Annotated in this window: 54 protein-coding genes; 20 read left to right on the forward strand and 34 right to left on the reverse strand. The window is 73.0% G+C overall.

The window, feature by feature from the left end; genetic code table 11:
* Window positions 1–155: 155 nt before the first annotated feature.
* The 7 genes from purU to glyA are packed head-to-tail and all read right to left on the reverse strand — an operon-like array spanning window position 156 to window position 8,782.
* Window positions 156–1,007: a formyltetrahydrofolate deformylase gene (purU, locus tag QIS96_RS20230; RefSeq protein ID WP_282544068.1), complete on the reverse strand. Its 852-nt coding sequence runs from the start codon at window positions 1,005–1,007 to the stop codon at window positions 156–158.
* A gap of 22 nt (window positions 1,008–1,029) precedes the next feature.
* A complete protein-coding gene (locus QIS96_RS20235) occupies window positions 1,030–2,406 on the reverse strand; it encodes an L-serine ammonia-lyase (protein ID WP_282544069.1) in 1,377 nt (458 codons plus the stop codon).
* The gene (locus QIS96_RS20240) at window positions 2,406–3,026 is read right to left on the reverse strand and encodes a sarcosine oxidase subunit gamma (RefSeq protein WP_282544070.1); all 621 of its coding nucleotides are present in this window, start codon (window positions 3,024–3,026) and stop codon (window positions 2,406–2,408) included. The genes QIS96_RS20235 and QIS96_RS20240 overlap by 1 nt, the downstream gene beginning before the upstream one ends.
* The gene (locus QIS96_RS20245; protein WP_282544071.1) at window positions 3,019–5,907 is read right to left on the reverse strand and encodes a sarcosine oxidase subunit alpha family protein; all 2,889 of its coding nucleotides are present in this window, start codon (window positions 5,905–5,907) and stop codon (window positions 3,019–3,021) included. Before QIS96_RS20245 ends, QIS96_RS20240 begins: the two co-directional genes overlap by 8 nt.
* Window positions 5,904–6,236 (reverse strand): sarcosine oxidase subunit delta, encoded by a 333-nt coding sequence (locus QIS96_RS20250; protein ID WP_282544072.1) that lies wholly within the window; start codon window positions 6,234–6,236, stop codon window positions 5,904–5,906. The genes QIS96_RS20245 and QIS96_RS20250 overlap by 4 nt, the downstream gene beginning before the upstream one ends.
* A 12-nt stretch (window positions 6,237–6,248) precedes the next feature.
* Window positions 6,249–7,469, reverse strand: a complete 1,221-nt coding sequence (locus QIS96_RS20255; RefSeq protein WP_282544073.1) for a sarcosine oxidase subunit beta family protein — start codon at window positions 7,467–7,469, stop codon at window positions 6,249–6,251.
* On the reverse strand, window positions 7,466–8,782 hold the full coding sequence (gene glyA, locus QIS96_RS20260; RefSeq protein ID WP_282544074.1) for a serine hydroxymethyltransferase: 1,317 nt from the start codon (window positions 8,780–8,782) through the stop codon (window positions 7,466–7,468). The genes QIS96_RS20255 and glyA overlap by 4 nt, the downstream gene beginning before the upstream one ends.
* Window positions 8,783–9,195: 413 nt before the next feature.
* Between glyA and QIS96_RS20265 the strand changes: the two genes are divergently transcribed.
* The 4 genes from QIS96_RS20265 (at window position 9,196) to QIS96_RS20280 (ending at window position 13,061) form a co-directional block, all read left to right on the forward strand.
* Window positions 9,196–10,281: an S-(hydroxymethyl)mycothiol dehydrogenase gene (locus tag QIS96_RS20265; RefSeq protein WP_282544075.1), complete on the forward strand. Its 1,086-nt coding sequence runs from the start codon at window positions 9,196–9,198 to the stop codon at window positions 10,279–10,281.
* The gene (locus tag QIS96_RS20270) at window positions 10,278–10,892 is read left to right on the forward strand and encodes an MBL fold metallo-hydrolase (RefSeq protein WP_282544076.1); all 615 of its coding nucleotides are present in this window, start codon (window positions 10,278–10,280) and stop codon (window positions 10,890–10,892) included. The genes QIS96_RS20265 and QIS96_RS20270 overlap by 4 nt, the downstream gene beginning before the upstream one ends.
* A 209-nt stretch (window positions 10,893–11,101) precedes the next feature.
* Window positions 11,102–11,770, forward strand: coding sequence for a GntR family transcriptional regulator (locus tag QIS96_RS20275; RefSeq protein ID WP_282544077.1), 669 nt, complete (start codon window positions 11,102–11,104; stop codon window positions 11,768–11,770).
* Window positions 11,771–12,185: 415 nt separating this feature from the next.
* Entirely contained in the window at window positions 12,186–13,061 is an 876-nt protein-coding gene (locus tag QIS96_RS20280; protein ID WP_282544078.1) for a GNAT family N-acetyltransferase, read from the forward strand.
* A gap of 25 nt (window positions 13,062–13,086) precedes the next feature.
* Here QIS96_RS20280 and QIS96_RS20285 read toward each other — a convergent pair whose 3' ends face one another.
* Both QIS96_RS20285 and QIS96_RS20290 read right to left on the reverse strand, forming a co-directional pair.
* Window positions 13,087–13,812, reverse strand: a complete 726-nt coding sequence (locus QIS96_RS20285) for a DUF4386 domain-containing protein (protein WP_282544079.1) — start codon at window positions 13,810–13,812, stop codon at window positions 13,087–13,089.
* A 115-nt stretch (window positions 13,813–13,927) separates the two neighbouring features.
* On the reverse strand, window positions 13,928–14,926 hold the full coding sequence (locus QIS96_RS20290; protein ID WP_408907229.1) for a GNAT family N-acetyltransferase: 999 nt from the start codon (window positions 14,924–14,926) through the stop codon (window positions 13,928–13,930).
* A gap of 348 nt (window positions 14,927–15,274) precedes the next feature.
* Here QIS96_RS20290 and QIS96_RS20300 point away from each other — a divergent pair, with 348 nt between their 5' ends.
* Window positions 15,275–15,655, forward strand: coding sequence for a hypothetical protein (locus QIS96_RS20300; RefSeq protein WP_282544080.1), 381 nt, complete (start codon window positions 15,275–15,277; stop codon window positions 15,653–15,655).
* A gap of 18 nt (window positions 15,656–15,673) precedes the next feature.
* Here QIS96_RS20300 and QIS96_RS20305 read toward each other — a convergent pair whose 3' ends face one another.
* Together QIS96_RS20305 and rpmF are read right to left on the reverse strand one after the other, a co-directional pair.
* Window positions 15,674–16,891, reverse strand: a complete 1,218-nt coding sequence (locus QIS96_RS20305; RefSeq protein ID WP_282544081.1) for a GTP-binding protein — start codon at window positions 16,889–16,891, stop codon at window positions 15,674–15,676.
* Between the two features lie 6 nt (window positions 16,892–16,897).
* Window positions 16,898–17,068, reverse strand: coding sequence for a 50S ribosomal protein L32 (rpmF, locus tag QIS96_RS20310; protein ID WP_282544082.1), 171 nt, complete (start codon window positions 17,066–17,068; stop codon window positions 16,898–16,900).
* Between the two features lie 253 nt (window positions 17,069–17,321).
* Between rpmF and QIS96_RS20315 the strand changes: the two genes are divergently transcribed.
* On the forward strand, window positions 17,322–18,917 hold the full coding sequence (locus QIS96_RS20315; protein WP_282544083.1) for a long-chain-fatty-acid--CoA ligase: 1,596 nt from the start codon (window positions 17,322–17,324) through the stop codon (window positions 18,915–18,917).
* Between the two features lie 206 nt (window positions 18,918–19,123).
* On the forward strand, window positions 19,124–21,928 hold the full coding sequence (locus QIS96_RS20320; RefSeq protein ID WP_408907223.1) for a SpoIIE family protein phosphatase: 2,805 nt from the start codon (window positions 19,124–19,126) through the stop codon (window positions 21,926–21,928).
* 200 nt (window positions 21,929–22,128) lie between these two features.
* Here the strand turns inward: QIS96_RS20320 and QIS96_RS20325 are convergent, their stop codons facing one another.
* A complete protein-coding gene (locus QIS96_RS20325) occupies window positions 22,129–22,620 on the reverse strand; it encodes an SRPBCC family protein (protein ID WP_282544085.1) in 492 nt (163 codons plus the stop codon).
* Window positions 22,621–22,800: 180 nt separating this feature from the next.
* Between QIS96_RS20325 and QIS96_RS20330 the strand changes: the two genes are divergently transcribed.
* The gene (locus tag QIS96_RS20330) at window positions 22,801–23,361 is read left to right on the forward strand and encodes a hypothetical protein (RefSeq protein ID WP_282544086.1); all 561 of its coding nucleotides are present in this window, start codon (window positions 22,801–22,803) and stop codon (window positions 23,359–23,361) included.
* A 13-nt stretch (window positions 23,362–23,374) separates the two neighbouring features.
* Here the strand turns inward: QIS96_RS20330 and QIS96_RS20335 are convergent, their stop codons facing one another.
* The gene (locus tag QIS96_RS20335) at window positions 23,375–25,297 is read right to left on the reverse strand and encodes an ATP-binding cassette domain-containing protein (protein ID WP_408907224.1); all 1,923 of its coding nucleotides are present in this window, start codon (window positions 25,295–25,297) and stop codon (window positions 23,375–23,377) included.
* A gap of 278 nt (window positions 25,298–25,575) precedes the next feature.
* Here QIS96_RS20335 and QIS96_RS20340 point away from each other — a divergent pair, with 278 nt between their 5' ends.
* Complete coding sequence (locus tag QIS96_RS20340; protein ID WP_282544087.1) at window positions 25,576–26,325, forward strand: SMI1/KNR4 family protein; 750 nt, start codon at window positions 25,576–25,578, stop codon at window positions 26,323–26,325.
* A 6-nt stretch (window positions 26,326–26,331) separates the two neighbouring features.
* Here the strand turns inward: QIS96_RS20340 and QIS96_RS20345 are convergent, their stop codons facing one another.
* From QIS96_RS20345 to QIS96_RS20355, 3 genes are all read right to left on the reverse strand, one after another.
* Window positions 26,332–26,619 (reverse strand): hypothetical protein, encoded by a 288-nt coding sequence (locus QIS96_RS20345; RefSeq protein WP_282544088.1) that lies wholly within the window; start codon window positions 26,617–26,619, stop codon window positions 26,332–26,334.
* 76 nt (window positions 26,620–26,695) lie between these two features.
* Window positions 26,696–26,905, reverse strand: a complete 210-nt coding sequence (locus QIS96_RS20350; protein ID WP_282544089.1) for a hypothetical protein — start codon at window positions 26,903–26,905, stop codon at window positions 26,696–26,698.
* Window positions 26,906–26,975: 70 nt separating this feature from the next.
* Window positions 26,976–27,302 carry a plasmid stabilization protein gene (locus QIS96_RS20355; protein WP_282544090.1) on the reverse strand — a complete coding sequence of 109 codons (327 nt, stop codon included), beginning with the start codon at window positions 27,300–27,302 and terminating at the stop codon, window positions 26,976–26,978.
* Between the two features lie 334 nt (window positions 27,303–27,636).
* Between QIS96_RS20355 and QIS96_RS20360 the strand changes: the two genes are divergently transcribed.
* Window positions 27,637–28,947: a cytochrome P450 gene (locus QIS96_RS20360; protein WP_282544091.1), complete on the forward strand. Its 1,311-nt coding sequence runs from the start codon at window positions 27,637–27,639 to the stop codon at window positions 28,945–28,947.
* A gap of 80 nt (window positions 28,948–29,027) precedes the next feature.
* On the opposite strand, the gene QIS96_RS20365 is transcribed toward QIS96_RS20360, so the two are convergent.
* The 5 genes from QIS96_RS20365 to QIS96_RS20385 all read right to left on the reverse strand — a co-directional run bounded on the left by QIS96_RS20365 (window position 29,028) and on the right by QIS96_RS20385 (window position 33,473).
* Entirely contained in the window at window positions 29,028–29,867 is an 840-nt protein-coding gene (locus QIS96_RS20365) for an NAD(P)H-binding protein (RefSeq protein ID WP_282544092.1), read from the reverse strand.
* A 361-nt stretch (window positions 29,868–30,228) separates the two neighbouring features.
* Entirely contained in the window at window positions 30,229–30,678 is a 450-nt protein-coding gene (locus QIS96_RS20370; RefSeq protein ID WP_282544093.1) for a tetratricopeptide repeat protein, read from the reverse strand.
* Between the two features lie 46 nt (window positions 30,679–30,724).
* Window positions 30,725–31,333, reverse strand: a complete 609-nt coding sequence (locus tag QIS96_RS20375; RefSeq protein ID WP_282544094.1) for a CE1759 family FMN reductase — start codon at window positions 31,331–31,333, stop codon at window positions 30,725–30,727.
* Window positions 31,330–32,457 carry an LLM class flavin-dependent oxidoreductase gene (locus QIS96_RS20380; protein ID WP_282544095.1) on the reverse strand — a complete coding sequence of 376 codons (1,128 nt, stop codon included), beginning with the start codon at window positions 32,455–32,457 and terminating at the stop codon, window positions 31,330–31,332. Before QIS96_RS20380 ends, QIS96_RS20375 begins: the two co-directional genes overlap by 4 nt.
* A gap of 113 nt (window positions 32,458–32,570) precedes the next feature.
* A complete protein-coding gene (locus tag QIS96_RS20385; RefSeq protein WP_282544096.1) occupies window positions 32,571–33,473 on the reverse strand; it encodes a LysR family transcriptional regulator in 903 nt (300 codons plus the stop codon).
* Window positions 33,474–33,569: 96 nt separating this feature from the next.
* On the opposite strand from QIS96_RS20385, the gene QIS96_RS20390 reads away from it, so the two are divergent.
* The gene (locus tag QIS96_RS20390) at window positions 33,570–34,331 is read left to right on the forward strand and encodes a sulfite exporter TauE/SafE family protein (RefSeq protein WP_282544097.1); all 762 of its coding nucleotides are present in this window, start codon (window positions 33,570–33,572) and stop codon (window positions 34,329–34,331) included.
* On the opposite strand, the gene QIS96_RS20395 is transcribed toward QIS96_RS20390, so the two are convergent.
* The 8 genes from QIS96_RS20395 to QIS96_RS20435 all read right to left on the reverse strand — a co-directional run bounded on the left by QIS96_RS20395 (window position 34,313) and on the right by QIS96_RS20435 (window position 41,606).
* Complete coding sequence (locus QIS96_RS20395) at window positions 34,313–34,546, reverse strand: hypothetical protein (RefSeq protein ID WP_282544098.1); 234 nt, start codon at window positions 34,544–34,546, stop codon at window positions 34,313–34,315. The two genes, QIS96_RS20390 and QIS96_RS20395, sit on opposite strands and share 19 nt — an antisense overlap.
* Window positions 34,547–34,659: 113 nt before the next feature.
* Window positions 34,660–35,937 carry an MFS transporter gene (locus tag QIS96_RS20400; RefSeq protein WP_408907225.1) on the reverse strand — a complete coding sequence of 426 codons (1,278 nt, stop codon included), beginning with the start codon at window positions 35,935–35,937 and terminating at the stop codon, window positions 34,660–34,662.
* A 5-nt stretch (window positions 35,938–35,942) separates the two neighbouring features.
* Entirely contained in the window at window positions 35,943–37,016 is a 1,074-nt protein-coding gene (locus tag QIS96_RS20405) for a PLP-dependent cysteine synthase family protein (protein ID WP_408907230.1), read from the reverse strand.
* 442 nt (window positions 37,017–37,458) lie between these two features.
* Window positions 37,459–37,872 carry a hypothetical protein gene (locus QIS96_RS20410; RefSeq protein ID WP_282544100.1) on the reverse strand — a complete coding sequence of 138 codons (414 nt, stop codon included), beginning with the start codon at window positions 37,870–37,872 and terminating at the stop codon, window positions 37,459–37,461.
* 69 nt (window positions 37,873–37,941) lie between these two features.
* Entirely contained in the window at window positions 37,942–38,508 is a 567-nt protein-coding gene (locus QIS96_RS20415) for a dihydrofolate reductase family protein (protein WP_282544101.1), read from the reverse strand.
* A gap of 217 nt (window positions 38,509–38,725) precedes the next feature.
* Complete coding sequence (locus QIS96_RS20420; protein ID WP_282544102.1) at window positions 38,726–40,024, reverse strand: hypothetical protein; 1,299 nt, start codon at window positions 40,022–40,024, stop codon at window positions 38,726–38,728.
* A 311-nt stretch (window positions 40,025–40,335) separates the two neighbouring features.
* Window positions 40,336–41,067 (reverse strand): 3-keto-5-aminohexanoate cleavage protein, encoded by a 732-nt coding sequence (locus tag QIS96_RS20430; RefSeq protein WP_282544103.1) that lies wholly within the window; start codon window positions 41,065–41,067, stop codon window positions 40,336–40,338.
* A gap of 110 nt (window positions 41,068–41,177) precedes the next feature.
* Window positions 41,178–41,606: a TSUP family transporter gene (locus tag QIS96_RS20435; protein WP_282544104.1), complete on the reverse strand. Its 429-nt coding sequence runs from the start codon at window positions 41,604–41,606 to the stop codon at window positions 41,178–41,180.
* Window positions 41,607–42,798: 1,192 nt separating this feature from the next.
* Between QIS96_RS20435 and QIS96_RS20440 the strand changes: the two genes are divergently transcribed.
* Both QIS96_RS20440 and QIS96_RS20445 read left to right on the forward strand, forming a co-directional pair.
* Complete coding sequence (locus tag QIS96_RS20440) at window positions 42,799–43,410, forward strand: ankyrin repeat domain-containing protein (protein ID WP_282544105.1); 612 nt, start codon at window positions 42,799–42,801, stop codon at window positions 43,408–43,410.
* A gap of 26 nt (window positions 43,411–43,436) precedes the next feature.
* Window positions 43,437–44,606, forward strand: coding sequence for a YncE family protein (locus QIS96_RS20445; RefSeq protein WP_408907226.1), 1,170 nt, complete (start codon window positions 43,437–43,439; stop codon window positions 44,604–44,606).
* A 163-nt stretch (window positions 44,607–44,769) separates the two neighbouring features.
* On the opposite strand, the gene QIS96_RS20450 is transcribed toward QIS96_RS20445, so the two are convergent.
* Together QIS96_RS20450 and QIS96_RS20455 are read right to left on the reverse strand one after the other, a co-directional pair.
* Complete coding sequence (locus QIS96_RS20450) at window positions 44,770–45,333, reverse strand: DUF1700 domain-containing protein (RefSeq protein WP_282544106.1); 564 nt, start codon at window positions 45,331–45,333, stop codon at window positions 44,770–44,772.
* A complete protein-coding gene (locus QIS96_RS20455) occupies window positions 45,330–45,719 on the reverse strand; it encodes a PadR family transcriptional regulator (RefSeq protein WP_282544107.1) in 390 nt (129 codons plus the stop codon). Before QIS96_RS20455 ends, QIS96_RS20450 begins: the two co-directional genes overlap by 4 nt.
* 131 nt (window positions 45,720–45,850) lie before the next feature.
* Here QIS96_RS20455 and QIS96_RS20460 point away from each other — a divergent pair, with 131 nt between their 5' ends.
* Together QIS96_RS20460 and QIS96_RS20465 are read left to right on the forward strand one after the other, a co-directional pair.
* Window positions 45,851–46,144 carry an ArsR/SmtB family transcription factor gene (locus QIS96_RS20460; RefSeq protein ID WP_282544108.1) on the forward strand — a complete coding sequence of 98 codons (294 nt, stop codon included), beginning with the start codon at window positions 45,851–45,853 and terminating at the stop codon, window positions 46,142–46,144.
* The gene (locus QIS96_RS20465) at window positions 46,141–46,533 is read left to right on the forward strand and encodes a VOC family protein (protein ID WP_282544109.1); all 393 of its coding nucleotides are present in this window, start codon (window positions 46,141–46,143) and stop codon (window positions 46,531–46,533) included. Before QIS96_RS20460 ends, QIS96_RS20465 begins: the two co-directional genes overlap by 4 nt.
* 388 nt (window positions 46,534–46,921) lie before the next feature.
* Here the strand turns inward: QIS96_RS20465 and QIS96_RS20470 are convergent, their stop codons facing one another.
* Window positions 46,922–47,359, reverse strand: coding sequence for a MarR family winged helix-turn-helix transcriptional regulator (locus QIS96_RS20470; RefSeq protein WP_282544110.1), 438 nt, complete (start codon window positions 47,357–47,359; stop codon window positions 46,922–46,924).
* Window positions 47,360–47,570: 211 nt separating this feature from the next.
* Here QIS96_RS20470 and pcaH point away from each other — a divergent pair, with 211 nt between their 5' ends.
* The 5 genes from pcaH to QIS96_RS20495 all read left to right on the forward strand — a co-directional run bounded on the left by pcaH (window position 47,571) and on the right by QIS96_RS20495 (window position 52,802).
* On the forward strand, window positions 47,571–48,389 hold the full coding sequence (pcaH, locus tag QIS96_RS20475) for a protocatechuate 3,4-dioxygenase subunit beta (protein ID WP_282544200.1): 819 nt from the start codon (window positions 47,571–47,573) through the stop codon (window positions 48,387–48,389).
* 1 nt (window position 48,390) lies between these two features.
* On the forward strand, window positions 48,391–48,996 hold the full coding sequence (pcaG, locus tag QIS96_RS20480; RefSeq protein ID WP_282544111.1) for a protocatechuate 3,4-dioxygenase subunit alpha: 606 nt from the start codon (window positions 48,391–48,393) through the stop codon (window positions 48,994–48,996).
* Window positions 48,993–50,417: a 3-carboxy-cis,cis-muconate cycloisomerase gene (pcaB, locus tag QIS96_RS20485; RefSeq protein WP_282544112.1), complete on the forward strand. Its 1,425-nt coding sequence runs from the start codon at window positions 48,993–48,995 to the stop codon at window positions 50,415–50,417. The genes pcaG and pcaB overlap by 4 nt, the downstream gene beginning before the upstream one ends.
* A gap of 163 nt (window positions 50,418–50,580) precedes the next feature.
* Window positions 50,581–51,729 carry a bifunctional 3-oxoadipate enol-lactonase/4-carboxymuconolactone decarboxylase PcaDC gene (pcaDC, locus tag QIS96_RS20490; RefSeq protein WP_282544113.1) on the forward strand — a complete coding sequence of 383 codons (1,149 nt, stop codon included), beginning with the start codon at window positions 50,581–50,583 and terminating at the stop codon, window positions 51,727–51,729.
* Window positions 51,730–51,893: 164 nt separating this feature from the next.
* Window positions 51,894–52,802, forward strand: a complete 909-nt coding sequence (locus tag QIS96_RS20495) for a Vgb family protein (protein WP_282544114.1) — start codon at window positions 51,894–51,896, stop codon at window positions 52,800–52,802.
* A gap of 36 nt (window positions 52,803–52,838) precedes the next feature.
* On the opposite strand, the gene QIS96_RS20500 is transcribed toward QIS96_RS20495, so the two are convergent.
* Together QIS96_RS20500 and QIS96_RS20505 are read right to left on the reverse strand one after the other, a co-directional pair.
* On the reverse strand, window positions 52,839–54,530 hold the full coding sequence (locus QIS96_RS20500; protein WP_282544115.1) for a serine/threonine-protein kinase: 1,692 nt from the start codon (window positions 54,528–54,530) through the stop codon (window positions 52,839–52,841).
* A gap of 31 nt (window positions 54,531–54,561) precedes the next feature.
* Window positions 54,562–54,759 (reverse strand): hypothetical protein, encoded by a 198-nt coding sequence (locus QIS96_RS20505; RefSeq protein ID WP_282544205.1) that lies wholly within the window; start codon window positions 54,757–54,759, stop codon window positions 54,562–54,564.
* Between the last annotated feature and the right edge of the window lie 35 nt (window positions 54,760–54,794).

Below are 54,794 nucleotides of genomic sequence, written 5' to 3' on the forward strand. Positions count from 1 at the left end.
CGGCCCCCCCCCCTGCCCCCCCCCCCCCCCCCCCGGCAACGGAACCTGCACGCCCGGCAACGGAACCTGCACGCCCGGCAACGGAACCCGCACGCCCGGCAACGGAACCCGCACGCCCGAGAGGGAAACCCCCACGCCCGAACCCCGCGGACGCGCTACCGCAGCACCACCGTCCGCCGCCCCTGAACGAACACCCGCCCCTCGCAGTGCCACCGCACCGCACGGGCCAGCGCCGCCGACTCCGCGTCGCGGCCGATCGCGGCGAGGTCCTCGGGGGTGTGGCTGTGGTCGACGGGGTTGACCTCCTGGGCGATGATCGGCCCCTCGTCCAGGTCGGCCGTGACATAGTGCGCGGTCGCCCCGACGAGTTTGACGCCGCGGTCATGAGCCTGGTGGTACGGCTTGGCGCCCTTGAAGCTCGGCAGGAACGAGTGGTGAATGTTGATCACCTTCCCGGCCAGGCGTCCGCACAGGTCGTCCGAGAGCACCTGCATGTAGCGGGCCAGGACCACTAGGTCGACCTCGAACTCCGAGACGAGAGAAAGGAGTTGGGCCTCCGCCTCGGGTTTGGTCGCCTTGGTGACCGGCACGTGGAAGAACGGGATGCCGTGCCACTCGACCAGGCCCTGGTGGTCGCGGTGGTTGGAGACGACCGCGACCACGTCGATGGGCAGATCGCCGCTGCGGGTGCGGAACAGCAGGTCGTTGAGGCAGTGGTCGTACTTGGAGACCATGATCAGGACGCGTCGCCGCGTACTGACCGGCTCCAGGTTCCACCACATGGCCAGCGGCGCGGCCACCGTCTCGAAGTCCTGCCGCAGGGTCTCGGCGGAGGCCCCGCCGGCGGGCGTGGAGAAGCGCACCCGCATGTAGAAGTGGCCGTCGCGGCGGTCGCCGAACTGCTGGTTGTCGATGATGTCGCTGTCGTGCTCGACGAGGAACCGCGAGACGGCGTGGACGATGCCGGGAGCCTCGGGGCAGTCGAGGGTGAGAACGTGTTCGGTCATGGCGTCAGCACTCTCAGCATTCTCAGCATTCGATGACGTTGACGGCGAGGCCGCCGCGGGCGGTCTCCTTGTACTTGTCCTTCATGTCGCGGCCGGTGTCCCGCATGGTCTTGATGGCCTTGTCGAGGGTCACCTTGTGGGTGCCGTCCCCGGCGAGAGCCAACCGCGCGGCGTTGATCGCCTTCACGGAGGCGACCGCGTTGCGCTCGATGCACGGGATCTGCACGAGCCCGCCGACCGGGTCGCACGTGAGGCCGAGGTTGTGCTCGATGCCGACCTCCGCGGCGTTCTCGACCTGCGCCGGCGTGCCGCCGAGCACCTCGCAGAGCGCCCCGGCCGCCATGGCGCAGGCCGAGCCGACCTCGCCCTGGCAGCCGACCTCCGCGCCGGAGATGGACGCGTTCTGCTTGAAGAGGATGCCGATCGCGGCGGCGGTGAGCAGGAAACGCACCACGCCCTCGTCGTTCGCGCCGGGCACGAACCGTACGTAGTAGTGGAGTACGGCCGGGATGATGCCGGCCGCGCCGTTGGTGGGGGCGGTGACGATCCGGCCGCCGGAGGCGTTCTCCTCGTTCACGGCCAGGGCGAACAGGTTCACCCAGTCCATGACGTGCAGCGGATCCCGCTGCTCCCCGGAGTCCGCGCTCAACTCCTGGAAGAGCCCCGGCGCCCGGCGCGGTACGCGCAGCCCGCCCGGCAGGACGCCCTCGCGCCGGCAGCCGCGGTCCACACAGGCCCGCATGACCGACCACAGGTGCAGGAGCCCCGCCCGCGTCTCGTCCTCGCTGCACCAGGACCGTTCGTTGGCGAGCATGACGTCGCTGATCGACAGGCCCTCGCGGGCGCAGAGTTCGAGCAGTTCGCCCGCCGTGCCGAAGGGGTACCGCACCCGGGTGCTGTCCTCCACGACGCGGTCGGCGCCGGTGGCGGCCTCGTCGACGACGAAGCCGCCACCCACCGAGTAGTACGTCCTGGCGGCCAGCTCCCGGCCGTCCGCGTCGAGCGCCCGGAACGTCATGCCGTTGGGGTGCGCGGGCAGCGACTTGCGCCGGTGCAGGACCAGGTCCGCGTCGGCGTCGAAGTCGACGGGGCGCTTGCCGCCGAGCAGCAGCCGCCCCTCGGCCCGCACCTCGGCCACCCGGGCGTCGGACCGCTCGGTGTCCACGGTGGCCGGGTCCTCGCCCTCCAGGCCGAGCACGACCGCCTTGTCGGAGCCGTGCCCGTGCCCGGTCGCGCCCAGCGATCCGTACAACTCGGCCTGGACCCTAGCCACTTGGGCGATCCGGCCCGCTTCGTCGAGCACCCCGACGAAGCGCCGGGCCGCCCGCATCGGCCCCACCGTGTGCGAGGAGGAGGGGCCGATGCCGACCGAGTACAGGTCGAACGCGCTCAGCGCCATCAGGTCACCTCGGGCCGCGCGTACTCGTCGATGGCGTCGAGCAGCCAGCGCGCGAGGTAGTCGGCGAACGAGGCCCGCGGGAACAGCCGGTACGAGGGCGCCTCGTCGGTCTGCCAGAGGATCACCGGCACCGGACCGACCTGCGTCGACACCGCCTGGCCGGGCTCGAACGCGCGCGGGTGCAGATCGAGCGCGCAGCCCTTCTCCAGCACCTCGCGGGCCATCGGCCCGGACAGTTCCAGGGTGGTGCGGTTGGCCGACACGTCCACGACCGAGCCCGGGTCGCCGTCCAGTGCCTCGGTCAACTCGGCGGTCAGGGCCGGGTGTTCGGCCTGCGAGACGACCATCCATTCGTCCGGTCCGAGCCACAGGACCGTGTGCGGCCCCGCGCTCGTGGTGTCGCCGCAGCGGCGCGGCAGCGGCGCACCGAGGGTCTTCTCGATCCGGGCAGCCGCCTCCGACTCCGGGTCGACGCGCAGGCTCACCATCGTGATGTACGGCCACTCGCTCAGCGAGACGCCACGGGGGCCCGTGACGGTCGCGGCGCGCATCCGCTCCTCCAGGTGGGCAAGGGGGCTGCGGCGCAGGCGCGCCGGTCCCGCGGTGATCTGCTCAGCCATCTCGCTTGGTCCCTTCGGGGTCGTAGAGGACGGTGTCGGCGACCAGGCAGGGCACCAGGTCGTCGCCCACAGGCGCGAGCACGGTCTCGCCGATCCGGCCCCGCCCGTTCGCCACGAGGGCGAGCGCGAAGGGACGGCCGAGGGCCTCGCTGTGGTAGCTGGAGGTGACGTGCCCGAGCATCGGCACCGGACCGGCCTCGGGCGTCAACGGCACGCCCTGCGCGATGAGTTGGGAGCCCTCGGGCAGTCGCGTCGTACCGTCGGCGGGCAGCAGCCCGACCAGGTGCTTGCGGTCGGTGCGGGCCGTGTCGGGGCGGATGAACGAGCGGTTGCCGACGAAGTCCTTGCGCTTCGACACCACCCAGTCCATGCCCGCGTCCTGCGGCGTGACCGTGCCGTCCGTGTCCTGCCCGACGATGATGAAGCCCTTCTCGGCCCGCAGCACGTGCATGGTCTCGGTGCCGTACGGAGTGATGTCGTACGGCCGGCCGACCGCGTCGACCTCCTCCCACACGCTGAGCCCGTACCAGGCCGAGACGTTGATCTCGAAGGCCAGCTCGCCGGAGAACGAGATCCGGCAGATCCGCGCCGGAATGCCGGAGGCGAGCGTCGTCTCCCGGAACGCCATGAACGGGAACGCCTCGTTGGAGACGTCGACGTCCGGGGCGAGTTGGGCGATCACCTCGCGCGACTTCGGGCCGACCACGGCGATCGTGGACCACTGCTCGGTGACCGAGGTGCAGTGCACGTCGAGCTCGGGCCACTCGGTCTGCAGCCACTCCTCCAGCCAGTCCAGGACGTTCGCGGCGCCGCCCGTCGTGGTGGTCATGAAGTAGCGGTTCTCGTCGACGCGCAGGGTCACACCGTCGTCGAAGATCATGCCGTCCGGCTTGCACATGACGCCGTAGCGGGCCATGCCGGGCTTCAGCTTCTTGAAGGCGTTGGTGTAGATGCGGTTGAGGAACTCGCCCGCGTCCGCGCCCCAGATCTCGATCTTGCCGAGGGTGGAGGCGTCCATGAACGCCACGCCCTCGCGGGCCGCGCGGCACTCGCGCGCCACTGCCTGGTCCATGGTCTCGCCGGGCCGCGGGTAGTACCAGGGCCGCTTCCACTGGCCGACGTCCTCGAACTCGGCGCCGTTCGCCACATGCCACGGGTGGATGTTCGTGGTGCGCTCCGGGTCGAACAGCTCGCCGCGCTCCCGGCCCGCGAGCGCCGCGAAGGCGACCGGGGTGTACGGGGCCCGGTAGGCGGTGGTGCCGATCTCGCCGGGCGACGCGCCCGCGCCGAGCGCCTCGGCGATCACGCCGATCGCGTTGACGCCGGACGTCTTGCCCTGGTCGTTGGCGGTGCCGAGCGAGGTGTACCGCTTGACGTGCTCGACGCTGCGCATACCGGCCCCGGTGGACCGCCACACGTCGGCGACCGACACATCGCGCTGGTGGTCGACGAAGTGCGTGTCCCACGTACCCGGGTCGCCGCCGGCGGGCGCGGGCACCAGCCACACGGCCCGCGTCGGCGCCACGGCGGGCCGCACCTCGTCGGCCGGCGGCACCGGCACCGCGAACCCGGCCTCGGTCGCGGCGAGCGCACCCGCGCGGGCCCCCTCGACGAGACAGCCGTCGAGCCGGTACGTGCCACGGGCCGCGCCGACGACCTGCTGGTCCCGTACGACCGTGTCGGGCACGAACGCGGCGAGCTCGTCGTCCCAGCGCAGCTTGCCCTGCCGCTGCGAGTGCAGGTGCACCACGGGGCTCCAGCCGCCCGAGACCGCGAGCAGATCACACGCCAACTCCTCGGCTGTGCCGGTGAGTTTGCCCTCGGCGTCGAGGCCCTGGACGGTGACTCCGGTGAGGCGTTCCGTCCCCGAGGTGTCCACGACCGTCGTGCCGGTGAGCACGCGTACGCCGGTCTGCTCCGCCGACTCCCGTGCCCGGACGGACAGTTCGGGGCGGGCGTCCACGACGGCGGCCACCTCGACCCCGGCGGCGAGCAGGTCGGCGACCGTGTCGTACGCGCTGTCGTTGGTCGTCGCCACCACGGCACGCGAACCCGGCGTCACCGCGAAGCGGTTGAGGTACGTGCGCACCGCGCCCGCGAGCATCACCCCGGGCCGGTCGTTCCCGGCGAACACCAGGGGCCGCTCGTGCGCGCCGGTGGCGAGGACGACCTGCCGGGCCCGGATGTGCCAGACGCGCTGCCGGGACACGCCCTGCGGGGCCTCGGACCCCAGGTGGTCGGTGCGCTTCTGCAGCGCCAGGACGTAGTTGGCGTCGTACGAGCCGAAGGCCGTGGTGCGGGGCAGCACGGTGACCTCGGGCGCGGCGTCGAGGGCCGCGCGGACGTCGGCGACCCAGTCGAGCGCGGGCTGCGAGGCGACCGTGTCGCCCCGCCCGGCGAGCAGCGAACCGCCCGGCTCCGGCTGGTCGTCGACGAGGATCACCCGCGCCCCGGACTCGGCGGCAGCGGCGGCGGCCGCGAGACCTGCCGGGCCCGCGCCGACCACCAGGACGTCGGTGTGCACGTACTTCTTGTCGTACGCCGCGGTGTCGGGCGTCGGGTCGAGCCGCCCCATCCCGGAGAGCGTGGTGGCCGTCAGGCCGTCGTACAGCTCCACCGTCGTCGCGGGCAGCATGCCCTCCGAGCAGTGGCTCTCGACCTGGATCAGCGCGTTGGACTCCTCGACCCCGGCCGAGACGATGCCGCGCGGCCGGCCCCGGTACAGGGACGGGGCGACGTTCACGGCGCCGTTCGCGAGCATCGCGGAGGCGACGGTGTCACCGGGGTGACCGGTCAACTCCCGCCCGTCCACGGTGAATCGGAGGACGGTGGACCGGTCGATGCGGCCGCCGTCCGGCAGCCGGTGCTCCTGCTGGGTCATCGCTCTCCTCCGGCGTGCGCGACGGCCTGAGCCGCGGCGTGCGCTGCGGCCTGCTGCGGTTCGGGGCGGGGCTCTCCGATGCGGTACGCGGCGAGCACCTCGTTGGTGACGGTGTCGCGCAGCACGTTGAACCAGCGGCGGCAGCCGGTGCTGTGCATCCAGCGCTCCGCGAACGGGCCCTTGGTGTTGTCGCGGTAGAAGACGTACTCGGCCCACTGCCGGTCGTCGAGGTCCGCGGGGCTGTGTGGGTAGGCCACATGTGCCTGGCCCCCATAGTGGTACTCGGTCTCGTCACGCGGCCCGCACCAGGGGCAGCTGATCAGCAGCATGGTCGGCTCCTCTCAGTGGGCCACGGCGGCGGCGCCGTGTTCGTCGATCAGGGCGCCCGTGGTGAACCGGTCGAGCGCGAACGGGGCGTTCAGGGCGTGCGGTTCGCCGGTCGCGATGGTGTGGGCGAACGTCCAGCCGGCGGCCGGGGTGCCCTTGAAACCGCCCGTGCCCCAACCGCAGTTGACGTACAGGTTCTCCACCTCGGTGGTGGAGATGATCGGCGAGGCGTCCGGGGTGGTGTCCACGATGCCGCCCCAGGTGCGCAGCACATGGGCCCGCGCGAAGATCGGGAACAGCTCGACGGCGGCGGCCATCTGGTGCTCGATCACATGGAACGACCCGCGCTGCCCGTACCCGTTGTACGAGTCCACGCCCGCGCCCATCACCAGCTCGCCCTTGTGTGCCTGGGACACATAGACGTGCACGTGGTTGGACATCACGACCGTCGGGTGCACCGGCTCGTGCAGCTCCGAGACGAGCGCCTGCAGCGGATGCGACTGGATCGGCAGCCGGATGCCGGCCTTCTCGGCGAGGACGCTGCTGTGCCCGGCGGCGGCGAGCGCGACCCGGCCCGCGTTGATGCGGCCCCGGTTGGTCTCGACGCCGACGACCCGGTTGCCGTCCTTGACGAAGCCCGTGACCTCGCAGCCCTGGATCAGGTCCACGCCCATCTCGTCCGCGCGGCGGGCGAGCGCCCAGGCCACGTGGTCGTGCTTGGCGATGCCCGCGCGCGGCTGGTAGGTGGCGCCGAGCACCGGGTAGCGGGTGTCCGAGGAGACGTTGAGGATCGGGCAGACCTTGGCGACCTCGTCCGGCTCCAGCCACTCCGCGTCCACGCCGTTCAGCTTGTTGGCGTTCACGCGGCGCACGCTCTCGCGTACGTCCTGCAGGGTGTGCGCGAGGTTGAGCACGCCGCGCTGGCTGAACAGGAAGTCGTAGTCCAGCTCCTCGGGCAGCTGCTCCCACAGCTTGAGCGCGTGCTCGTAGATCGCGGCGCTCTCGTCCCACAGGTAGTTGGACCGGATGATCGTGGTGTTGCGGGCCATGTTGCCGCCGGCCAGCCAGCCCTTCTCCAGGACGGCGACGTTGGTGATGCCGTGGACCTTGGCCAGGTAGTAGGCGGTGGCCAGACCGTGCCCGCCCGCGCCGACGATGATCACGTCGTACGAGGAGCGCGGTTCGGGGTTGCGCCAGAGCCAGTCGGGGTGCTCCGGCAGCGACTCGGTGGTCATGCCGCTTCTCCGTTCAGGTGCGGGTACAGGGGGAAGGCGAAGGCGAGCTTCTCGACGCGCTCGCGCAGCAGCGCGGCGCGCTCCTCGGTGAACTGCTCGTCCTTGAGGGCCTGGGCGATGACGTCGGCGACCTCGCGGAACTCGGCCTCGCCGAAGCCGCGGGTGGCCAGGGCCGGGGTGCCGATGCGCAGGCCCGAGGAGACCATCGGCGGGCGCGGGTCGAAGGGCACCGCGTTGCGGTTGACGGTGATGCCGATGCGGTGCAGCCGGTCCTCGGCCTGCTGTCCGTCGAGCGCGGAGTTCCGCAGGTCGACCAGGACCAGGTGGACCTCGGTGCCGCCGGTGAGGACGGTGATGCCGGCCTCGGCCACGTCGTCGGCGAGCAGCCGTCCGGCGAGGATGCGGGCGCCGTCGAGGGTGCGCTGCTGCCGCGCGCGGAACGCGTCGCTCGCCGCGACCTTGAACGCCACGGCCTTGGCCGCGACCACATGTTCCAGGGGCCCACCCTGCTGACCGGGGAAGACCGCCGAGTTGATCTTCTTGGCGAGCTCGGCCTTGCTGAGGATGACGCCGCCGCGCGGCCCGCCGAGCGTCTTGTGCGTCGTTGTGGTGACCACGTCTGCGTACGGCACGGGGTTCGGGTGCAGCCCGGCGGCGACGAGACCGGCGAAGTGCGCCATGTCGACCATCAGATACGCGCCGACCTCGTCGGCGATCCGCCGGAACGCGGCGAAGTCGAGCCGGCGCGGGTACGCGGACCAGCCGGCGACGATCAGCTTCGGCCGGTGCTCGCGGGCGAGCTCGGCGACCTCGTCCATGTCGATCCGCAGGTCGGACTCGCTCACGTGGTACGGCACCACGTTGTAGAGCTTGCCGGAGTAGTTGATCTTCATGCCGTGCGTGAGGTGCCCGCCGTGCGCGAGGTCGAGCCCGAGGATGGTGTCGCCCGGGTTCAGGAGGGCGAACATGGCGGCCGCGTTGGCCTGGGCGCCGGAGTGCGGCTGGACGTTGGCGGCCTCGGCGCCGAACAGCTCCTTGACCCGGTCGATGGCCAACTGCTCGATGACGTCGACGTGTTCGCAGCCGCCGTAGTAGCGGCGTCCCGGGTAGCCCTCGGCGTACTTGTTGGTGAGGACGGAGCCCTGCGCCTCCATGACGGCGGCCGGCGCGAAGTTCTCCGAAGCGATCATCTCGAGGGTGGACTGCTGGCGGTGCAGTTCCGCGGAGACCGCTGCGGCGAGCTCCGGGTCCAGACCGGCCAGGGGGAGGGAGAGGAGAGCTCCGTCATCGGTCACCGACGGATTCGCTGCCATGTCGAACACCACCTTCGAACCACGGGGAAGCAGTGCGGAGAGCACTGGGGGAAGCACTGGAGGAAGTACTGGAGGAAGCAAGCGGAGAGCGCTGCGAGAAGGATTAATATGTGACTGATATATCAGCGCTTCCAGGAAGGTAGGCCCGAGCGCGGCGACGGGTCAAGGGGGTGTGCACGACGAGTGTGCGGACGGTCGCCGGGCGTTCGCCCGGCGGGCCTTGACCGGTGCGGTCGCCGGGCATACCTTGCGACCGGAATTGATATATCAATCGCCTGGCAGGCCCCGGCGCTGCCCGCGACCACCGCGCCAAGGGCCGCGCGACCCGGCCCCGTTGAGGCAGTCTGTACGCAAGCCGAATATCTGGTACGCAACCGATCAGCCCGTACGCAAACCGACACAGGAGCACCGGAATGCAAGAAGTCCGCGCCGTAGTCGCCAGGGCGAAAGACGCGCCCGTCACCGTCGAGACGATCCGCATCCCCGACCCCGGGCCCGGCGAGGTCGTGGTGAAGGTGCAGGCGTGCGGCGTCTGCCACACCGACCTGCACTACCGCCAGGGGGGCATCAACGACGAGTTCCCGTTCCTGCTCGGCCACGAGGCCGCGGGCCTGGTGGAGACCGTCGGCGAGGGCGTCACCCAGGTCGAGCCCGGCGACTTCGTCGTCCTCAACTGGCGTGCCGTGTGCGGCGATTGCCGCGCCTGCAACCGCGGCGAGCCCCAGTACTGCTTCGCCACGCACAACGCGACCCAGAAGATGACGCTCACCGACGGCACGGAGCTGACGCCCGCCCTCGGCATCGGGGCCTTCGCCGAGAAGACCCTCGTCCACGCCGGGCAGTGCACCAAGGTCGACCCGGAGGCCTCGCCGGCCGCCGCCGGGCTCCTCGGCTGCGGCGTGATGGCCGGCCTCGGCGCCGCCATCAACACCGGCGCGGTGGGGCGCGGCAAGAGCGTCGCGGTGATCGGCTGCGGCGGCGTCGGCTGCGCGGCCGTCGTCGGGTCGAGCCTCGCCGGGGCGTCCCGCATCATCGCCGTGGACATCGACGAGCGGAAGCTGGACTGGGCGAAGGAGCTCGGCGCCACCGACACCGTCAACAGCAAGGAGACGGACCCGGTCGAGGCGATCCGGGAGCTGACCGGAGGCTTCGGCGCCGATGTGGTGATCGACGCGGTCGGCCGCCCCGAGACGTACCAACAGGCCTTCTACGCCCGCGACTTGGCGGGCACCCTGGTTCTCGTCGGCGTGCCCACGCCGGACATGAAGTTGCCCGACATCCCGCTGATCGACGTGTTCGGCCGCGGCGGCGCCCTCAAGTCCAGCTGGTACGGCGACTGCCTGCCGTCCCGCGACTTCCCGATGCTGATCGACCTCTACCGGCAGGGCCGCCTCGACCTCGACGCGTTCGTGAGCGAGGAGATCACCCTCGGCGACGTGGAGTCCGCGTTCGAGCGGATGCACCACGGCGACGTGCTGCGCTCGGTGGTGGTCCTGTGAGCGGCGTACGTGTCGAGCACACCGTCACCTCCGGGACGTTCTCCCTCGACGGCGAGACCCACCAGGTCGACAACAACGTGTGGGTGATCGGCGACGACCAGGAGTGCGTGGTGATCGACGCCCCGCACGACGTCGACCGCATCCTGGAGCTCGTCGGGGACCGCCGCGTGAAGGCGATCCTGTGCACGCACGCCCACGACGACCACGTCCGGGTCGCGCCCCAGCTGGCCGCCCGTACGCAGGCGCCCGTCCTGCTGCACCCCGACGACCGGCCCGTGTGGGAGCTGACGCACCCCGGCAGCCGCTGGGACGCCGACCTGAAGGACGGCGAGCTGGTCGAGGTCGCGGGCACCGCCCTGCAGGTGCTGCACACGCCGGGGCACGCGCCCGGCGCGGTGTGCTTCTACGCGGCCGACCTCGGAGCCGTCTTCACCGGTGACACCCTGTTCAACGGCGGTCCCGGCGCCACCGGCCGGTCGTTCAGCGATCACGACGTGATCGTGCGCTCCATCCGGGACAGGCTGCTCAGCCTGCCCGGCGACACCGTGGTGCACACCGGGCACGGCCCGGACACCACGATCGAGGTCGAGAAGGGCAACGTCCTGGCCTAGGGGGCGTCTCCCACCGGACCACCGGACCACCGGACCACCGGACCACCGGACCGCCGTGCCTGCACCCACGGCGGTCCGGCATCGGGCAGTACGTGGTGCCGCACACTGCCGGGAGGCGCGAGAAACCTGACCGAGTCAACCGTCGTACGGGCCCGTCACTAGACTCGACATGCGGCACACAGGGTGCGCTGGGTAGGCAAGGGGGATTCATGCAGCAGGTCGCGACCGACCCTCGGGGCGATGCGCTGTCGCTGGCCGAGCAGGCGTACCGCGCCATTCGCGACCGCCTCGTGATGCTGGAGATCCGCCCCGGCGACCCGATCAACGAGGACCAGCTGATGCAGTCCCTCGGCCTGGGCCGCACCCCGGTGCGCGAAGCCCTCAAGCGGCTCCAGTACGAGCGTCTGATCACCACGTTCCCGCGGCGCGGCACCTTCGCCACCGAGGTCAACATCACCGACCTCGCGTACATCTCCGAGGTCCGCCAGGAGCTGGAGCCCCTCGCCGCGGCCCAGGCCGCACGCCGCGCCACGGCCGCCGACCGCGAGGCGCTCAGCGCGCTGCTCGCCGAGCTGAAGAGCGTGGCCGACACGGGCCGGGACGAGGCGGCCGAGCTCATGCGCCTCGACCTCCAGGTGCACCGCGCGATCTACGCGGCCACGCACAACCCGTACCTCGAAGACACCCTGGTGCGCCACGACAACCTCGCCACCCGCATCTGGTGCCTGTTCATGGACCACCTGGACGACATGTCGGGCCACGTCGAGGAGCACAGCCCGCTGATCGAGGCGATCGTCGCGGGCGAGCCGGACCGGGCCGCCCGGCTCGCGCGGGAGCACGTGGAAGGCTTCGAGCGGGCGATCCGCGAAGCGATCTGACGCGCAGTCGGCTGGTGGTGCGTGCTGTCGGGGCCGCCGACGATCCGCTCCTCCCGCGCGGCGTCCGTGAGCGTGCCCCGGCGCTTGCGCGCCGGCGGGTGGTCCTGCGGCACGGCGAGGCCCAACGGGGCGTCGAGCAGCGGCTGTTGGTCGAAGCGGCCGTCCGTCTTGGGCGGCGAGTCGGCGGGCACGTCCCACTCCGTGACCCGCGCGCCGCCCGGTGAGCACCGCGAACACCGCGTTGGGCGCGCCGAGTTGGCCGCCGTCCGGCGAGGCGTGCCGGCCGACGTCGGAAAACTGTCGCCGTTCTTGCGCGCGGTCATGGTGGCGCTCCCCGTTCGAACGTGTGGCAGGTCGCGGCAAGGGGGCCTGAAACCCGGCTGCCCCGCACCTGCCCCGTGCGAGACCATGGCGCATGCGCCCGGACGACTCGCACCCCATGCACTGGCGACTCACCCACGACGTCCACGACTTCCTGGCCCGCGCAGGGGACTTCCTGCGTTCGCGGCCCGTTCTGCACACTCTGCCGCTGACGGTGACCGAGACGCTGCGTGTGCGCGGAGCGCAGGCGTACGGCGGGGGAGAGCCCGTGTTCGGCTTTCTGGAGCGGGCCGGAGAGGTCCGTGCGGCCTTCTTCCGGACGCCGCCCCGTCGCCTCAGCCTCACCCCTCTCACCCTCGGCGAGGCCGACGCCCTGGCGGCCCGACTGGCCGCCGCCGGCCACACCCTCCCCGGCGTCATCGCGGACCGCGACACCGCCGAGGCGTTCGCCGGGGCCTGGCGGCGGCACGCCGGGGCGGTCCCGACCCTGCACCAGCGCGAGCGCCTCTACCGTCTCGGCACGCTCACCCCGCCCGGACCCAGGCCGCAGGGGCGGGCGCGGCTCGCGGGGGCGGGTGACCGGGACCAACTCGTGCGCTGGCACGACGACTTCGCCGTCGCTGTCGGCAACGCCCTGCCCGCCGACTCCGGCACGTGGGCCGACGTGCGCATCGCCGCCCGGCGCCTCACCCTCTGGGAGGCGACGGACGGCGCGCCCGTGTCCATGGCCGGAGTGACCCCGGCCGTCGGCGGGCAGATCCGGATCGGGCCCGTCTACACCCCGGCGCCCCTGCGCGGCCGCGGCTACGCGGGCGCCGCCACGTACGAGGCGAGCAGGGCGGCGCGGGCGGCGGGCGCGGCCGAGGTGCTGCTCTTCACGGACCTGGCCAACCCGACGAGCAACGGCCTGTACCAGCGGATCGGCTACCGGCCGGTGGCCGACTTCGCGGTGTACGACTTCGTCGCCTGAGCGGGAGTTCCAACCCTGGGACCCCTCAGACAGCCCCAGCCCCAGTCCCAGCTTCAGCCCCCGTCCCCGCCTCCGTACGGCCGCTCCGCCGCACCCGTACCGCCGCCACGATCAGCCAGATCAGGCCGCCGAAGCGGACCAGCGGCAGCAGGTAGCCGAACGCGGCGACGGCGGGAGTGAGGAGGGAGATCAGCCCGGCCGCGGCAAGGGCGAAACCGGTCACGCGCAGTGCGCCGGGCAGCGGGGGGTTCCTGAGCGCGACGCCCGCGATGAGCAGCCCGAGGGTCGCCGCGAAGGCCGGGCCGCCGGTCAGGAACGCCAGGTCGGCCAGGTCGCGGGCCTCGCCGGGGTCGCCGTCGGCGGGCAGCGCGCCGCCGAGGAAGGCGAACACCCCGCTCGCGACGAGTGCGACGGCCGCCAGGACCCCGGAGGCCAGTGCCCATGTGCGCGTACGCCCCTGCGGGGCCCTGGTCCGCAGCAGGGCGGGCGCGGCCCACACCAGGGCTGCCGCGGCGGCCGTGAGCAGCAGGGCGCCCAGGTTGATGGCGGTGCTGTGCGTCTGCGCGTATGTGAGGACCTCCCGCCCGGAGGCGTCGGGTTGCGGGGTCTCGCGGTTGGTCACCACGTACGCGGCCGTCAGCGCGGTGTACGCGAGCACCGGGAGCAGCGGCGACGGTGCAGCGGAGCGGGGGGTGCGGGCGGAGCGGGGCGAGGTCGGGGAGTCGGGGGAGCCGGAGCGGGTGCTGGTCATGGTGAGCCCTCACGGTGGTCGGTCTCGGCGGACGACCCTCAACCTCCCAGCCGGCGCCCGGTGTTGACGTCCCGCGGGCGGAGGCAGTCGACGTACTCCCGGCGGCGTACGCGCCTCACCGCCTGATGCGGTCCCGCACCTCGGCCTCCCTGACGCGGTCCCGCACCTCGGCGCAGGCCCGGAACCCCGCCGACCGGTACGTGGCCACGGCCGCCGTGTCGCCGCTCGGGGTGCAGACCAGGGCCGTCGACGAGCCGAGCGTCCGCAGGGTGCTCGCCGCGGCGACGCTGATCGCCCGGCCGTGGCCGCGGCGCCGATGGCCGCGGTGCACACCCATCGGTTCGAGCAGCCCGGGTCGACCGGGCCCGGCCGACCACACCGTCACCCCGGCCACCGCGCGCCCCTGTCCGTCGTACGCGAGCAGGGACCGGGCGTCGGCGTACGGCGACCCGCCGGCCAGCGCGTGCCAGTGCGCGGCGGTGAACCGGGACCCGTCGAAGGCGGAGCGGTGCACGGCGGCGAACTCCGCGGCCGTGTCCGCCCCGACGACCTCGATCCGCACGTCCGGGGCGGGCACCGGCTCGGCCAGGTCGCGGCGCAGCGGCGTCCACGGCTCGTCGAGGTCCCAGCCCGCCTCGGCCAGGAGCTCCCCGACCAGCGCACCGGCCGGCGCCTCGACGCTCACCCTGCCCTCGGGAAGCACGCCACGCCCCGGCCCCGTCAGGTTGGCGAGCAGGCGCCGCGCCAGCTCCTCGTCCCGCCGCGCGTCCGGCGCGGTCGTCACGCGCAGCAGCCGCGGGCCGTCCAGGAGGCCGACGGCTAGGTCGTGTCCGTAAAGTCCCGTCGTCCGCCCGGAGGGCGGGCCCTGCGGCGTCTGGTGCGTGCTCTCGGCGTGCCGGGCACACGCCCTCGTACTGGATGTACTTGGGAGTGTGCCCGGTGCGGCGAAGGGGGCACCTCCCTGCTCGAGCGGAGCCGAGAGCTTGGGGGCGCGTGCCAGGCGTCGCGGGGCAGGCAGGACTTTACGGACACGGCCTAGGACCCGACCGCCCCGGCTCCACGTCCTGAGCGCCGCGGCGGTCGCCCGCGCGCCCGACCGCCAGAACCAGCCCACGTCGCCCGGATGCAACTGCATCGGCGCCGCGTCGTACTGCCACGCGCGCAGCGCCGCCACCGCCCCGCCCACCCCGTCGACATCCGGCACGCCCGCAACAACCGCCCCCATCGCCATGCCCCGATCACACCGCACGGACCCGACGGCCCGCACCTGGTTTCCGCGGCGCCTCGCCGTGCCCGGCCTCCGCGTCTCGCCCGCCGCAACTCCCCGTGCACCAGGATGAGTTCATGCAGGCGCCCGCGCCCCGCTCCTCGACCGCGCGGAGTCCACGTACCGCACGACCTGCCGCCCGGCGGGCGCCTACGCTGGAGGCAGAGCCCCGTGCACCAGCGGGAGGAGCAGGTCATGGCCACGGGCCAGCGTTTCCACATCGACCGGGGCGGCCACTCGGTGACGGTCGAGGTGGCCGGCGCCCACGGCGCGGTCGAGCTGCTTGTGGACGGCAAGGTCGTCGCGTACCGCAGTGAACTCGGCCGGGAGACCGCCGTGCTCGACGCCGAACTGCCAGACGACCCGCCGCGCCCCTTCCGTATCCTGCTCGCCCCCGTGCAGAGCGGGGACGGGCCGCCGCTCTGCCTCCTCGAAAGCGACCGCACCCGCTATCTGCTGCCGCTCACACCCCAGCAGAAGAGGCCCGACCGGACCGCGCTGCGCGCCCTTCGCCCGGCCGGGGCCGTACGGGTCCTGCGCCGCCGGATGCGCCGGGCGGCCCGACGGCTCCGCTGAGGAGCGGCGGACACCGGCTCAGGCGTGCGCGTGCGCCTGCTCGTGCTCGCACGCCTCGTCGATCCCGTACGTGTCCCAGGCGGGGAACGGGTCGTCGGAGGCCAGCGCCTTGCCGTGTTCGTCGCCGCGCGCCAGGCACGCCGTCAGCGCACCGTCGAGGGCCTGCGCGTTCAAGTGCGTGCCGATGAACACGAGTTCCTGCGCGAGTGCGGGGCCCGTACGGTCCGCGCCCGGGGCGGCGTCGGCGGGGTCGGCGGCGTCGCGCGCGGAGGACGGCTCGAAGCGGGCGACCGAGCCGGCCTGCGACCAGAGCCCTGTCACGTGCGGGCGGCTGGCGAGCGTGAAGAAGCCCTTCGAGCGCAGCACCTCCCCGTACGCCCCGCTGTCCAGTCCCTCCGTCACGAAGCTCCACAACCTGCCGGGATGGAAGGGGAGTCGGGAGCGGAAGACGGTGGAGGAGATGCCGTACTCCTCGGTTTCCGGGACGTGGTCGCCGTTGAGCTCCCTGACCCAGCCGGGGGCCTGCTGCGCCCGCTCCAGGTCGAAGAGGCGGGTGCCGAGGACCTCGCGGACCGGGACCCGGCCCTGGACGGCGGGGACGACGCGCGCGGCCGGGTTGAGGCGGGCCAGGGTCGCGCGCAGCCGGTCGGCGGTGTCGGCGTCGACCAGGTCGAGCTTGTTGAGCACAAGCACGTCGGCGAACTCCACCTGGTCCGTCAGCAGGTCGCTGACGGTGCGCTCGTCGTCCTCGTACGGGGCGAGTTCGCGCTCCACCAGCTCGTCCCCGCCGGCCAGTTCGGGCAGAAAGCCCGCGGCGTCGACCACCGTGACCATCGTGTCGAGCTCGGCCAGGCCGCCGAGCGTCGCACCGTCGTCCCGCTCGAAGGCGAAGGTCGCGGCCACCGGCATGGGCTCGGAGATGCCGCTCGACTCGATGAGCAGGTGGTCGAAGCGCCGCTCCCGGGCGAGCCGCGCGACCTCGTCGAGCAGGTCGTCGCGCAGGGTGCAGCAGATGCAGCCGTTGGTCAGCTCGACCAGACGCTCCTCGGTGCGCGACAGGGCAGCCTCACCGCCGCGTACAAGGGAGGCGTCGATGTTGACCTCGCTCATGTCGTTGACGACGACGGCGACGCGCAGGCCCTCGCGGTTCGCCAGGACATGGTTCAGGAGCGTGGTCTTGCCCGCGCCGAGGAACCCGGAGAGGACGGTCACGGGCAGCAGAGGCTCAGGTGTCATGCCGGCTCAGCCCTCGGGCCGGACGAGGCCGCGCTCGTACGCCTTGACGAGGCGCTGCGGCACGAGGTGCGTGACGCCGTCGACGGTGACCGGCACGAGCTGAGCGGTCGTCGCCTTCCACTGGGCGCGGCGGTGGCGGGTGTTGCTGCGGGACATCTTCCGCTTGGGGACGGCCATCAGGGCTCCTCGGGAGTCGGGGGTGGGACGGCGAGGACGCTACATGAAAACGACTGTCATTAACAATCGCGGGATTCGGTCCGTTGACACCGCTGGGCCCGCCTGCCAAAGTGCCGCTGTCGAACGATCGTTTAGGTGCAGTGGCCCGAGGCGTGCCCCTCCCGGAACGGTGACTCCGCAGGCAGGACAGCGATTCCGCAGGCGATGCGCGCGCACGGCACAGCACGGCACCGCAGACGCAGAGGGAGAGCCCATGCAGGAGCACGCCGTCGACGCCGTGTCCGCCGCCCGCCGCATGTCGTACGGGGCCCAACTCGCCCGCTGCGCCCGCAAGTTCCCGCACCGGATCGCCGTGCAGCACGGGGGCCGCGCCCTCACCTTCCCCCAACTCGACGCCCGCGTCTCCCGGTTGGCCAACGCCCTCGCCGTACGCGGGGTGGGGCGCGGGGACCGGGTCGCGATCGTCATGCACAACGCCGTCGAGGTCGCCGAGGCCTTCCTCGCCACGGCCCGGCTCGGCGCGGTGGGCGTGCCGGTGAACTTCCGGCTCGTCGCCGAGGAGATCGCGTACATCCTGGCGGACTGCGGCGCGAGCGTCCTGCTCGTCGACGGCCGGACCGCCGCCGTCTGCGCCGACGCGCGCCGCGGCCCGGACGGCGGGCCGCGGGCCGTGCTCGTCACCGGCGGCGACCCGCGGGCCGCAGGCCCGGACGCCGAGTCCTACGAGGACGCCCTCGCCGCCGCGCCCGCCGCCGACCCCGGCGTGGACGTGCCCGAGAACGACCCCGCCTACATCATGTACACCTCCGGCACCACCGGCCGCCCCAAGGGCGCGGTCCTCACCCACCTCAACCTGGTGATGGCCTCGTACGCGGCGCTGTGCGCGACCGGCGGCATCCAGCAGGAGCCGGGAGCGGTGCTGATCGGGGTGCCGATGTTCCACATCAGCGGCCTCAACAACACGCTGCGCGGACTCCTCGACGGCGGCCGCGTCGTCATCGACGCGTCCCCGCACTTCGACCCGGCAGCCCTCGTCGACCTCCTCGAACGGGAGCGCATCACCAGCTGCTTCCTGGTGCCGAGCCAGTGGCAGGCGATCTGCGCGGTGCCCGGTCTTGAGGACCGCGACCTGGCGCTGCGCACCCTCGTCTGGGGCGCGTCCACCGCACCGCCCTCGGTCCTCGAGGCGCTGCGGGACCGCTTCCCGCAGGCCCCCGCGTACAGCGCGTTCGGGCAGACGGAGATGAGCCCGACGACGACCATGCTGCGCGCCGAGGACGCGCTGCGGAAGACCGGCTCGGTCGGCACACCCCTGCCCGGCATCGAGGTGCGGATCGTCGACGAGGAGATGCGGGACGTGCCGGTCGGCGAGGTGGGGGAGATCGTCTACCGGGGGCCGACGACCATGCTCGGCTACTGGAACAAGCCGAAGGAGACCGAAGAGGCCTTCGCGGGCGGCTGGTTCCACTCCGGCGACCTGTGCCGGATGGACGACGAGGGCTTCGTCTACGTCGTCGACCGCAAGAAGGACATGATCATCTCCGGGGGCGAGAACATCTACTGCGCCGAGGTCGAGGCCGCCATCGACGCCCACCCCGGCGTCGCCGAGGTCGCCGTCATCGGCGTCGACCACCCGAAGTGGGTCCAGACCCCGCGCGCCGTCGTCGTCCCCGCCGACCCGCGGAACCCGCCCACCGAGGACGAGCTCATCGACCACTGCCGCGAGCGGCTCGCCTCGTACAAGAAACCCACCTCGGTCGTCTTCGCCGACGCCCTGCCGCGCAACGCCAGCGGGAAGATCCAGAAGTTCCGGCTGCGGGAGCGGTACGGGGATGCGGGCCTTCGCTGAACGGTCGTTAAGGGGTGATCGGCGGCGACGGGCTGCCGCAGCCGCCGATGCGAGCACGGAGCGAGGGCGGGGCGGAGGCCGGGCCGGGGGCCCGGTGCGCAGGGCGGGACGGCATACTGCGGCGTGCGGATCGCCTGGTCGACCGCTGTCCGGGGCCGCAAAGGCCCCAATCACCGCCAGGGTCGGGAAGACTGGAACATATGGGCATGAACGGATCCTCGCGCCGGATGTCGAGTCCGTCGCCCCAGCCGCAGGGGCGGAACGAGCCGCCGGGGCGGTCGCCGGGGCGCCGCGGCCCGCTGAAGGCGCGGAGCGTCGCGACCCAGGTCTTCCTGCTGCAGCTGACGATCGTGGCGATCCTCGTCGTCGCCACCCTCCTCGTCATCGTCGTGCAGGTCAGGAGCCAGGCCAACGAGCAGGCCCGCGAGGAAGTGCTGGTCTCGGGCCAGACGTTCGCGAACAGCCCCGGCATGGTCGCCGCCCTGGACGGCCCGGACCCCACCGCCGTCCTGCAGCCCCGCGCCGAGGCGGCCCGCGAGCGCTCCGGGCTCGACGCGGTCGTGGTCACCGACACCCGCGGCATCCGCTACACCCACCCCGACCCCGCGCAGATCGGCAGACGCTTCGTCGGCACCCTCGAACCCTCCCTCAAGGGCCGTACGACCGTCGAGAGTGCCGAAGGGCCGATCCTGCCCGGCGGGGAGTCCGACGTCGTCCAGTCCGTGGTGCCCGTCTTCCGGCCGAACGGCACGGTCGCCGGGATCGTGTCCACCTCCGTCACCGTCAAGCACGTCGACCGGGACGTGGCCCGGCGGCTCCCCGTGCTCTTCGGCACCGCGGGCGGCGCCCTCGTCGTGGCGGCGGGCGGCGCGGCCCTGGTCAGCCGACGCCTGCGGCACCAGACGCACGGCCTCGGACCGGTCGAGATGACGCGGATGTACGAGCACCACGACGCCGTGCTGCACTCCGTCCGCGAGGGCGTCCTCATCGTCGGCGCCGACGGCCGGCTGCTCCTCGCCAACGACGAGGCCCGCCGCCTGCTCGACCTGCCCGCCGACGCCGAGCGGCGGCACGTCGGAGAGCTCGGCCTCGCCCCCGCCACCGCCCGGCTCCTCACCTCCACGGAGGCCGTCACCGACGCCGTGCACCTCGTCGGCGACCGCCTCCTCGCCGTCAACGTACGGCCCGTCGACCCGCACAGCGGCCCCGCCGGCAGCGTCGCCACGCTGCGCGACTCCACGGAGCTGCGCGCCCTCGCCGGACGCGCCGAACTCGCCCGCGAGCGCCTCCAACTCCTCTACGACGCCGGAGTGGGCATCGGCACCACCCTCGATGTGGCCCGTACCGCCGAGGAGCTGGCCGAGATCGCGGTGGGCCGGTTCGCGGACTTCGCCACCGTCGAGCTGCTCGACGCCGTGATCCGCGGCGACGAACCGCACGCCGCGGACACCGCCATGCGCCGGATCGCCGTCCGCGGCGTCCAGGCCGACCCGCCGCTCTACCCGGCCGGCGAAACCGTCCACTTCGTGCCCGCGAGCCCCATCGCACAGGGCCTCGCCGCCGGGCACGCCGTGCTCGCCGCCGACCTCGCCGGCACGCAGGGCTGGCGCGACCAGGACCCGGAGCGGGCCCAGGACGTCCTGGACGCCGGCATCCACTCCCTGATCACGGTGCCGCTGCGGGCCCGCGGCGTCGTCCTCGGCTGCGCCAACTTCTGGCGCTCCGAACAGGAGGCGTTCACGCAGGACGACGTGTCCTTCGCCGAGGAGCTGTCCGCCCGCGCCGCCCTGTCCATCGACAACGCCCGCCGGTACGCCCGCGAGCACGCCGTCGCCGTCACCCTGCAGCGCAGCCTCCTGCCGCGCGCCCTGCCCGAACAGTCCGCGCTCGACGTCGCGCACCGCTACCTGCCCGCCGAGGCGGGCGTCGGCGGCGACTGGTTCGACGTGATCCCGCTGCCGGGCGCGCGCGTCGCCCTCGTCGTCGGCGACGTCGTCGGACACGGGCTGCACGCCGCCGCCACCATGGGCCGGCTGCGCACCGCCGTGCACAACTTCTCCGCCCTCGACCGTGCCCCCGACGAACTGATCGGCCACCTCGACGAGTTGGCCGCCCGCATCGACGCCGACGAGGCCGACCCCGAAGGCGTCGGCGAGGGCATGATGCTCGGCGCGACCTGCCTGTACGCGATCTACGACCCGGTCACCGGGCGCTGCACCCTCGCCCGCGCCGGACACCCCGGCCCCGCCGTCGTACTCCCCGACGGCACCGCCGAGTTCCCCGACGTGCCGGTGTCGCCGCCGCTCGGCCTCGGCGGCGGCATGCCCGTCGAGACCGCCGAACTGCAGCTCCCCGAGGGCGCCACCCTCGCCCTCTACACCGACGGCCTGGTCGAGGACCGCCACCGCGACCTGGACATCGGCCTCGCCCTGCTGAGCGACACCCTGGCCGCGACGGTCGACCGCACCCCCGACGAGGTCTGCCGGGCCGTCCTCGACGCCGTCCTGCCGGAGCGGCCCGCCGACGACGTGGCGCTCCTCGTGGCCCGCACGCGCCGGATCGACCCGGACCGGGTCGCCGAGTGGGACGTGCCCGCCGACCCGGCGGCGGTGTCCCGCGTACGCTCCGACGCCACCCGCAAGCTGGCGGACTGGGACCTGGACGAGGCCGCGTTCGCCACCGAGCTGGTGGTCAGCGAACTCGTCACCAACGCCATCCGGTACGGCAGCGAACCCATCCGGCTGCGGCTCCTGCACGACCGCAACAGCCTGATCTGCGAGGTCGCCGACGGCTCCAGCACCTCCCCGCACCTGCGCCGCGCCAAGAGCACGGACGAGGGCGGCCGCGGCCTGTTCCTCGTCGCACGGTTCGCGGAGCGCTGGGGCACCCGCTACACCAGCCGCGGCAAGGTCATCTGGACCGAGCAGTCCCTGCACGGTCCGGGCCGCACCCCGGAGGCCGAGTCCGAGGAGAGCCTGCTCGACCAGTGGGGCGACGATACGGAGTTCTAGGGGGTGTCTCTCCGATCTTTGCGGATCAGGCCGCGGCGTCTGGTGCGTGCTCTCGGCGTGCGACCGGATCTTCCTCGTACTGGACGTACTTGGGTGATTCGGGCGTGCGGCGATGGGGGTACCTCCCTGCTCGAGCGCAGCCGAGAGCTTGGGGGAGCGTGCCAGGCGTCGCGGACCCGCAAAGATCGGGGAGACGCCCCCTAGGGGCCCAGGGGAGACGCCCCCTGGCCCCGTCCCTCGACGTACGCCGCCAGGTGGGCGAGGGACGAGGCGATGCCCGCCTCGTGGTCCGCGCGGTCGATGCCGGGCGGCACGTCGCTCGCGGTGACGGTCACCTCGGTGCCGCCGGCCCGCTCCGCGCACTCCCAGGTCATCGTCATGGTGCCCGCGTACGCCGGGTCCTCGGCCTCGAACACCACGCGCTGCACCACGAGTCGAGGCGGCGTCAGCTCGGCGAACGCGACGTCGACGACGTCCGTACCCGCCGACGTCTTGCCGGGCCCGCCGCGCGCGTCGAGGTAGTCGAGCACGAGCCGGAAACCGCCGCCGGGCCGCGGGTCCCAGCGCTCGATCCGGCCGCGCATGCCCTCCGGCGGCAGCCAGGCCTCCAGCGAACCCCGGTCCACGAGCGCGCCGTACACGGCTGCCCTCGACGCGTCGATCCAACGGCTGACACGGTCGGTTCTGGTCATGCTCCGAGGCTAGGCCCTGTCCGGAAAGTCCCGCCTGCCCCGCGACGCCTGGCACGCACTCTCGCCGCAGGGCCCGCCCTCCGGGCGGACGACGGGACTTTCCGGACACGACCTAGGCCCTGTCGCCCCGCGGGCCCCGGCATCATGGGGCCTCCCGACCGTACGGACGAAGGGCCGCCGATGCCGGACCGCGCCACCGGGCAGCGCCTCGAACGCCGCCTCTACCTGGGTGGTCTCGCCCTGATGGCCGGGTTCGCGCTGCTCGCCTTCGGGCCGCTCCTCGCGGGGCTCGGGGCCGTGCTCCTCGGCGGAGCGGCGCTGTTCCTGGTCGCCGCGTGGCGGGGCGCGTCCGCCCTGAGGGCAGGGCGGACGCGCAGGGCCTGGCAGATGTTCGCCGTGGCGACGGCGCCCGTGTCGCTCTTCGGGCTGCTGTACGCGTGGGTGTCCGGCAAGCTCGCCGTCGCCCTGGACGCCTACGAGCCCTGCATCGCGCGGCGACAGCACTACGACGCGGCGTACCGCGAGCGGCACCTGGACGAGATGGACGGGTCGTTCCCGCTGAGCAACGCCTGCAACGCCGACCACGACCTGGTGCCCGGCTGGGTCAACCCGGCCCTGGTGTGTTTCGCGGTGCTCCTGACGACCTCCGTGCTCGTCATGGCCTGCATGGTCGTCACGACCGTCAGGGGCGGCGGGCCCACCGGCCCGCTCCCCGACGGGCGGGCGCGGCAGGGCAGTTGACGGTCCTCCTCCCTCACCGGTTCTTGGCCAGCGCGACCAGCTCCGCGAACACGCCGCCCGCCGCGACCAGTTCGTCATACGTGCCCTGCTCGGTGATCCGGCCGTCCTGCATCATCACGACGCGGTCGGCAAGCCGGGTGTTCTCCAGCTGGTGCGTGACGACGACGGTGGCGCGCTCCGCGGCGATGCGTTTGATCTGCAGGAAGATGCGGTGCTCGCCCCGCGGGTCCATCTGCGAGGTCGGCTCGTCCAGGATCAGCAGCGGCGTACGGCGGTAGAGCGCGCGGGCGCAGGCGAGCCGCTGCCACTGGCCGCCGGAGAGTTCCGCGCCGCCGAACAGCTCGCGGGCGAGCAGTGTGTCCAGTTGCTGCGGCAGGCCCTCCACCGGACCCCGCATGCCGACCGCGTCCACGGTCTCCCACACCAGGTCGTCGTCGAAGGTCTTCGGCTGGCCCAGCGTGACGTTCTCGCGTACCCGCAACGGCCAGCGGGCGAAGATCTGCGGCACGAGCGCGGTGCGCCGCCACACGGCCTCGGCGGACACCTCGGCCAGATCGACGCCGTCCCAGCGGACCTGCCCCTTGTCCGGGAGCAGGATGCCGGTGAGGAGCTTCGCGAGCGTCGACTTGCCGGAGCCGTTCTCGCCGACGATCGCGAGGATCTCGCCGCGGCGCAGCGTGAGCGAGACCCCGTCGACGGCGGGCGCGTCCTTGCCCGGGTACTGGTACACGACCTCGTCGAGGCGGATCTCGTCCACCCGCTCCGGAACCGTCCCCGCACCGCGCTGCGGGGCCCGCGCCGCCGCCAGGTCCAGGAAGGAGCGCATGTCCGCCAGATAGAGGGAGGTGTGGAACATCGCCGCCCCGTAGATCACGAACTGGCCGAGCGCGGCGAGCGTCGTCTGCACCGCGACCACCGCTGTCGCGGCGACGGGCAGCGCCACCCGGCCGCTGCTCGCGAGCCAGGCGAGGGCGGCCCAGGCGCAGAGCAGGAACACCCCGCCCAGGGCGCTCGTCGCCAGGGTGATCCGCAGCATCCGCGGCGCGGCGGAGCGCGTCCGCCGGTCGATGCGGGTGGACAGGGCGCGGTACCAGTACGTGAGGTAGCCGGTCATGCCGTTGGCGCGCACCTCGTCGCCGAACTGCGAGGCGGTCGCCCACCAGCGCATCATCGAACGGACGTTGCGGTCACCGACGTTGAGGTAGTGCGTCTCGTAGTCCACGCGCGCCGACAGCACCGCGCCGACGCCGGCCGGCAGCACCGCGAGCAGCAGCAGCGGCAGCATCAGCACATGCAGCGCGGTGATCACACTGCTCGCGGCGACCATCCGCACCAGCGCGGCCAGGAACCGCTGCGCGTCCTGCACCATCAGGCGGGTGCGGGTAATCCCGACCTCGGCGGCCTCCTGCCGGTCGGCGAAGCCGTCCTCGCCGTACGCGGAGGCCTCCACCCGGCACACGGCCTCGACCAGGGCGATGTCCGCCTCGGTGGTGAGGAGCGGGGTGATGCGGCCGTTGGCGTACGTCGACAGGGCGGTGCTGATCCGGCCCGCGGCCGCGGCGGCGGTCACCACGACAAGGGCGGGCAGGGCGCCGTGCAGACGCTCGGCGACGGCGCCCGAGCCGAGCAGGTGCGTCATGGCCCGCGCGGTGAAGGCGAGGACCACGGCGGCCGCCGCGCCGGTCAGGATCTGGCAGACGAGCAGCAGCACGACGCTCGCCCGGTCCACCGCCCACGCCATCCGGGCGGTGTGCGCGAGCACGGCGGGCAGCCGCCGGCACATCGCCCCGAACGTGACGTCGGCCAGCGGGTTCTTGCCGTGCTGCGCCTCGAACCTGATCGTCGCGGGTGCGGGCGGGGGAGGGGTGCCCGACGGGCTGGCAGGGGCGTCGGCGTCGGCGGCGTTCTCGTCGGATGTGGTGTCGGTCGCGGTCACCGGCAACCTCCTGGGTGTTGTGCCGCACCTGGATGGTTCGGCAGTGCCCGGATCAACGACGCCGCCCCGGATTCGAACGCGCTCGATTCCGGACGCGTCACGGCCCTTGAGGGACAAGGGCTCGAACGCGTGGTCGCCGTACTGACGCGGGTACGGACGGCGGCACGGTGGCCGAAACGCGGGGTGCCGAGACTGGTGTGACGGGTGGGGTTTTAGATGGACGCAACGCGACGCGGGGGAGCGACCCTTGCGAGCGAGGTCCGACGGGGGAGACATACGTGAACAGCATCTGGACCGGCGTACGGGAACGGGTGCTCGCCCTGCGCGAAGCGCCGTACTGGCAGGAGGTGTTCGGCGCGAAGTTCCTGGATTCGGGGCACCGGTTCGAGTTGATGCCCGTGCTCGACGAGGCGCAAGTGGCCCAGGGGGAACGGGAGTTGGGGGTGAGGTTGCCGGAGGAGTACCGGACGTTCCTGCTGGAGGTGGGCGCGGGCGGCGCGGGCCCCGACTACGGCCTGTTCCCCTTCGCACGGCCGGGCACGGACCGGGTGCCCGACGCAGCCGAAGCCGATGCCGAAGGCGCAGCTGATGCCGAGGGGAGCCTGCCCGCCGCCGCGCTCCCCTTCCGGCCCGAGCGCACCCAAGAGCTGAACGCCCACTACGAGTTGGAGCCCCGGGCGGCCGACTACGGCGCATCGCAGGAGGAGCAGGACAGGTTCTGGCGGGAGTACGCGCAGTGGGACCAGCGCTGGGACGAGCTGGAAGACAACCTGACCGACGGCACCCTCTGCATCAGCGAACAGGGCTGCGCCTACTACACCGTCCTCGCCCTCACGGGCGACGAGCGCGGCACCATGTGGGACGACGTGCGCGCGGTCGGCGAGGGCGTCCTGCCGGTGCGGACGTGGGGCGAGAGCGAGGCCCGGGTCACGTACGCCGACTGGTACCTGAAGTGGCTCGCGAACGCGGAACGTCAGGCGTGGGAGAAGCCCAGGGATCCCAGGGGCCCCAGGGATCTGAGCCGCTGAGGGTCCTCAGCCGGATGGCTCCTGCGGCTCCGGACGAGTCGAGGGCTGTTCCGTAGGGGGCGCCGGCCGCCCCTGCTGCTCGCCTCTGCGTCCGGTGCCTGCCTCGTCGGTGTCCGGCACGTCGTCGTGGGACGACTCGGAGCCGCTCTCGTCCGGGTCCCCGCCCGGTGTCGGGACGTCCCAGCGGTCGTCGTTCCCGCGGTCGTCCTGGCCGGCCTGCTGGTCCTGCGGATCGTGCGGTACGGCGTCGGGCTCGCGCTTCGAGGTCTGCGCGGGCTCCGGGTCGGCGGGCATGGGGCGCTCCTCTCGGGGGCCGGCGCGTCGGCCGGCCGGGTCGACGGGTCGCGGTCGCGGGTCAGCGGGCCGGCGGTCAACGGCGGCGGTCGCCCTCGTGATGCCTGGCTGTGCGGCGGGCCGCCTTCTCGGCCTTCGCCGCCGCCTCGGCCCGGCGCATCTCCTCGGACTCCCGACGGCCCTCCTGCTTCTGCTCCTCGCGGTGCAGGGCCACGCCGTCGGTGTACTTCTTTGCCGCCTTGATGCGGGCGAGCTTCGCCCGGACGACGTCCATCTGGTTACCCATCGTGCTTCCGGCTCCTTCTTCCTGTCGGGGGCTGTTTTTTGGGGCGTGTCTGTTGGGGGGCGTGCCGTCGTCAGCGCCCGAGCGCGCGGCGCAGTTCCTGCTTGTTCATCGTGGAGCGGCCCTCGATGTTCTTCTTCTGCGCCTCCGCGTAGAGCTGGTCCTTGGTGGGCCCCTGCGCGCCCGAGTGCGAGCGCCGGCCGCCGCGTTCGGGGGCGGACTTGGGGTCCTCGGTCGAGGTCCTGCTCGCGGTGCGGGACTCGCCGGCGCGGACGCTTTCCTTGTTCACCGTGCGGGCGGCGATCTCCTCGGCCCGCTTCTTCGAGGCTCCGCGTTCCTCGGCGCTCTCCTTGACGTGCTCGTACTGTCGCTCGCGCTTCGCGCTGGAGCCTGCAGGCATGCGGTCCTCCTGGTGAGACATCGGGGCGGGGCCGGCAGGGGCGGATCTCGTCCGCCCGGCGAGTACCCCTCGCAGGCGGCGACAACCGGACGCTGCGGGTGCGTACGGGCACCCGGCACTCCTCCGCGGCCGGTGCGGCCGGCGCGGCCATGGCCGCCGGGCCGTGGCTGTGCTGTTCTCGGGCTCGGTTCCCACTGTGCTCTTCTGTGCCCGCGGCAGCAAACGCGAAGCGAAGGTGCAGGTCACAGGCGTGATGTTCGCTCGTGCGACGGTCTGCGCGTGCGCGGTCCCGCCTCCTGCTGCCTACGGTGAGGGGACCGGCGAAAGGTCACCCATGCTCGACGAGTCGCTCGCCCTCCTGCGCCAGGGCTACGCCTGGCTGCCCGACCTGACCCGCAGTCAAGGACCGGGCCCCGTCCGCACCCGACTGCTCGGCAGACCCGCCGTCGCCCTGCGCGGCCCCGAGGCGGTGCGGTTCTTCTACGACGAGGACCATGTGCGCCGCCGGACCGCGCTGCCCGAACCCGTCCTGAGCACCCTCTTCGGCAAGGGCGCCGTGCACACCCTCGACGGCCCCGAGCACCGCACCCGCAAGGAGCTCTTCGTCAACCTGCTCAAGGACCGGGCCGCCGTCCAGGACCTGGTCGAGCATGTGACCGTCGAGTGGGAGCACGCGCTCGGCGAGTGGCGCGGCCGGCCCCGCGTGCACCTCTTCGACGAGTTCGGCCTGCTCCTCACCCGCGCCGTGTGCACCTGGGCGGGCGCGCCGCTCGCCGACCAACCGGAGCGGGACGTACGGGAGTTGGCGCGTGATCTGATCGCCATGGTCGACGGCTTCGCCACGGCCGGACCCCGGCACTGGCGGGCCAGGCGCGCCCGGAGCCGCCAGGAGGAACGCCTCGCGGCCCTCGTCGACGAGCTGCGCCGCAGAGCGCTGACGGAGACCCCGGCACCGTCTTCCCGTACGGCACCGTCTTCCCGTACGGCGTCGCCCACTCCCTCACCCGCTCCTTCGTCCTCGTTCTCGTCCTCGCACGAGGTCGTACGGGCGGTCGCCGCCCACCGTGACGCCGACGGCGCGCCCCTCGACGCGCGGACGGCGGCCGTGGAGATCCTGAACGTCCTCCGCCCGACCGCCGCCATCGCCTGGTACGCGGTGTTCGGCGCCCACGCGCTGCACCGGCACCCCGAGTTGCGGGCTCCGCTGGCGCAGGACCGTGGCGGCTACGCCCGCGCCTTCGCCCACGAGGTGCGCCGCTTCTACCCCTTCGCGCCCTTCGTGGCCGGCCTCGCCCCGAGCCGCCTGGAGTGGCACGGAGAGCCGATCCCCGAGGGCGCGTTCGTCCTCCTCGACCTGTACGGGCAGAACCACGACCCCCAACTCTGGGAATCTCCCTACGTGTTCGACCCCGAGCGGTTCACCGGTCGCGAGCCCGGCCGGGACGAGCTGGTCCCGCAGGGCGGCGGCGAGGCGGCCACCGGGCACCGCTGCCCCGGCGAGGACATCACCGTCGCCGTGCTCGCCGCGCTGCTGCCCCGCCTGTCCCGCCTCTCCTACGACGTGCCGGCCCAGGACCTCCGTATCCCGCTGCACCGCATGCCCACCCGGCCGCGCAGCGGATTCGTCGTCGCGCACGTGGCGTGAGAGCACTCGCCGATAGCCGATAGCCGATAGCCGATAGCCGATAGCTGATTGCCGTCCCCTGATCGCCTACGGCTGGGCGCTCACACCTTGACGCCCCCGAAGTCCTCCCGGTGGTCCTCGGCCCACGCGGCGAAGGTGCGCGCCGGGCGGCCCGTGACCCGCTCCACGGTCGTGGTGACCTCGGGCGGCGAAAACCCCTTCTCCGCCGTGGACTTGAGGATCGCGCGCACCGAGTCCCGGGGCATGCCGGGGAACATGGTCTCCGCCGCCTCGTCCACGGAGATCTCGACGAACGCCAACTCCCGGCCCACCGCACGCCCGATGGCCTCGACCTGCGCCGCGTTGGTCGTCGCCGAGGGGCCGGTGAGCCGGTGGACGGCGCCTTCGTGGCCCTCGTCGAGCAGCGCGCGCTCCGCGACCGCCGCGATGTCGTCCTCGTGGACCGGGGCCGCGAGCGCACCGGCGAACGGCGCGCGCACGGAGTCGCCCGCGCGGATCTGCTCGGCCCACTGGAAGGCGTTGGCGGCGAACGCGTTCGGCCGCAGGAACGTCCACGCCAACCCGCTGTCACGGACGGCCTGTTCGGCCTGCGCGTGCCAGGCGTGGATGGGATGCGTCTCGTCCTCGTCGGCGGCCCCGACGATGCCGGACGACAGCAGGACGACATGCCGTACGCCCGCCCTCGCCGCCCGTTCGAGCAGGTCGGGGAGTTGTTCGCCGGTCGCGCCCTGCAGATGCAGGAACAGCTTCGAAGCGCCGTCGAAGAGGCCGTCCGGGTCGGAACGCACCACCTCCACGCCCGCGGGCAGCGCGGCCCGTTCCGGACTGCGGCTCACCGCCCGCACGGCCCGGCCTGCTCCGGCCAGCCGCTCGACCAGGGCACGGCCGACGTTCCCTGTGGCGCCGGTCACCACGATCACGAGGACTCCTCTTTCGGTACGGGATTCACTACAGACCTCCACGACCCTAGGAGCGCCGGTCGGCGCCCCGCCTCGGCGCAGAGACCCAACAGGCCTCGGTCCGACGTCGTACGACCAGCCGGTACGAGGACGCCGCCGCGCCTCAGAGGGGGGTGCGCCGGTCCTGGAGCGGCGGGCGGTCGAGGACTTCGACGTAGACGATCCGGCCGTGCACCACGTCGAGGTTGAGCCTGGCGAACGTCGACCCCCACGAGAGCGACCTCGCGGACCCGCTACAGCAGACCCGTACGAACGCGCGACGGCGGCCGGGTGCAGCGCACGCACCCGGCCGCCGTCGCGACCAGCCCCTGTTCCGCGGGCCCTACTCCACCGCTTCCGGCGAGAACGCCCCCGCCATCCGCAGCCACGGCGCCGCCTCGTCCTTCCGGCTCTGCCGCTCAAGGGTGCGGCCCAGCATCAGATGGGCGTACGCGTCCACCGGGTCACGTTCCACGACGATCCGCAACTCGGCCTCGGCGCGGCGCAGTTGGGCCGAGTGGTAGTACGCGCGGGCGAGCAGCATCCGGGCCGCCGTGTGCTCGGGGAACTCCTCGACCACCTCGGCGAGCAGCCGCGCGGCCGCCGTGTACCGCTTCTCCCCGAACAGCAGCCCGGCGCGCTCCCAGCGCTCCACCGGGGACTCCTCGCGGGTGACGGCGGCCTCGGGCCCGTCGTCGAAGAGGTGCAGCGCGCCGGCCCAGCGGTCCTCGGTGGCCCGGCCGTCGGGGCCCACGCTGTCGAACCTGTCGAGGCTGTCGAACGCGTCGGTCATGGCTGTTCCCTTCCTTCTCGTACTGCTACCGCTGCCGCAGGAGGCGCTACTCGGCCTGGAGCGCGGCCAGTTGCTCCTCGAACGGCACCACGTCGAAGTCGTCGCCCGTGCCGGCCGCGGCCGGCACGTGATTCACCAGGCCGCCTTCCGTGAGTCCGACGAGCTCGCCCGCGGCCCGCTCGATGCGCCCGTCCAAGCCCGCCGCGCCCCAGTCCTCGGAGGCGGCGTACACCGCGGTCGGCACGGTCATGGCCCGCAGATACGCGAACAGCGGGCGCATGGCGTGCTCCAGGACAAGGGAGTGCCGGGCGCTGCCGCCGGTCGCGGCGAGCAGCACGGGCTTCCCGGTGAGCGCGTCCTTGTCGATCAGGTCGAAGAACGACTTGAACAGGCCGCTGTACGAGGCGGAGAACACCGGCGTGACGACGATCAGTCCGTCCGCCGACGCCACCGCGTCGAGCGCGTCCGACAGGGCCTTGCCCGGGAAGCCGCTGGTGAAGTTCTGCGCGATCTCCGTCGCGAGCTCCCGCACCTCGACGACCCGCACCTCGACGGGGCCCGCCGCCTGCGCCTGCACGGAGGCCGCCAGGCGGTCCGCGAGCAGCCGGGTCGACGACGGGACGCTCAGCCCGGCCGATACGACGGTCAGCTTCATACGGTGGTCACTCCTTCTGCGGTCGCGGCCTCCGGGGCGGCGGCCTCGGCGGCTTCCTTGGCGGCGAGCAGGGACTGGTGGGTGGGGGCGTCCGGCACTCCGGCCGGGCGCAGCTTGGCGAACTCCTCGCGCAGGACCGGCACGACCTCCTCGCCGAGCAGGTCGAGCTGCTCCAGGACGGTCTTCAGCGGCAGCCCCGCGTGGTCCATCAGGAACAGCTGGCGCTGGTAGTCGCCCGCGTACTCCCGGAAGGACAGGGTCCGTTCGATCACCTGCTGCGGGGAGCCCACGGTCAGCGGGGTCTGCTGCGTGAAGTCCTCCAGGCTCGGCCCGTGTCCGTACACGGGTGCGTTGTCGAAGTACGGGCGGAACTCCCGTACGGCGTCCTGCGAGTTCTTCCGCATGAAGGCCTGGCCGCCGAGGCCGACGATGGCCTGCTCGGGGGTGCCGTGGCCGTGGTGCGCGTACCGCGTGCGGTAGAGCTCGATCATCTTCTTGGTGTGGTCGGGCGTCCAGAAGATGTTGTTGTGGAAGAACCCGTCCCCGTAGTACGCGGCCTGCTCCGCGATCTCCGGCGAGCGGATGGAGCCGTGCCAGACGAACGGCGGCACGTCGTCGAGCGGGCGCGGCGTGGACGTGAAGCCCTGCAGCGGGGTGCGGAACTTGCCCGCCCAGTTCACCGACTCCTCGCGCCACAGCTTGTGCAGCAGCGCGTAGTTCTCGACGGCGAGCGGGATGCCCTGCCGGATGTCCTTGCCGAACCAGGGGTAGACCGGGCCGGTGTTGCCGCGCCCCATCATCACGTCCACGCGGCCGTCCGCGAGCTGCTGCAGCATCGCGAAGTCCTCGGCGATCTTCACCGGGTCGTTGGTGGTGATGAGGGTGGTGGAGGTGGAGAGGATCAGCTTCTCGGTCTGCGCCGCGACGTACCCCAGCATCGTGGTCGGGGACGACGGTACGAACGGCGGGTTGTGGTGCTCGCCGGTCGCGAAGACGTCGAGGCCGACCTCTTCGGCCTTCAGCGCGATGGCGACCATGGCCTTGATCCGCTCGCGCTCGGTCGGCGTGCGGCCCGTGGTCGGGTCCTGCGTGACATCGCCGACAGTGAAGATCCCGAACTGCATGGGAGCCACCTCCGTATTAGTTCATCTTTCAACTAACACGCTAAGCGTAGCAGGTCGCCGGGTTATTCCCCGCCCCGGGATCGGCCCTTCCGGCCGCTTGCACAGTGCCCCGGTCACTCTTCGCGGTCGCCGCCCGCGGCCCGCCGCAGATGTTCGGCGAGCGCCTCGACGGCCTCCGGGTGCGGGCTCTCGCCGACGCCCCGGGCGAGGAGATGGGTGCGCCGAGCCCAGGGCTCGCGCAGCTCGCACACGTCCAGGGGGAGGGCGGGGTCGACGGCGCGGCGCGGGACCACGGCGAGGCCGACGCCCGCCGCGGCCAGGGCGATCAGGGTGTGCAGGCTCGCGACGCTGGTACGGAGCCGCACCGCCGGGGCGTGCGGGCCCAGGTGCTTGTCGATCCAGCGCCGCAGCGAGGAGCCCGCGTCGAGCCCGACGAGCGGATGCTCGGCCACCTCGCTGTACGTCATCGACGTACGGCCCGCGAGAACCCCGTCCGCCTGGCCCGCCACCACGAGCGAGTCGTCCCCGAGCGGCTCCAGGCGAAGCCCGCAGTCGCGCGCCTCGTCGTCCACCACCACCCCGAGGTCCCCCTCGCCGTCGGCGAGGAGCCGCACGGTCTGCGGGGTGCGGCACTCGCGCAGCGTCACGTCGACGTTCGGGTGCTCCCGCAGGAACGACACCAGGGCCTGCGGCACCAGCCGGTGCATCGCCGAGCCGCCGGCGATCAGCGTGAGGGGCGTCGTGGGGGTCCGGCTGTAGCCGGCGACGGCGCTCTCCAGGCGGGCCGTCCGGTCGAGCACCTCGCGCGCGTGCCGCGCGAGCGTCGCGCCCGCGGGCGTGGGGCGCACGCCGCGCCGCCCGCGCTCCAGGAGCGTCACGCCCGCGTGATGCTCCAGGGAACGCACCCGCGCACTCGCCGAGGGCAGGCTCAGATGCATCCGGCGCGCGCCCGCCGTGATCGAGCCCTCCGTCACGATGTGCAGAAACAGGCGGAGGTCGTCCAGGTCGTAGCGCATACCGGCCAGCCTAGGCCGCTGCCTCAGGCGCAGCCTTAGGCTGCGTACAGCGATCACGCATTGTGCGCCCGCCCGCCGCCGGGCGATGCTCGGTCGATGTCCGAGACGCTGCTCGTCCTGCTCGCCGGCGTCGTCGCCGGAATGCTCAACTCCGTCGGCGGCGGCGGCACCTTCGTGGCACTGCCCGCCCTGGTCGCCGTCGGCCTGCCCCCGGTGACCGCCAACGCCGCGTCGACCATCGCGCTCGTGCCGGGGGCGGTCGCGAGCGCCTGGGTCTACCGGCGCGAACTCGCCCCCGTAGGACCGGCGTCCACCCCAACTCTGACCCTGGTCAGCGTGGTCGGCGGCGGACTCGGCGCCCTGCTCGTCCTCGCCCTGCCCTCCGCCTCCTTCGAGGCGGCCGTGCCCTGGCTGCTCGCCTTCGCCACCCTCGTCCTGGCCTTCGGCCGACACCTCTCGCGCTGGGTCGCGGGGGCGCTCGGCAGGCCCCTCGGGATGAGCGCGCGGGCCGTCCTCGCCAGCCAGTTCCTCCTCGCCCTCTACGGCGGATACTTCGGCGGAGCCGTAGGCATCATGATGTTCGCCGTCTGGAGCATCGGCCTCGGCCTCGACCCCTCGACCGGCAACCCGATGCGCGTCGCCCAGCTCGCCGCCGTCTATCTGAGCGCCACCGCCTTCTTCCTGATCGCCTCGGACGCCCTCGCGACCCCGCTGATCCTCGCCGGGATGCTGGCCGGTGCGGTCGCCGGCGGCTTCACCGGCGCCCATGTGGCCCGCCGCCTCCCGGACCGCGTGCTGCGCGCAGTGATCCTCACCATCGCCGTGACGATGACCGTCCTCTACTTCGTACGGGGGTGAGCGCGCCCATGACGCGGTACGAGAGCGCCGACCCCAGCCCGGACGGCCTGCGCGCCCGCCTCGCCGTGGCCCAGGCCGCCTGCGAAGTGGCCGAACTCGCGCGTGCGGCCGTGCCGTTGGACTCCCGCGCCCTGCACGCGGACGGCCGCCCGCGCGTGCCGGGCGCGACCCTCGCCGCCCGCGCCGGTGTCCGCCGCCTTGTGGGCGGCGGACACCGGTCCTCCGTAGCAGCGGCCTCTATCCCCTCCCCGCCCCTTCCCGAAAGCCTGCGGCGCTGTCTCCTTCGTCTGCCGCGCCGTCGTGGCTGGGCGCGCAGTTCCCCGCGCCCCTATCGGGGCGCGGGTTCCGCGACAGGGGAAGCCAGGCGGCCCGAGCGGTGCAGGCCGTACAGGGATGTCGCGCAGGCCAGGCCGAGTGCGAGCAGCGCCAGCCAGGGGAGTGCCGCGAGGCCCGCGGCGCGCGCGGCGTCCAGGGCCGCGCCGGTGAGCAGGTTGCCGAGGGTGATGCCGATGCCGCAGATCGTGTTGTAGAGGCCGTAGTGCGTGGCGACGAGCCGGTCGCCGGAGAGCCGCACGATGGTGTCCATCTCGAAGGGGTACGCGATCATCGTGCCGAGCGCGAGCAGCAGCGCCGCAAGCGCGGGCGGCACGGCCGCGAGCAGCCACAGCGCAACTCCCTTGTCCGGTACGGGGATTGCGGACGCGGCGAGCAGCGGCAGGAACGCGCAGCCCATCACGGTGAGCCCGTACGTGAGGGCCTGACCGGGCGCCATCCGGGCCTTGCACCAGGCGGTCACCCGGGTCTGCCCGATGACGGTGCTCAGCCCGGACACCGCGAACAGCAACGCCACCGCGGCCGTCCCGGACTCCCCGTCCCCGCCGAGCCGGCGCACTTCGAGCGGCAGCGCCAGATACACCTGGAAGGACAGGACGTACGAGCCGATCATGGCGGCCGAGAACAGCAGGAACGGCCGGTTGGCGAGGATCGCACGCCACTGGGCGAGCACGCTCTCCGTACCGCCGTCCCCCGTGGGCGCGGCCGCGCGGCGGGCCGGGAGCGCGCGGATCTGCACGACGCTCAGGACTGCGAAGATCCCCGCCGACACCAGGCACGTGACCCGGAAGTCCACCCCGGTCAGCACCATGCCGACGAGCGGGCCGAGCAGGATCCCCGCCTGGTAGAAGACGTTGAACAGGGCGAACGCCTCCACCCTGCGCTCCCCGGCGCCCGCCGCCAGATACGCCCGCACCGCCGGGTTGAACAGCGCCCCGGCGAGCCCGGTGGCCGCCGACGCGGCGAGCAGCGCGGGCAGCGAGTCCACCAGGGCGAGCGTCGCGAAGCCGAGGGTGCGCAGGGCGCAGCCCGCGACGATCAGCGGCTTGTAGCCGAGCCGGTCGGCGAGGGTGCCGCCGACCAGGAACATGCCCTGCTGGCTGAAGTTCCGCACGCCGAGCACGAGTCCGACCACCCACCCGGCCAGGCCGAGGGTGCCGGAGAGGTGGGCGGCCAGGTACGGCATCAGCATGTAGAAGCCGAGGTTGATGGTGAACTGATTGACCATCAGGAGCTGGACGGCGCGATCGTGCGACCGCACCTGCGCGAGCATGCCCTTCACCGCTCGCCCCCTGCCGCCGCCGTGCCGTCGGTGCCGGCCGTGCCGTCCGCAGTCGCCGTTCCGTGCGCCGTCTCGGCTGCGCGCGGGTCGACGACGGTCGTGCAGCGCGTCCAGCGCGTGAACTCCTTCTCGTCGGGCCGCCCCGCCACATCGGGCTCGGCGGGCGGGGCCGCGTCGAGGAGCCCGTTCGCAGCGCAGTACGCGTCGTCGTACACCGTGCCGAGATAGCGCTGCGGGCCGTCCGGGAAGACCGCGGCGATCCGCGCGTCCGGCGGCCGGTTCGCGGCGAGCCAGCCCGCGACGAGCGCGACCGCGCCGACGCTCCAACCGCCCGTCGCGTAGTGGGACGCGGCGAGCCGCCGGCAGGTCCACACGGCCTCGGCGGGGGCCACCCAGTGCACCTCGCCGAACTGCCCGTACGCCACATTGCGCGGGTGGATACTGGACCCGAGGCCACGCATCAGACGGGGCCTCGCGGGCTGCCCGAAGATCGTCGAGCCGATCGTGTCGACGCCGACCACCTCGATGCCGGGGTGCAGGGCGCGCAGCACCCGCGCGACCCCCGCCGAGTGCCCGCCGGTGCCGACGCTGCACACCAGGACGTCGATCTGCCCGAGCTGCGCGGTGAGTTCGAGGGCCAGCGGGGTGTACGCGGCCGTGTTGTCGGGGTTGTTGTACTGGTCGGGGCACCATGCGCCGGGCTCCTCGCGAAGCAGCCGGGCCACCCGGTCGCGCCGCGCCTGCTGCCAGCCGCCGACGGGGTCCGGCTCGGGCACGACGTCGATCCGTGCGCCGTACGCGCCGAGCAGCCGGGTCATGGACGGTTCGAGGCCGGGGTCGGTGACGAGGGTCAGCGGATGCCCGTACGCCATCGCGGCGAGGGCGAGCCCCAGGCCGAGGGTGCCGCTCGTGGACTCCACGATCCGGGCGCCGGGCGTCAACTCGCCCCGGGCGCGGGCCCGTTCGACCATGTGCAGCCCTGGCCGGTCCTTCATGCCGCCCGGGTTGAGTCCCTCCAGCTTCGCCCAGAAGCCGCGCCCGGCCGGGGTCAGGGGCTCGGAGATCCGCAGGACGGGCGTGTTCCCGACGAGCCCGGCGAGGCCCTGGCCGGTGCGGGTGAGGGGAGGGAGGTGCGGGAGACGGTGGAGCGGGGGGTGTGCGTGTGTGACGGGGATGTTCAAGGCAGTGCCTTCGCTTGGCTGAAGGGGCGGCACTCCGTCGCGGGAATTCCGTACGGACGGATGCCGCAGGGGGAGGAGGTCGCGCCCCGAATTCACCGGGGCGTACGGGAAATTGCCGCCGGGGCGGGCTTTTCCGCGCAGGCGAAAGCCGCTGTGCGTACGCGTGAACTCGTGAATCCGTGAACCGGGACCCGTGAACTCATGAGTCTGTGAACTCACGCCTGATGGATTCGTGAATTCGAGAATCCGTGCGCGAGTGACGGAGGCGTGCGAAGCGGTGGGCGCGCAGGTGAATACGCGGCGACCGGTTCGAAAAGACGTGCCCTTCGGTCTAAATGCGCAACACGGCCGGATCTCGTCCGGCGGTCGGTGAATCGACGGGCGCGGAACGGGACTTCACGGGGGCGTGTGACGCACCCGGCTGCGCCGTGCAGTCGAGCGGCGACAGGGCGGGCGGGGCCGGCTCGGCCGCCTGCTGGGGCTGGCCGGACGCGCAGTCCTGCGCGGAGTGCTCGGCCGTGTCCCCGCCGTGGTGGCCGGGCGGTTCGACCCGGGCTGTGGCGGTCGAGGGGCTCGCCGAGGTCGCGGAAGTGGAGGGGGAGACGTGTTCGGCGACGATCTCGCCGCTCGCGCCGTGCGTGTAGAGCACGCCGAGCAGCACGGCCACCGACCAGAGAAGCCGCCACAGCCGCGCCCGGCGTGGGCGGGCCTGCGGCGGCGCAGAACTCCGGAAGGTGGTGAGCATGCGGTGATCGTAGCGGCAGTGCGGAGGAATTCCGTGCCTGAATCGGTGCGGGTGGCGGGAATTGGCCGGTTAACGCGCCACGCGGTGGCGGAGGTGGACGACTTTCGAGTTGAAGGTGCGGGTCTCGACGAGTTCGAGGTCGACCCGGCGTTCATCGCGGGGAAAGAACGGAATGCCGCCGCCGAGGAGGACCGGATGAACCATGGTCCGGTACTCGTCGATCAGATCCGCGGCGGCCGCCGCGGCGGCGAGGGTCGCACCGCCGATCGCGATCTCACCCTCGCCCGGCTCGGCCCGCAGCCGCTCGATCTCCTCCGCGAGCCCGCCGGAGGCCAGCCGGGCGCGCCTACCCTGCACATCCGACAGGGTCGTGGAGAACACCACTTTCGGGAGTGGATTCCACAGCGCCGCCCACTCCTGTTCGGCGGCGCCGAGCGCGGGGTCCTGTGCGGCGGTCTCCCAGTACAGCATCGTCTCGTACAGCCTCCGGCCGAGGAGGTGGACGTCGACCCCGCGGATCTCGTCGATCCAGAACCGGAAGACCTCGGGGTCGGGCTCCGACCAGTTGAAGTCCCCGTCCGGCCCGACGATGTAGCCGTCGAGCGACACGTTCATCGAATAGGTCACGCTGCGCATCAGAACCTCCTCGGTGACGACTTCCGACAGTACGACCGCCGACCCCGAGGGGCCGTTCGCGGCTCGCGGGGCCCTGGGCGCGGCGGGGAGCGGTGGCGTGGCCGTGCCCCCGCAAGCCGCCGACCGTCTCATCCGCGTGTACCGCGAACTCGCCCTGGTCGTACGGAAGTTGCCTGCGACCGCCGGTCAGGGTCGGGTCGAGGACGGTCGGCGCGGATCAGACGGGCAGCAGCCCCGGGAACGGCCCGTGCCCCACGTTCGGCGCTGTGACCGCGAGCCAGCCGTGTCCGCGTACGACCGTGTCCGCGCCGACCAGGTCCGGATCGACCGACAGGTGTCCGCAGGCGGCACGGGCACCCGCGGTTCCCGCGTCGGGCTCCACGTCGTCCAACTCGTCGAACTCGTCGTCGAAGTCCGGGTCGTCCACGGCGAGCGTCTCCCACGGCAGCGGGGTTCCCTCCCACTCCGGGACGCTCTCCGCCGCGTAGCGCCGGATCACCAGGCCGTCCTCGGCCACGAACCAGAGGTCCGCGCCGCCCGCGTCGTCCAGGAAGAAGAGCTGGGCCCGGCCGCACGCGCGGCTGAGGCGCTCCACCGTGTGGATCATGCCGTCGAAGTGGTCGTCGCCGACGAGCAGGTCGAACTGGCCGAACACCAGCCGCCAGCCGTCCAGTTCCGGCGTCACGAAGACCCGGCCGACGGCTCGCTCGGGAGTTTCGGAGCCGGGTGCCCGGATCGTCCGACCCATCGCGGCCGCCACACCCGCCGCGACGGTCACCGGGCGGGGGTCGTGCAGGCCGAGCGCGTCGAAGACGCCCTCGTACGTCGCCCCCGGCACGGCCGTCCACCAGCCGCTGAGCCGCGGCGACGGCAGCTCGGGGACCTCGCCCGGGATCTTCCCCCGGACCAGCCGCTCCACCAGCGTGCGGTCGCGCTCGTCGAGCGCGTCGAGCCCGCCGACCTCCATCAGGACGCCGAGCGCCGCCCGCCGTACCGACCGGGAAGCTGTGGGGTCCCGGCGCAGGGCTCGCAACCGCGGCGCGTAGGAGTCGTGCATGGTACGGGCGTATTCCTCGGCCTTGTAGCTGGGGCGCCCCTCCCGGGCGAACGCGTCGAGGAGGGCCCGCAGCCCGGCCTCGGAGTCCACCCGCAGCCTGATCAGCCCCTGGAAGCCGGCGTACGACAGGCTGTGGTCGGGCTCGACCGCCAGTGCCGCGTACTGCTCGGCGCAGCGCTCGTCGAAGGCGCCGAGCAGCCGGCCGGACAGCCAGCCGTTCAACTCCTCGCGACGCACTGCCGCGAGGACCGCGTCGAACGCCGGTGGCCCGATGAGTTCGAGGACTCTCGCGTACGGCTGGAGGAGACGTGTCGAATTCTTGTCGGCCGCGCCACGCAGCAACTCTGGCACCACGCGGTCGCCGTGTGCCGCCAACTCCTCCACCGATGCGGCGACTTGGGCGGAGACGCGGCTCTCCAGATCCTCGACGAGCTTCGTGAGCACGGGTTCGATCTTCATGCGGGGAGCGTAGGGGTGTGCGTTCGGGCCGGGTCCGTCGGGTGGCCGCCTCGTAGCCGGAGCGACCCCGCCCTGAGCCTCTGGCCCGGTAGATCATCTTGCGTGACGTGAATGCAACTGGCGTACGAGGAGTGGGAGTTCATCGGCCCGTAGCCCACCACGATGCCGTGGGGATGCACAGGAGAAAGGACGTGCTCACCTCTCTGGAGGCCGCCCTCCTGGGATGCTCGCGGGGCGGGCGGACCAGCAAGGTTCACGTCGCTGCCGACCGCAAGTGCGGCCCGCTAGGCAGAGCACGGAGTCGTGACTCGCTAGTGCGTGCCCTGTGGTGCGCGCTGCATGATCTCGCGTGCTGCGAGGATGAGGGCGGCGTTGCCCGGAGCGGGGGCACCGTCGGGGAGGTGGAGCACGTCTTCCAGGCCGATACGGGCATCCAGGCGGCGGGAGGCCGCAAGTCGCAGGATGGGCCACGCGGCGGTGTCTTCGCCATGCAAGAGAATCGGTGCGGCAGCCGATCCGAGTCCGTCCAGCAGGCCGGCTGCGGCGTGGAGAGCTTCCTGCGGGGTGGTCTCGGTGATCTCGGCCAGGACGCGCAGGACTCGGCGGGATCCGGGCCAGTCCAGAAACCGTTGTGCCGCGGGAGTGCCGGAGTAGATGCCGGCTTCGATGCCGATGCCCCGGTCCAGTAAGGCCGCGGCGACATCGGTGGCGCCGTCCTCGTGCCAGTTCACGGAAGCGTGGTCAGGTAGCACGGTCCAGGACCGGACCTGTGCGGCACGGGCATCAGGGTCCGCCGTGGCCCATGCGCCGGTGGTAACCCCAACCGGAATGCCCGGGACAGCGACCCGCACCGCGCTCACAGCGGCGGCGACGGCGGTGGGTTCCAGCGTGTCCTGACCGTCGCGGTCCTTGGGGTGCAGATGGACGTCATCGGCGCCGGCGGCGACAGCCGCACGGGCCGCCACCGCCAACTCGTCGGCAGTTACCGGCAGATGGGAACACTCGGCACGGCTTCGAGCACCGTTGAGACAAACCTGCAGCATGGCGTCATCTTCGCAGGTCGCATCCTGGGTTCTCCCTGGCAGGCGACCGAACTCAGCCCGGGATCGACTCCCGGCGACTGATGGCGATTGATCACGACTCGATGCGCGCCCTAGCACCGGAGCGACTCCGCCAACCCGAGCCCCGCGAGGGCGAGGCCGATGCGCGGCGGCTGCTCCGGCAGGCGGCGGACGACGACCGGGCCCAGGCGGCTGCCGACGAGACGGCCGAGGCCGAGGCCGCGGCCGAGCGCCGCGGTGGCGGCCCGCTGGGCCGGGGCGGGGAAGGCGTAGGCCACGGTGGCCGTGACGTTGGCGGCGCCGGTGGTGATGTTCTTGACCGTGTTGGTCACCGGCAGCGGCTCGCTTGCCGAGAGGGAGAGCGAGAGCGCGAGCACCGCGAGCATCAGCGCGGCCGCGGCCGCCCCGAAGTATCCGCCGTTCAGGCCGACCAGGAGCGCCGCCCCGGCCGGTGCGTACGGCGGGCGGCCCGCGGCGTCCGACTGGCGGTGCGGCGGGTGGAGCCTGGCCTGGGGCTTCAACTCCCGCGCGCCGCAAATCCGTTGACGGTCTTTCGGACGGTTCCATGGGTTCGGGGGGCGGCAACTTCGAGCGGGCGCTGAACATGTCGTGGCCGACCTGACCTGGCGGGCGGCGCGGTGGAGCTCGCGGACTCAGGGTGGCTCTGCACCGGCGCGGCAGTCTTTCCCCTCCCCGCCCCTTCCCGAAAGTCCTGCGGACAGCCTCGGGGGCTGTGGCCCCGTCCCGTCCCCCCCCCGGGCTAGGGCTGCGCCCCGTCTCCCCACCTGGGGCTGCACCCCCGCCCCCGTCTGGGGCTGTCGCCCTTGGACCCCGCTTCGGGGCTGTGCCCCGGACCCAGGCTGTCGTTCGGCTGGCCCGCCGTCGTGGCTGGTCGCGCAGTTCCCCGCGCCCCTATCGGGGCCCGGCCGCCGTTCGGCTGCTGCGCTGTTGTGGCTGGTCGCGCCCACGCGGCAAAGCTGCGAATGGCACAGCCCTGCGCGCCTGACGGGGCACTCATCGCAGCCCCGCGCCCCTGAGAGGGCACTCATCACAGCCGCAGTGCGCACAATCCAGCCCCTCCCGGGCAGCTGAGGCGCGGGGACAAATTCAGCCTCTCCGGCATTTGAGATGGGGGTCCCCCTGCTCGAGCGCAGCCGAGGACTTGGGGAGGGGGGCCGGGGGCTGGCCCCCGAGATGGGGTCCGGGGCGGAGCCCAGGGGTGGGGCCCAGGGGTGGTGCCCCGAGCGGGGCCTAGGGGTGGAGGCCCCGCTCGGGGGTTCTGGGGCGGAGCCCCGCGGCGGCAGCCCGAGCGGGGTCCAGGGGCGGCGGCCCCAAGCAAGGGGGTCCGGGGCGGCAGCCCCGAGCAGGGTTCTAGGGGCGGCGGCGCGAGCGAGGTCCAGGGGTGGCAGCGCCAAGCGGGGTTCAGGGGAGGCAGCCCCGAGCAAGGGGTCCAGGGGCGGCAGCGCCAAGCGGGGTTCAGGGGCGGCAGCCCCGAGCAAAGGGGGGGGCGGGGGGCGGAGCCCCCGGGCTGTGCGCGAGGGCTTTCGGGGAGGGGTGGGGTGGGGAGGAGCACGGGGTGGCCGCGCCCGCATCCACCGATCGGCTGACCCCCACGTCCCCCATTGCGCCCGCACCCCGAAGCCGGTACGTCGACCGTCGCGGACTCCCCGCGGCCGCAGTATGGACTCGGCAGACAGGACCGAGGAGCGTGGGATGGCAGTGACCAGAACGATCGAGCAGGACCGGGCCCTGTTGGCGGCGGCCGCGCAGGGCGATGCTGCGGCCGTGCGCGCCGCCCTCGACGCCGGCGCGCAGCCGGACGCCCGCGACGCCCAGGGGCGCACCGCGCTGCTGCTCGCCGCGAGCGCCGACCATGTCGACGCGGCCCGTGCACTCGTCGCCGCCGGCGCCGACCCGAACGCGCAGGACGCCCGTGACGACAGCCCGTGGCTGGTCACCGGGGTCACCGGCAGCGTCGAGATGATGCGCCTCCTCCTCCCGGCCGGCGCGGACCTCACGCTGCGCAACCGCTTCGGCGGCATCGCGCTGATCCCCGCCGCCGAGCGCGGCCATGTCGACTACGTACGAGCCCTCCTTCGCGAGTCCGACATCGACGTCGACCACGTCAACTACCTCGGCTGGACGGCCCTGTTGGAGGCCGTGATCCTCGGCGACGGCGGCCGGAACCACGAGGAGATCGTGGAGCTGCTCATCACCGCGGGGGCCACGCCGGACCTCCCGGACGGCGAAGGCGTCACCGCCCTCGTCCACGCCGAGCGGCGCGGCTTCGAGCGCATCGCGGGTCTGCTGAGGGCCGTTCGATGAGCGGGCGTCAGGTGAGCGGGCGTCAGATGAGCGGGCAGCAGATGAGCGGTCGGACGATGAGCGGGCGTACGAGTCGTGCGACGCGGGCCCGCCGTACCGGACTCGTGGTCGCGGCGGCGGCCGTCACGCTGCTCGCCGGCTGCAGCAGCACGCAGGCCGCGGGTCCGGGCGAGGGCGACGAGCCCGCGAAGGTCGCCCCCGGCTCCGAGCCCGCCGGGCGCACCCCCGAAGGCACCCTCCTCGTGGCCGACTTCGGCGGCGAGACCGTCACGTTCGTGGACCCGGAGAAGGGCCCGATCGACAAGGTCGAGGTGGGCACCGCCCCGTACGGCCTGGTCGTCGGCGAGGACGGCCGGGCCTGGGTCGCGACCGCCGAGGGCGTGGCCGTCGTCGACACCCAGAAGCGCGAACGGCTCGTGCTCATCCCGTACAAGACGGACTCCGGGCCCCCGGCGACGGGCGAGTACCGCGGCGGCGGCATGGGCATCGCGCTCGCGCCGGACGGCGAGCACGTGTACGTGGGCGTCAACGTGCCGGGCGGGAACGGGGTGTTGGAGACCATCGACACCAAGTCCCGCGAGGTGACCGACACCGACCCGGTGGGCCGCAGGCCCTTCGACGTGGACGTCTCACGCGACGGCCGCGAGGTGTACGCGACGGACCACGACTCCTTCGACGTGACCGTGGTGCCCACCGACGGCGAGGGCGAGTCGCGTCGCATCGAGGTCGCCCCGTACGGCACCGAGGGCGGCCTCGGCTCCTGGCTGAAGCCGCACTACGCGGTCGTACGGCCCTCCGACGGGAAGCTCCTCTTCCCCTTCGAGGGCGAGAAGCTGGTCGTGGTCGACCCGCGCACCGGCGACTCCCGCATCGAGCCGATGACCGCCAACACGCATCAGCACGGCGCGACGATCACCGAGGACGGCACCCTCTTCGTCGTCGGCACCGGCCCCATCGGCTCCGACGACGAGGACCCGTCGCTCACAATCCGCACGAAGGACGGCAAGGAGCGGGTGATCCCGCTCGGCGGTCCGCACGAGGACGTCGCCGTCTCCCCGGACGGCCGCACGGCCTACGTCAGCGGCGGCTTCACGCGCGACGGCTACTGGCACGGCATCACGATCGTCGACGTGGAGAGCGGCAAGACCTCCCGACTCACGGCGGGTGAGCGGCCGTTGGGCATCGCGGTGCTGTGAGGCCTACGCGATAGGCGATGCGCGATGAGCGATGCGCGATGGGCGATGGGAGGTATGCGGGCTTCGGCCCGGAACGCGGCGGCCCGTGGACACTCGGCGGCGAGTGTCCACGGGCCGCTCCCTGTGTACGGGCCCTGCGGATCAGCTGTACGGGCCCTGCGGGTCAGCGGCGGCGCGTCGCCCACAGCCAGCTGGCGGCGATCAGCGCAAGGCCGATCTGCACGGCGGTGATCACGTCGATGACGGTGGGGTTGGGCGGGTCGATGTAGTACACGGCGATGTTGATGCCCAGGACGGCCACGAAGGCGAGGAACGTGGCGATCGCCTTGTCCCGGACCTTCCAGCACGTCGCGACCCAGAGCAGCACGAGCGCGGCCAGGCGGCCGATGGTGCCGAGTGGCATCAGGACGAAGCCGAGCGGCAGCGAGAGCGCGATGAGCAGCACCGGAAGGAGCGCCGGGATCCGGTCCCGGAAGCCCCGCTCCGGGGCCTTCCCCGGCACGCCGCCCACCCCGGACTCGGCGAGCGCGGTGGCCGCGATGGAGCGCGGGTCGCCCAGCTCGCGCAGCACCTCGGACAGCGCGTCCGGGCGCTCCGCGAGCGCGACCTCGATGTGCTCGGCGAGGTCCGCGACGAGCTCCTGGCGGCGCTCCGGCGGCAGCGCCGCGGCCTCCCGCTGCACGGCCGCGAGGTATGCGTCGATCTCTGTGTTCTCTGCGGCCTTCATGCTTCCCCTCCAGTTGACTCGGACCGCCCCTGCGGCGGTACGAGAAAGTGGTCCACTGCGTCCCGGAACCCGGGCCAGATCCGTGCGAACTCAGCGAGCGCGGCACGTCCCGCGTCCGTCAGCTCGTAGTAGCGCCGGGGCGGGCCCGACGTCGACTCGCGCCAACTGGTCTCCACGAGCTCGTCCCTGCGCAGCCGCGAGAGCAGCGGATACACCGTGCCCTGGCTCGTCGCCAACGCCCCCGACCGCTCCAACTCGCGCAGCAGCTCCACGCCGTAGCGGGGGCCGTCCTGCATCAGCGCGAGCACGCAGTACTCCAACACGCCCTTGCGGAGTTGGCTCTCGGCCTTTCCGGCGGAGCGGTTGCTCGCCTTGCCTGGTTCCATGCAATGCACAGTACCTTGCGAAGCGATGGCTTGGCCAGGTCGGCTGGGTTCGCTCGGGCGGGACTCGGGCCTGGGGTCTTTCCTGGGCTCGGAGTTGATAGGCAAGTCGTCACTTGCCTATGCTGGGCGGCGTGGCCGATGAACTGTTCAAAGCCTTGGCCGACCCCACCCGCCGCACGATCCTCGACGAGCTCGCGGACCGCTCAGGGCAGACACTGTTCGAGATCTGCGGGCGGCTGAGCATGAGGCACCAGCTCGGCATCTCGCGCCAGGCGGTCTCCCAGCACCTCGCCGTGCTCGAGGCCGCGGGGCTCGTCGAGACCAGGCGGGAGGGCCGCTACAAGTACCACGACCTGAACACGGCCCCGCTCCGGCAGATCACCGAGCGGTGGCCCGAGCCCGAACCGGAAGAGAGCACCCCATGAAGATCCATCTCACCAGCGTCTTCGTCGACGACCAGGCCAAGGCGGAGCGGTTCTACGTCGACGTACTCGGCTTCGTGAAGAAGCACGACGTGCCGGTGGGCGGGGAGGACCGGTGGCTGACGGTCGTCTCGCCCGAGGAGCCCGGCGGCACGGAGCTTCTGCTGGAGCCTGCCGGGCACCCCGCGGTGAAGCCGTACCGCGACGCGCTCGTCACCGACGGCATCCCGATCGCGCAGTTCGCCGTCGCGGACGTCCGGGCGGAGTACGAGCGGTTGGCCGCGCTGGGGGTTCACTTCACGCAGGAGCCGGTGGAGATGGGGCCGGTGGTGACGGCGGTCTTCGACGACACGTGCGGCAACCTGATCCAGATCGCCACGCAGCCGGAGTAGGCCCTCGGGCCTTTTGATTCCCCTCCCCGCCCCTTCCCGAAAGTCCTGCGGACAGCTCCTGGGGGCTGCGCCCCCAGACCCCGCCCCCCGGGACTGCCGCCCCTGGACCCCGCCACGGGACTGCCGCCCCTGGACCCCGCCACGGGACTGCCGCCCCTGGACCCCGCCACGGGGCTGCGCCCCGGACCCCGCCTCGGGGGCCAGCCCCCAGACCTCCGCTCCTCAAACGCCGGAGAGGCTGATTGAGCCCCGAAGGGGGCTGGCTGTCAGGGGCGCGGGGCCGTGACATTTGCGGCTCCGCCGCGTGGGCGCGACCAGCCACGACGGCGCAGCAGACGAACGCGAGAGCGCCGCAGGCTTTCGGGAAGGGGCGGGGTGGGGGAAACCCCTACCCCCGCAACCCCTCCGCCGAATCCGCCACCCGCCGCAGCAAGCCCAGAAACAGCGCCTGCTCCTCCGCGTCCAGCGGCGCAAGGAAGATCTGGTTCATACGGGCCGTGCGCGGGGCGAGGCGGCGGTGGACGCGGCGGCCCTCCTCCGTGGCGTGCAGGACCGACCGCCGCCCGTCCCGCGCATCGCGCACCTTGTCCAGCAGGCCCCGGTCGACAAGTCGGCGAATCACCTCGGCGACCGTGGACCGGTCGAGGCCCACTCGCTCGCCCACCGTCCGCTGATCCATCCCGCCCTCGCCGATCAGCGCGTTGAGCACCGCGAACTGGGGCGAGGTGACGTCCTCCGAAACGACCGTGTGCCACAGCAGGGTGTGCGCCTGCTGCAGCCGGCGGGCCAGGTGGCCGGGGTGTGTGCTGAGGTCCAGCGCGGGCACGGACGTCCTTCCGTCGGAGGCGGTGGGCGCTCCCCGTACGAGATGCCCCGCGTACCGAGATGCTCCTTGTACTGAGGGTCTTGACCCGGGCCACACATGATGCCACGCTTCCGACTCATGAAGAGATAGTCAGTGCACTGATTAATTCATGGGATTAATTCAGGGGACGGGAGGCCTCGCCCTCGTACTCGAACGCCAGGAGTTGACGTCCATGTCCGAGTCCACCAGGACGGTTCCCCGGCAGCCCGCCCCCGCAGGGGAGTTGACGCAGGCCGACATCGACCGCCGGATGGCGCGCGAGCGCGAGGCGTACGAGAAGGGCCTTGCCGAGGGCGCGGAACCGAGCCACCACCCGAGGCGCGACTACGCCCCGTACCGCTCCAGCGCGCTGCGTCACCCCACGCAGCCGCCCGTCGCCGTCGACACCCGGCTCGACCCGGAGGCCGCGGAGCTGTCCTCGCCCGCCTTCGGCGACACCGACGTCACCGAGCTCGACAGCGACCTCACCCGGCAGCACCAGGGCGAACCGCTCGGCGAGCGCATCACCGTCAGCGGCCGGCTCCTCGACCGCGAGGGCCGGCCCGTGCGCGGCCAGCTGATCGAGCTGTGGCAGGCCAACGCGTCGGGGCGCTACGCCCACCAGCGCGACCAGCACCCCGCACCCCTCGACCCCAACTTCACCGGTGTGGGGCGGGTGTTGACCGGCGACGACGGCTCGTACGCCTTCACCACGATCAAGCCCGGCGCGTACCCGTGGCGTAACCACGCCAACGCCTGGCGGCCCGCGCACATCCACTTCTCACTGTTCGGCTCGGCCTTCACGCAGCGCCTCGTCACCCAGATGTACTTCCCGGGCGACCCGCTCTTCGCGTACGACCCGATCCTGCAGTCCGTCACCGACGAGGCCGCCCGCGCGCGCCTCGTCGCCGCCTACGACCACGACCTGTCCCGGCCCGAACGGTCCCTCGGCTACCGCTGGGACATCGTGCTCGACGGCCCCGCCGCCACCTGGATCGAGGAGGGACGCTGACATGAGCACCCGCACGCCGCACGCGCCCGTCCCGCACGCGCCCACCCCGTCACACACCATCGGCCCGTTCTACGGCTACGCGCTCCCCTTCCCCGGCGGCCCCGAGGCCGCCCCGTACGCCCACCCCGACACGGTCACCGTGCACGGCCGGGTCCTCGACGGCGCGGGCGCGCCCGTACCGGACGCGCTCCTGGAGTTCTGGGGACCGGACGCGGACGGTCAACTGCCGCAGCAGGGCGGCTCGTTGCGGCGCGACCCGGTCACCGGCGGCTTCCTCGGCCGCAACGGCGTGGACTTCACCGGCTTCGCCCGCGTCGCCACCGACGCCGACGGCCACTGGGCGATCCGCACCCTCCGCCCCGGCGCGCGCGGCCCGCACGCCCCGTACCTGAGCGTCTGCGTCTTCGCCCGCGGCCTCACCCACCACCTGTTCACGCGCGTGTACGTGCCGGGTGATTCCCCCGCGACCGGGACCGACCCGCTGCTCGCGGCCCTGCCGCCCGAGCGCCGCGCCACGCTCCTCGCCACCGCCGAACCACACGCCACGTACCGCTTCGACCTGCGCCTCCAGGGGCCGGACGAGACGGTGTTCCTGGAGTTCTCATGACGTACGAGGACAGCTCCGGCGGCGTCCAGGACGTCGGGCTGCTCGGGCCTGGGCGGGTCGCCTCGCCCGCCGAACTCGCCACCGGGGACCGGGAGTTCCTGCAGGCCATGCTGCACGCGGAGGCGGCTCTGACACGCGCGCAGGCCGAGCTCGGGCTCGCTCCCGCACGGGCGGCCGAGGCCGTCACCGCGGCCGCGCGCGCCGAGCGGTTCGACGTCCGCGGCCTCGCGGTGCGCGCCCGCGCGGGCGGCAACCCGGTGATCCCGCTCGTCGCGGACCTCACGGCGGCCGTGCCGGAGGAGGCCGCCGCGTACGTCCACCGGGGCGCGACCAGCCAGGACGTCCTGGACACGGCGGCGATGCTCGTCGCCTCCCGCACCCTGGCCCTCGTCCTGCCCGAACTCGAACGGGCCGTCGGGGAGTTGGGCCGACTGGCCGCCGAGCACCGGGACACCCCGATGCCCGGCCGCACCCTCACCCAGCACGCCGTGCCCACCACGTTCGGCCTGAAGGCCGCCGGTTGGCGCTCCCTGGTCCTCGACGCCCGGGACCGGCTCGCCGCCGTACGGGCCGCGCTGCCCGCCCAACTCGGCGGTGCGGCAGGCACGTTGGCTGCGTTCGGCGAGTTCGGACGGGAGGCATTCGGCCGAGCCGAGTCCGGCGCGTCCGGCGCGTCCGGCGCGTTCGGGGGAGTGGGGGAGAGGCGCGAGCTGCGGCTCGTCTCGGCGTACGCGCGCCAACTCGGACTTGCAGCACCCGAGTTGCCCTGGCACACCCTGCGCACCCCGGTCGCCGACCTGGCCGGGGCGCTCGCCTTCACGGCGGGCGCGCTCGGCAAGCTCGCCGCCGACGTCCTCGTACTCTCCCGTACCGAGATCGGCGAGGTCGCCGAGGGCGGCGGCGGAGGCTCCTCGGCCATGCCGCACAAGTCCAACCCCGTACGGGCCACGCTGATCGCCGCCGCGGCCCGGCGCGCCCCCGCCCTCGCGGCCACCCTGTACGGCAGCGTCGCCGCCGCGGACGAGCGGCCCGCCGGGGCCTGGCACGCCGAGTGGGAACCGCTGCGGGACCTGCTGCGCACGGTCGGCGGGGCCGCCCGCGATGCCGCCGAACTCGCCGCGGGGCTGCGGGTGTTCCCCGACCGGATGCGGGCCCACCTGGACCTCACCGGCGGCCTGATCGTGACCGAGCGCCTGGCCGCCGCGCTCTCCGGACCGCTGGGCCGAGCACACGCCAAGCAACTCCTCACCGAGGCGTCGGCCAACGGCGTTACAGGAGTGGACAGTTGGGCGGAGCTGCTGCGCGCCGCCGGACTCGACGAAAAGGCCGTCGCCGCACTCGACCTGGCCGACCTGGCCGACCCGACCCGCTACACCGGCGCCGCCGCGGCGCTCACCGACCGTGCCCTCACCCGGCGCTGAGCCCCTCCTGACCGGCAACGCACGAGCGAGCAACGCGAGAGCAACGCACGAGCCGGCAACACCTCAGCCAGCAGCACCGCCTCAGCCAGCAGCACCGCCTCAGCCAGCAGCACCGCCCCAGCCAGCAGCACCGCCTCAGCCAGCAGCAACGAATGAGCCAGCCATGAACGACACGCTCCACCACCACGCCGACGGACCCCCGACCGGGCCCGCCCTCCTCCTCGGCCCCTCCCTCGGGACCTCCACCGCCCTCTGGGACGCCGTGGCGCCCGAGCTGAGCTCGGCGTTCCGTACCGTCCGCTGGGACCTGCCCGGACACGGCGAGTCACCCGCAGAGCTCATCGGGCCCGGTGCGACCGTCGCCCAACTCGGCTCCCTCGTACTGGACTTGGCCGAGCGCCTCGGCCTCGAACGCTTCCATTACGCGGGCGTCTCGCTCGGCGGCGCCGTCGGTCTCTGGCTGGCCGCGCACCACCCCGAGCGGATCGACCGGCTCGCCGTGATCTGCTCCTCCGCCCACTTCGGCGCGCCCGAGCCCTGGCTCGAACGGGCCGCCCTGGTACGGAAGTCGGGGACGGACGCGGTCGCCGAAGGGGCACCGGGGCGGTGGTTCACGCCGGGGTTCCTGAACGGGCGCGAAGGCCGCCTCGGGCGCACGCTCGTCGACGACCTGCGGCGCACCGACCCGCAAGGCTACGCCGCCTGCTGCGACGCGCTCGCCGCCCTCGACCTCCGCCCCGACCTGCCGTCCGTCGCCGCGCCCACCCTGGTCCTCGCCGGGCGCGACGACCCGGCCACACCTCCCGTGCACGCGCGGGAGATCGCCGACGCGGTACCCGGCGCGAGGCTCACCGAACTGGCGCACACCTCGCACCTCGCGCCCGCCGAACAACCCGCCGCCGTCCTGGCCGCCCTGCGCGAACACTTCGCCGCTCCCGGGCCCGGCCCCGGCATGGCGGTACGCCGCGAGGTGCTCGGCGACGCGCACGTCGACCGCGCCCAGGCGCGCACCACCCGGCTCACCGCGGGCTTCCAGGACTTCATCTCCCGCTACGCCTGGGGCGAGATCTGGACCGACCCCACCCTGAGCCGCCGCGAGCGCAGCCTCGTCACCCTCACCGCCCTCGTCGCCCACGGCCACCTCGACGAACTCGCCATGCACGTACGCGCCGCCGTACGGAACGGCCTCACCCCCGAGGAGATCGGCGCGGTGCTGCTGCAGTGCGGCGTCTACGTCGGCGTGCCGTCCGCGAACGCGGCCCTCGCAGTGGCGCAGCGCGTCCTCGCCGAGGACGGGATGGAGCCCCGCTGAGCTTGCTCCGAGCCGAGCCCGGACCTCCGGTGCGAAGCAACGGAACGCCGTGCCGAGCCGCCTCGCGTTCCTGCAGGGCGGACCGACCGAGGGCCCGATACCGGAGCAGACTCTGGCATGGTGATCGCGTACCCGACCACGACCGATCGCTGAAGGAGTCCACCGTGTCGCGCCAAGTCGCCCCGGTCCCACAGGAGTTCACCGTCTCGGGCGCCCAGGACGGTCCGTACGGCATCGCCGCCGGGGCCGACGGCGCGCTGTGGGTGACGCTCGTGCACAGCGGCCGCATCGCCCGGCTCGCGACCGACGGCGCCGTGCAGGAGTTCCCGCTGGACGCGCCGGACTGCCGGCCGACCGTGATCGTGCCGGGCTCCGACGGCGCGCTCTGGTTCACGCGCAACGGCGACCACCGCATCGGCCGCGTCAGCACCGACGGCGAGCTGAGCTCCTTCCCGGCGCCCACGCCCGACAGCGGCCCGTACGGCATCGCGCCGGGGCCCGAGGGGGCGCTCTGGTTCACGCAGCTGAGCGCCGACCGGATCGGCCGCGTCACCGTCGACGGCCGGGTCACCGAGTTCGAGCTGCCCGTGGAGGGCGGTTTCCCCTCGGCGATCGTCCAAGGCCCGGACGGCGCGCTGTGGTTCACGCTCAACCAGGCCGACGCGATCGGCCGCATCACCGTCGACGGGGACGTGGCGATCCATCCGCTGCCCACGCCGGGCGCGGGCCCCGTGGGCATCACCAGCGACGGCGAGTCCCTCTGGTTCGTGGAGATCATGGCCAACGCCATCGGCCGTATCTCGCTGGACGGCACGGTCGAGGAGTTCCCGCTGCCCGGCCCCGCCGCCAAGCCGCACGCGATCGTCGCGACCGGCCCCGGCGACTGCTGGTTCACCGAGTGGGGCGGCAACCGCATCGGCCGCATCACCGCCCGCCCCGGCGAACGCCCCGAGATCACCGGCTACGACCTGGCGTCCCCCTCGTCCGAGCCGCACGGCCTCACCGTGGGCCCGGACGGCGCGCTGTGGGTGGCCCTGGAGACGGGCGCGGTGGCCCGCCTCGCACTGCCGTAGGGGTCAACTGTCCCAGTTGGGCCGGGAGTTGTGGCCCTACTCGGAGATCTGCCACAGGGTGAGGGACGTGACGTAGTCCGGCATGTCGCTGGAGAGGCCCTCGTCCGTGCTGGGCACGACCTCGGTGATCCGCAGCATCGCCAGGTTGTTGTCGCTGGTGACCGTGCACAGCACGGTGCCCTCGGTCAGCGTCGTGCCCTTCTCCAGCTGGGCGCCGGGCACGGCGGCGGGCAGCGTGTCCGTGTCGACGCCGGTCCTGCACGCCTCGGGCGTACGTCCCGCGCTCCGCCCCACAGGCGTCAGGAACCGCAGGTCGTGGTCGCTCCAGTCCTGGTAGGTGAGCTCCATCCCCTCGTCCTCGCCGATCTCGCCGTCCGGGAAGACCTTCGGCGCGTCCAGGTCCACATGCGTACCGGAGTTCCAGGCGGGGGCCCGCAGCGTCAGCGGCTTGTCCTTGAACACGGCGGTGTACGTGGGCTGTCGGGGCGAGGCGGGGTCCGACGGGGCGTCGCTCGGTGCGCCCGTCGGGTCGTCGGTCGCCGTCGGCTTCGCGCTGCCGCCGGTCGGCCCGGCCTGCGGGTCGTCGTCCGCGCCCGCGTCCGGCCGCGCGAGGGTCCACGTCACGACCACGGCGAGCGCGACCGCGGCGACCGCTGCGGCGGCGAGCAGCGCGGGCCGGGTGCGGCCGGACGCCGGGGGAGCGGCGGCCGCCGGAGGCGGTGTGGGCGCGGCCCGGGGGCGGGGCGGTGCTGTGACGGTGGGCTGCCCTGCCAGGTGCGCGGCGGTGTCCGGCCGGGTCGGCGTCGGCGGGTGGGCGGCGGCCGCCTCCCGGTGCGCGATCCGCTCCGCGAGGGGCGCGGGCAGCCAGCCGTCGAACGCACGGAGCGGCCGCTCCGCCGCCTGCTCGCACAGCCGGGCCAACTCGTCCGTGCCGATGCGGTCCGTGGGGTCGGCGGTCAGGCAGCGTTCGAGGACCGTGCGCAGCGCCGCCGGGTAGCCGCTCAGGTCCGGCGGCGTGCGGTCGGTGTTGGCGATGCGCACCCCGAGCGCGGTCGCGCCGCCCTCGCCGTACGGGTGCCGCCCGGTCGCCGCGACCGCCGCGATCAGGCCGAGCGCGAACACGTCCCCGGCCGCGCCGACGGGCTCGCCCAGGGCGTGCTCCGGCGACATGTACTGCGGCGTGCCGATGACGCCGCCGCTGCGGGTGAGCTGGGTGGCGTCGGCGGCCTGCGCGATGCCGAAGTCGATGACGTACGGGCCCGTCGAGCTGAGCAGCACGTTGGCGGGCTTCAGGTCGCGGTGGACGACGTCCGCGGCGTGGATCGAGCCGAGTGCCTTCGCCGTACATCCGACCAGCTGCAGGACGGCGGGCAGCGGCAGCGGGCCGTGCGCGGCGAGGGCGTCGGCGAGGGACAGTCCGGGCACGAACTCCGAGGCGATCCACGGGAGTTCACCGGAGGTGTCGTGGTCGACGACCGGCACCAGGTGGTAGCCCTGGACCCGGCGGGCCGCCCGCACCTCCTGCTCGAACCGCCGCCGGAAGTCCGGGTCCTGGCCGTACTCGCGGCGGATCACCTTGAACGCCACGGGCTGCCCGCCCCGCGTGTGCGAGAGGTACACGGTGCCCATGCCGCCCTCGCCCAGCCTGGCCACGAGCCGGTAGCCGGCGCACTCGCGCGGATCGAGGGGGTTGAGCGGGGCGAGTATGTCGTCGATGTGGTTCGTCACGGCAGGTCAGCCTAGGCGACGTGACGGTACGTCAATGACAGGCAGAGGAAGGGGAATTGACGCTGGAACGACGGGGCTGCTGCAGCAGATACGCCTTGCGCCACAGCGGCAGGCCGGGCCCGCCGACGAGCCCCGCGTCCTGCAGGAACGGCATGATCCGCTCGCCGCCGTAGCGCATCGTGCGCCGGTAGTACGGGTTGGCGTGCGCCGTGCGCCAGGCCTCCTCCATGGTGTGGATGCGGTCATGATGTGGATGCGGTTGCC

Source organism: Streptomyces cavernicola, from assembly GCF_029968035.1.
GTDB classification, from domain to species: Bacteria; Actinomycetota; Actinomycetes; order Streptomycetales; family Streptomycetaceae; genus Streptomyces; species Streptomyces cavernicola.

Bases quoted from the DNA above. Each gene is read 5' to 3' on its own strand.
- purU (WP_282544068.1), bottom strand. From the start codon at position 1,007: ATGACCGAACACGTTCTCACCCTCGACTGCCCCGAGGCTCCCGGCATC.
- QIS96_RS20235 (WP_282544069.1), bottom strand. From the start codon at position 2,406: ATGGCGCTGAGCGCGTTCGACCTGTACTCGGTCGGCATCGGCCCCTCC.
- QIS96_RS20240 (WP_282544070.1), bottom strand. From the start codon at position 3,026: ATGGCTGAGCAGATCACCGCGGGACCGGCGCGCCTGCGCCGCAGCCCC.
- QIS96_RS20245 (WP_282544071.1), bottom strand. From the start codon at position 5,907: ATGACCCAGCAGGAGCACCGGCTGCCGGACGGCGGCCGCATCGACCGG.
- QIS96_RS20250 (WP_282544072.1), bottom strand. From the start codon at position 6,236: ATGCTGCTGATCAGCTGCCCCTGGTGCGGGCCGCGTGACGAGACCGAG.
- QIS96_RS20255 (WP_282544073.1), bottom strand. From the start codon at position 7,469: ATGACCACCGAGTCGCTGCCGGAGCACCCCGACTGGCTCTGGCGCAAC.
- glyA (WP_282544074.1), bottom strand. From the start codon at position 8,782: ATGGCAGCGAATCCGTCGGTGACCGATGACGGAGCTCTCCTCTCCCTC.
- QIS96_RS20265 (WP_282544075.1), top strand. From the start codon at position 9,196: ATGCAAGAAGTCCGCGCCGTAGTCGCCAGGGCGAAAGACGCGCCCGTC.
- QIS96_RS20275 (WP_282544077.1), top strand. From the start codon at position 11,102: ATGCAGCAGGTCGCGACCGACCCTCGGGGCGATGCGCTGTCGCTGGCC.
- QIS96_RS20280 (WP_282544078.1), top strand. From the start codon at position 12,186: ATGCGCCCGGACGACTCGCACCCCATGCACTGGCGACTCACCCACGAC.
- QIS96_RS20285 (WP_282544079.1), bottom strand. From the start codon at position 13,812: ATGACCAGCACCCGCTCCGGCTCCCCCGACTCCCCGACCTCGCCCCGC.
- QIS96_RS20300 (WP_282544080.1), top strand. From the start codon at position 15,275: ATGGCCACGGGCCAGCGTTTCCACATCGACCGGGGCGGCCACTCGGTG.
- QIS96_RS20305 (WP_282544081.1), bottom strand. From the start codon at position 16,891: ATGACACCTGAGCCTCTGCTGCCCGTGACCGTCCTCTCCGGGTTCCTC.
- rpmF (WP_282544082.1), bottom strand. From the start codon at position 17,068: ATGGCCGTCCCCAAGCGGAAGATGTCCCGCAGCAACACCCGCCACCGC.
- QIS96_RS20315 (WP_282544083.1), top strand. From the start codon at position 17,322: ATGCAGGAGCACGCCGTCGACGCCGTGTCCGCCGCCCGCCGCATGTCG.
- QIS96_RS20320 (WP_408907223.1), top strand. From the start codon at position 19,124: ATGAACGGATCCTCGCGCCGGATGTCGAGTCCGTCGCCCCAGCCGCAG.
- QIS96_RS20325 (WP_282544085.1), bottom strand. From the start codon at position 22,620: ATGACCAGAACCGACCGTGTCAGCCGTTGGATCGACGCGTCGAGGGCA.
- QIS96_RS20330 (WP_282544086.1), top strand. From the start codon at position 22,801: ATGCCGGACCGCGCCACCGGGCAGCGCCTCGAACGCCGCCTCTACCTG.
- QIS96_RS20345 (WP_282544088.1), bottom strand. From the start codon at position 26,619: ATGCCCGCCGACCCGGAGCCCGCGCAGACCTCGAAGCGCGAGCCCGAC.
- QIS96_RS20350 (WP_282544089.1), bottom strand. From the start codon at position 26,905: ATGGGTAACCAGATGGACGTCGTCCGGGCGAAGCTCGCCCGCATCAAG.
- QIS96_RS20355 (WP_282544090.1), bottom strand. From the start codon at position 27,302: ATGCCTGCAGGCTCCAGCGCGAAGCGCGAGCGACAGTACGAGCACGTC.
- QIS96_RS20360 (WP_282544091.1), top strand. From the start codon at position 27,637: ATGCTCGACGAGTCGCTCGCCCTCCTGCGCCAGGGCTACGCCTGGCTG.
- QIS96_RS20370 (WP_282544093.1), bottom strand. From the start codon at position 30,678: ATGACCGACGCGTTCGACAGCCTCGACAGGTTCGACAGCGTGGGCCCC.
- QIS96_RS20375 (WP_282544094.1), bottom strand. From the start codon at position 31,333: ATGAAGCTGACCGTCGTATCGGCCGGGCTGAGCGTCCCGTCGTCGACC.
- QIS96_RS20380 (WP_282544095.1), bottom strand. From the start codon at position 32,457: ATGCAGTTCGGGATCTTCACTGTCGGCGATGTCACGCAGGACCCGACC.
- QIS96_RS20385 (WP_282544096.1), bottom strand. From the start codon at position 33,473: ATGCGCTACGACCTGGACGACCTCCGCCTGTTTCTGCACATCGTGACG.
- QIS96_RS20390 (WP_282544097.1), top strand. From the start codon at position 33,570: ATGTCCGAGACGCTGCTCGTCCTGCTCGCCGGCGTCGTCGCCGGAATG.
- QIS96_RS20400 (WP_408907225.1), bottom strand. From the start codon at position 35,937: ATGCTCGCGCAGGTGCGGTCGCACGATCGCGCCGTCCAGCTCCTGATG.
- QIS96_RS20410 (WP_282544100.1), bottom strand. From the start codon at position 37,872: ATGCTCACCACCTTCCGGAGTTCTGCGCCGCCGCAGGCCCGCCCACGC.
- QIS96_RS20415 (WP_282544101.1), bottom strand. From the start codon at position 38,508: ATGCGCAGCGTGACCTATTCGATGAACGTGTCGCTCGACGGCTACATC.
- QIS96_RS20420 (WP_282544102.1), bottom strand. From the start codon at position 40,024: ATGAAGATCGAACCCGTGCTCACGAAGCTCGTCGAGGATCTGGAGAGC.
- QIS96_RS20430 (WP_282544103.1), bottom strand. From the start codon at position 41,067: ATGCTGCAGGTTTGTCTCAACGGTGCTCGAAGCCGTGCCGAGTGTTCC.
- QIS96_RS20440 (WP_282544105.1), top strand. From the start codon at position 42,799: ATGGCAGTGACCAGAACGATCGAGCAGGACCGGGCCCTGTTGGCGGCG.
- QIS96_RS20445 (WP_408907226.1), top strand. From the start codon at position 43,437: ATGAGCGGGCAGCAGATGAGCGGTCGGACGATGAGCGGGCGTACGAGT.
- QIS96_RS20450 (WP_282544106.1), bottom strand. From the start codon at position 45,333: ATGAAGGCCGCAGAGAACACAGAGATCGACGCATACCTCGCGGCCGTG.
- QIS96_RS20455 (WP_282544107.1), bottom strand. From the start codon at position 45,719: ATGGAACCAGGCAAGGCGAGCAACCGCTCCGCCGGAAAGGCCGAGAGC.
- QIS96_RS20465 (WP_282544109.1), top strand. From the start codon at position 46,141: ATGAAGATCCATCTCACCAGCGTCTTCGTCGACGACCAGGCCAAGGCG.
- pcaH (WP_282544200.1), top strand. From the start codon at position 47,571: ATGTCCGAGTCCACCAGGACGGTTCCCCGGCAGCCCGCCCCCGCAGGG.
- pcaG (WP_282544111.1), top strand. From the start codon at position 48,391: ATGAGCACCCGCACGCCGCACGCGCCCGTCCCGCACGCGCCCACCCCG.
- pcaB (WP_282544112.1), top strand. From the start codon at position 48,993: ATGACGTACGAGGACAGCTCCGGCGGCGTCCAGGACGTCGGGCTGCTC.
- pcaDC (WP_282544113.1), top strand. From the start codon at position 50,581: ATGAACGACACGCTCCACCACCACGCCGACGGACCCCCGACCGGGCCC.
- QIS96_RS20505 (WP_282544205.1), bottom strand. From the start codon at position 54,759: ATGGAGGAGGCCTGGCGCACGGCGCACGCCAACCCGTACTACCGGCGC.